Raw genomic sequence first — 57,671 nt, forward strand, 5'->3', positions numbered from 1 at the left:
ATTCAGAATTCGCTCAAATACTTTATCGGTCGGTGTCAGCTCCAGGTTGATTTCAAGATCCGGATGAGAGTGACGACGCTCCAGTAGCATCGGAAAATGTGGCGAAAGTAAGCAGGACGCCGGCATTGCATAACTGACTGTGCCCTTAACCTCTTTAGCGGTATTCCCCACATCCACGAGAAAATCTGCATGAAGGTTTTCGAAGTGCTGTATGTAATCCCGTAGCTTTAAGCCGGCCTCTGTAATGACGGGTCCTTTGGTGGTACGCAGGAAGAGGTCGTTACCGATGGATTCTTCAAGAGCCTTGATATGTTTACTGACATTGGCTTGTGTCATTGCAGCAATATCTGCGGCTTCACTGAAACTGCCTGAGCGGTCGACGGCTTTAAAGGCGCGAAAGTATTTGGGGTCGATGGGTTGCACTGCTGTCATCCATGTCGATCAGTAAATGTACAATCAACATAACATGATTCTCATTCTTAAGCATTAGGCATCGCTCTCAAAGGCCGGGGGCGACACATGAGTAATTGCAACATAGCTCCCTTCGTTCAGAACGCCCGCCAGCTCTGCGTCTGGGGAAAGAACTTCCTGATTGGATTCGTAGCGAATGCTGGATACCTCATAACTGATATTGATCGCTTTGATGTAGCTGCATTCCAGGGTGCCGTATTCCAGCTTGCAGTCCTGGCCCGGATTGATACTGAATTTATGAGTGACTTCGGCGGCGGTGAGGCCTGTACGGATTGAGTTCTGACTGGTGACCACAATGGCAATAGTTAAGGGTACCTGGGTCTGGTTGTAAAAGTGTTTCAGATTCATGGAGTCTCCTGATTATGAGCCGTATCTTATCCGACCAGGCCCGATGAGAAGTGTGTGTTGAAACTGTCGTAGCGCCAATTCCGATAGGGCATAGGGGGGATTCTGAATCTGATTTGTACCAGTGAAGATGAGGGCCTACCGTTAAGGTATACATTCAAAGGCCCACCTCAAGTACAGGACGTTCTTATGCGCGACAGCAATCTGATTCATCCTTCTTCTATCCGCGTATGGCGTGGTTTCCGCAATGCTGGATACCTGAGTGACCGGAGCGGTTTCGTTGATAAACTGGCCGATGTTTTTATTCCGCTTACCTGTCAGGCCATGATGCCCATTGGCCTCCGTTCTTATATCCCGACGCTGGTGAAGAGTGATGTTCAGGGCATGCCTGATGAGGTAGCTCTGGTTGGTTACAGCGATCAGCAGACTTACTATTCGGCCAGCCACGATACGGTGATTGGCAGGGCGTACGGGTTGCTGCATAACGAAGTATTTAATTTCACTCGCGACGGGAATATTCCACCGAGCCGGTCTGGGTTTCCGAAGGTGTATACGACAGGTCCGCTTAAGCCCTCTCAAGCGTATTACTTTTCTGGAAAACCGATCGATTGGTCGTCGACGCCTGTGGCTGTATTTGTTGTCCCGGGAAATAATACAGAAGAGCAGAGCCAGCTGATCGCAGTGTTGCAGGATGCAATTCGCAAAAACCTGATCACTGAAGCGATTCTGGTTCAGGACAGTGCGTCGTTTGTTTTGTGGCTGGCTCTTAAAGTCGTAGGTAATGTCCCTGAAAATATTCAGGCACTTACTTCTGATAAGCCGGGCGCGATCCGCTCGTTTTCTGTTCCGGATAAAGTCATGCAAATGTGGACAGAGCGCGAGGGTGGAATTCCTATTAAGGATAATGAAACTCTGAACCTGACGCTCGAAAACAGTGGTTTGATGAAAGCGGCTTCATAGCTCAGTTAATGCCAGTCTCTTGAGATATAAAAAAGCCCCGGATGTCCGGGGCTTTTTCGATTCAGACATTACTCCGAAGAGCAGCCCAGCAGGTTAAGGCACTGTTGAACGTTGTGTAGAACCCGCACAGGCTGTAAATAATACCAGACCAATCTTCGCGCACTTCTTCGGGGATTGCCTGGCCTTTCAGGTCGGTGGCAGCAATAACCGGGTCGGAGACGTTGCGGATAAATCCAAAGCGGATATTTCGTTGCTGGCATTGATGCGCAATCACGGCATCATCCATTTCAAGGAAGCAGTACTTCTCTGCGGCATTTCCCTGCGCAATGAAGTAATAGTCGGTGGTTAGCAGCGGTTGCGTTCCGGCAAATTCAATCGTGTTGCTAGCCAGACTCGAAGGCACCAGAGGAGCATTGATCAGATCGTCAGCGGTATAGCTGGTCTTCGATTTTTCATTCAGTTCGGCAACGGATGTCTTGATGCTTTCGTCATTCCAGACCGTATTCAGAGGCATCATCAGTTGATTGCGTACGTCATCGAATACCGGGTTCGATTTAAAAAAGTCCTTTCCGGTAAATGTCTGATTGTTGTATTGGCATTTTTCCGTATTTTCTGACTTTTCGAGGCGAATGGAAGCAGCGGTCGTCAGCACAACATCGCCCAGTGGCTGAGCCGTGGTGCTGCCTCCGGCGGTTCCGGTTGAGATAACAGTAGAGACCCCGGACTCCGTGATGATCAGGTCGACTAATTGCTCGACGCCGCTGATATAAGGCGGATGGGCGAGGTGAACTTCCGATTTGATCAGCAATACCTGTAAAGGCGTACCGTCTGATTTCTGCATTTTAACTTTCTGGTAGTAGAGCAGAGGTTCGGTTGTCCCTGCGACCGTTAGCGGGCGCCACTGATATCGCCATTCATAAGACTCAGAAGAGCGCTCGGTATCGCTATGCAGAAAAACATGATCAAGAGCAGACCATTCCGCACTGGTCCAGGTAATGACGGCGACATCAGCCGACGGTAGTTGTTGCTCGTGTAATGCCTGTGCCTCAGGTTTTTCAGCATTGACTGAAGACCAGTCGATGACTGGAAGAGAGACGCCGGCAGATACTTTATAATTTTTTTGAAGTAGGCGTGACATATAAATTCCTTCTTATTCCGATGCTTCTCACTTAAGAAGTAGCAACCAGTTTGAATTCTTGCTTGAGATCGGGTGCAGGCAGCCTGCATCCGCAAGGGTCTGGGTCTGGGTGAGTGGCCACCAACCGAGACAATTTGGATAGATGCTATTGAGCGAGAGATTTCCATTATTTTCATAAACGAAAAAATAAGACTGCCCTTGTTGTCCCTGAAAACCTGCCAGTGATGTAGCGTTTAGCATGGACTGACTGGCGTTTTCGCTCAGCACGGGGTGAGAGCCTTCATCCGGGTCATCCATAAAGTGATCGATATTCACTTTCTCGTGTTGCTGATTGATCTTGAGAAAGAAATTCTCGCCACCAAAGACGAAGAAGGTGAAGTGCCCCCATGTCTTCGCCCAGATGTCTGACCAGACTTCCTGAAGGCTGAGACCATCGTATGGAGGCACACTGATCTGATATTTAACACAGGCACCGGTTGAGCCGTTGTACAGCACGACACAGGTTGTATCGCGGTATGGCAGAACATGCATCATGGTGAAGCCTTCGCCGACGTACTGGTTACGCACCGAAGACAGGCTGTAGTCTGCTGAGATTCGGTAAAGGTTCAGGTAGCTCGATGCTGTATCGTAGGTTGCCAGGTAGGCCTGACCGCCGAGATAGAAGACATCCATCGTGGTCAGTGCCTGATCGACTGCGCTATTACTGAGCAGTTTGCTCAGGGGGTGGGAGTCAGACTCTTCTATGAAGCTGATTGAGCCTTGTGAAGGGCTGTAAAAAAGGCTACAGGAGACACCATTGATCGTCAGTCGTGCGGTGGCACTGGTATCTGTAGGGATTGCCTGAGCAATCCCGGAAGGAAGCGTCGCCGTGGTTATACCCCATTGGCTGTCTTCGGATCCGGTGGTGGGGGGCTGTATGGCAAGGCATACAGGAAACTCGCTGGGAGTGGTTGATGCCGTCATGGGCAGATTCCTTTCTATTGTTTGTACTATGAGTTGTGCACCAAATATACGCCTGAGACAGGGAGCGCTCTATTCGCATTTGTTATAGCCTGAATTCGTATCGGGCACTGTGAGCTATTTATGGTGGTTTAACTTACTTCGTTTTCTGCTGGTGGAATGACGAAGAGATCACACTTTCTATTTGTTGACGGAAACTTACTGGTAGAAACCCGATCTCAGGCATATATTGATATCAGTCTTTTGAGTATTTAGGAGGGTGTATGCGCTTTTCGCTAGTGCCAGCGTTGCTGCTACTTCTGAATCTCTCTCTTCCTGCGTCTACGGTATCTTATTCAGCCCATCAGGCCACTACTAAGAATATCAACACGGCAGAGGCCAACTCCTCCGCGATCGCTGTGGAGATTCTTGCTGATGCATTGCTGAGTACATGTGACAACGGTGCGGATGACGACGAAAAGTCGGCACTTTCAGGCCGCACGCTGTCAGGGGGTATCCTGTCTTCACAGGATGTTCCTCGCGCTGTCCCCGCGGCAGTTCCCTCTTTAGGTCGGTCTTCCTCTATACGGGCTCCCCCTTTTTTCTGATTCTTCAGACTGTTTAATCAAATATTAAAGAATCAGTACTGCACGACAAATTGCAGTGCCAGGAGATCGTATTATGAAAAAGTTGACCCTATACCCTGTCCAGAAAATTGATGAGCTGGTTCAGCCAGCAGATTTTAAGGAAAAAAACCTATTCAGCCCGGCGATGGATTTCTTTACTGATTTCCGCGACGTTGAGCCTCTGGTTATTGAAGGGCCCGTTCCTGCACCCGAAGCGCGCAGCCTTATGATCCGGACACACGTCCGGTTAAAGATTGTGGTTGATGCCGCCGGACATTTCGCAGGGGTGGTTTCAGCCGCCGACCTGTCGGAGCAGAATATTATTGCTGAAGCTGCGGCCTCCGGTGTCCCCCGTGATGAAGTGCGTGTCAGTGATCTGATGACAAGAAAACATGACCTTCTGGCGCTGAATATTCATGAGGTAAGCTCATCAACAATTGGCGATGTAATAGATTTTCTGCAGGGGAACTATCAGCAGCATTGCCTGGTAATTGATGAGGACACTCACCAGATTAGGGGTGTTTTTTCGGCCAGCGATATTTCTCGTCAGTTGAGGCTGCCGGTAAATATTCAGGAGCAATCTAGCTTCAGTAAAGTCTTTTCTGCAGTATCGTGATCTGGTGATTGAAGACTGCCCGTGCTATTCGGCACGGGCTGTCTTCTAACCCATTAAATTATTCTGATTCCGCCAACGGGAGTCTGGCGGTTGTATGTGGTTGTACAGGTAACCCGAGATACTTAGTCAGAACGTCATCGAATTTATTCCAGTAATAGGCTTCATCGCCAACCGGAACCAACCAGGCAGCAACGGCTCTGCGATATGACCGGCTTTTGACGATATCGGGCAGGGCTTTATTTATGGCCTGAATAGCTTTCTTACCCTCAGATGAGTTCGTACAGCCGACTGCACCAAGAATGAAGCTGTCGCGGGTTTCAGAAATCGGTAGGAAACGCAGTTGGTCAGCATCTTGGTCAGAGTACACATGGTGGTTAAGAACAAATTCATAGTCGATGATGAAATCAAAGCGGCCCTTATTCAGCATAGTGAGAATACCTTGTGTCTCAGTCGAGCCCGCTCGGGTATTGACTTCGATATTATGTCGGTACGTATGCAGTATGCTATCCAGTTCATCACCGTAAGTGCGGCCACTGATGTGCCCCATGCTAATGTCTCTGGCACTGATAACTGACTCTAACGACACGCTGCCATCTTCCTGAACGGATAAGCTCTCAGCGAATGCATTGGTGGTGATGATACCGTGAGGCAGGTACATTGCATTGGGCACTGAGAGCAGGTAGTCATCGCTCAGTGGTGCCTCATGAATCATGGTCGCGAAGCATAGTGGGTCGTAAGACTTCCAGCTTGACGATAACCGACTCAGCGGAACATGAAGAGTGGCATGTCGGTAATTATCCAAAGCACCTTCAATCAGGGCTTGTAGTTGATCTCCAAAGCCCGGCCGGCCATCGGGTCGGATGATGTAGAAAGGGGGCGCGTCGTTTTTTACCCAGTGTAGTTTCTGAAAGGTTGTTGGCTGCTCTGCGTGAGCCGCCATCGATGACAGCCAGGCCAAGGCTGTCACACCGTATCTGAAAAGGTGTTGCGACAACGTCTGTCTCATGGACTCCACTCACCCGATTTCGACTTTTGTCCCCGGAGAGTATGCCTGCACGCAGATAGGGTCAATCCTCACTGATGCACGGCACATTTGCACATTGGCAGTCATTATTGTGTCCGGTACCCTGAGACACATTCCAGATTCAGAATCAGGCGTCACTAAAAATTAAAAGCCGCCGACAATAATAGAGGGGATGACTGTGTCTAAAGAGTGGGCTTTCTGCGGCATCGCAGAACTTCAGGCAGCGTTGACTGCTGGAGAGGTTACCAGCCGCGGGTTGGTCGAATACTTCCGTGATCGTATTGAAAAGCTGAACCCAGCACTGAACGCGGTCGTAGCAACAAACTTTGATGACGCATTATCCCGTGCTGACGCCGCAGATGACGCCCGGGCAAAAGGGGAGTCATGGGGGCCTCTGCATGGTATCCCTATGACCATCAAAGATACTTTCGAAGTTGTCGGTATGCCCTGTACAGCCGGCTCCCGGTCTCTGGCGAAGCATATGCCTGGTTCGAATGCCTTTACCGTACAGCGTCTTATAGATGCGGGCGCGATTCCTTTCGGCAAAACCAATGTGCCTTTGTTTGCTGGTGATCTGCAGAGCTTCAATAAGGTCTACGGCACCACAAATAACCCCCATGATACCAGTCGCACGCCGGGCGGCTCGTCCGGTGGTGCAGCCGCTGCGCTTGCTGCAGGGCTCACCCCGATTGAGTTAGGGTCTGACCTCGCGGGCTCTATCCGCACACCATCTCACTTCTGCGGAACCTACGGCCATAAACCGACGCATGGCATTATCGCCAGCCGGGGTCACATTCCGGGCCCTCCCGGAATGCTTCTTGAACCTGATCTGTCGACACCTGGACCGATGACGCGTTACGCCGATGACCTGGATGTCATGCTCGATATTCTGGCAGCGCCGGGCCCATTAATGGGAGATTCCTGGTCACTGACACTGCCCGAAGCGCCTGAGAAAGATCTGAGTGGCTATAAGGTGCTCTTATGGACTCAGGATTCATTGAGCCCGATTGATGATGAGTTGCAGGCAGCCTACACAGCGTTGGCTGCACACCTGAAGTCTCAAGGTGTAGACGTCACGACCGGAGCGCCAGAAGGGATGTCGCTGGAGACATTTGTCCCAACCTATATGAACCTGCTCGGCTCGGTGCTCAGCGGAACCCTGAAGCCTGCACAACGTCGGGTGACCGCGGTGATAGGTAAGCTTGCCGGTAAATTCGGTGCGAGGCTTAAACTCAGTGCTCATATCGATAAACTGCTGAAAGGGATGACTCAGGTGCATGCTGACTGGCTACAACAGCACGAGGCGCGCCTGCGTATTGCGCAGAAAGCCGATAAGTTATTCGACCAGTACGATGTGATTTTGACGCCTGTGGTTCATGTGCCTGCGTTCAAACATCAACCAAAGCCTGCAATGCACAAGCGCAAACTCCATGTAAATGGTATGCCTGGTCCTTACACGGATATCTTTATGTGGATTGCTCCGGCAACACTGATGGGGTTGCCCGCAACAAGCGCACCTGTGGGTTCAACGAAGAATGGTCTGCCGGTTAATGTGCAGATCCTTGGTCGCAAATATCACGACAAAACAACGATTAAGTTTGCGTCTCTGTTAGAGAAGTCATTCCGCGGTTTTGTTAAACCAGAAGGGTATTAACTTCTGTCCAAGAGAACTCTGTGAGGGGACATGCTCGAACTTATACCTGACGGCCTGACCCTTACAGAGGCTCTGATACTTTTTGCTGCGTCATTTCTTGGGTCCTTTATCACGGCCGCTTTGGGAGTGGGTGGTGGTGCTTTCCTGATTACCGTGATGGCGGGTATTGTTCCGCCCATTGCTCTGGTGCCAGTGCACGGTGTAGTGCAACTGGGCTCAAATGCGTCTCGCGCGTTCCTGTCCCGCCAGTACCTTGATCGTCCACGTCTGTTCTGGTTCGTCACGGGTGCCGTGCTCGCGGTCGCCGGTGGTGTCTGGTTGGTCGGGCGCCTTGATACCCAATTGATTCCTCTGTTTATCGCTTTGTTTGTTCTCTGGATTACCTGGCTACCGATGCCAGAAATTGGCCTCGGGCGCACTCGTGTCGGTTTAGCGGTCGGGGGCTTTATCACGACATTAGCAAGTTTTCTCGTCGGTGCCTCCGGTCCACTTGTCTCGGCCTGGCTGAGCAAGGACGCTCACAATAAGTGGCACTACACAGCGCTCTTCTCAACTGCAATGAGCATTCAGCATCTGCTTAAAATTATCGTTTTCGGCGCTATCGGCTTCGCGTTCTCTGCCTGGGTTCCGGTTATGGCAAGCATGATTGTTTTGGGTTACCTGGGGACAAAGTCAGGACTTAAACTGCTGGGAAAACTGCCCGAAGCGCGCTTCAGACTGCTGTACCGCTGGTTTCTTAGTTTGCTGGCTGTGCGCTTGTTAATTACGTGGTGGTTGTCGCTTTCAGTAAGCTGACCTGACGGTCAGTAAAAGGTAAATAAGGCCTGAATGGCCGTTATAAGCAGCCTTCCCAAACTCTTTTCACCCAAACGGGTGAAGAAAGCCCGAATACCCTTCTGGTCTACTTCTCGCGTTGACAAAAACTAACGTTCGGGAGAGCAGAATGGAACTGAATAAATTAACACTGGCGGTACTTGCCGCGACTTCTATGACTCTGGTTGGCTGTGGTGGCGGTTCGTCATCTTCCAGTGATGATGAAACCGGTGACGACATCGTTACGCCTGATCCTCTTGCGGTGTATACCGATACAGCATGGTCTTTAGGTGCGGATGAGCTGGTTGGTCTCACCTACCCTCAGAATGCGACAAACGGTGACATGGTTGCGCTTAAGCGTTCGACCGGCTCTGACGACAGCATCTCTCACACCTTGATGGTAGCGCCTGCAGCAACAAAAGAATTTGTAGCAGTTGAGGGCGTAGCACTCGAAAAAGACTACTACCGTGATGTTCTGGCGTTGCCTGTGTCTGGTACTGTCGAAGGCGAAGAAATCGACACTGTTCTGATTGCGACTTGCGGATACGAAGAAGCCAGCATGATTGAAGGTGGCGAAATCCCGATGCGCGGTGAAGTCGGCCCCCGAGCGGTTGCCGTAGAAGAAGAAACTCAGACTCCAGCAAGTCTGGAGATCTATCTGGCCGGTACAGACATCAGCACTTCTCTCGACATTAACGATGAGACCGAAGGTAACTATTTTCTGGTTGACTGCCATTCGCTCGGCGGTCTGTCGGCTTCTGATCTGAGTAGCAAAGGCACTGATGCCTATGAGGTTGATTTCTTTATTACTGGTAAGGATAGCACTGGCGAGGTCGCAGTCTTTGAAGCCAGCCTGATTTACAATTATGAGAACAATGAAGTAACTGAAAGTGACTTTGCGGTGCTGGAATCCATTGAGGAGATTTTGTCAGCAGTTGCAGAAGATCCTGAGGATGATTTCCTGGTTGCCATGACTACTGAGAGAAGAACTTATCTTCTGAGCGAACTGAAAGAGGCAGGTATCGAACTGAATATGGAAAGTAATCCGTTTACTTCTGAAGCTGAGGAAGGCGCGATTATTCTGGACCTGGTATACAGCGGCGAAAATTTGCTTGCGGTTTCTGACGATGCTGGTCTTGCAGGTGCGGACTTCACAGGAGGTGAGTACGTATTGCTGAGCGGTGGTGATTTCACCCGATGCGTTGATCAGCTGGCAGTCAACGGCACAACGGTGTGGTGTCACGACTCTACTGACGAAGGCAAGCTGATTGAGTTCACGGCACCAACAGTACCGCAGTCTGACGTAGTCGAGGAAATTCCGGAAGAATCTCCAGCGAAAGCAGTGTCTCTCGCTGCCTCTTCTTACAAAGCAAGCAAAGAGGAAGCCGAGCAGATTAAGGCGGAACTCGAAGGCGCTGGTGCTGAAGTAGAAGTGAAATAATCACTGACATTACTCATTCTTACCACACTCTTTTAGCCCTCTTTTCAGGGGGCTTTTTCATCTCCCAATAAGATTTAAATACACAATTCTTATATTTCACCTGTTGAGGTGAAGTTGGGAGTAGCGCAGTTATTTATTATTGATTAGTTAAATGTTCACGGTGTTTCTTATGACTACTTCTCTCTTTTCTCGTGCCAGTCTTTTGGCAATCACTGTTTCTCTTATGGCATGCGGAGGTGGATCAGGCGGCTCTTCCAATAATGACCAGAGTCCGGACTCTGCTGATAACTCGACGGATAACCCTTCTGGGGGAGATCAAAATACCGACAATACGGATACGCAGATTGTCTTATCTGACACCACATGGAGTGCTGGTAATGATCGTATTCTGGGTATGGGTTTTAACGGTGATTCAGAATCACCGGAGCTAACCATCATGAAAGGGGCACCTGTTTCCGGGCAGGATGGCGATATTTTTTCCATTCGCTCTGTCACTTACCCAAGCACAGAATTGTCTGAAATTAAAAGCATAGATAACCAGGCCGATCGTCGCGACTTTCAGGATATGGATATCGTGTCATATAACGATGAAAGCTATGTGGTTGCCTGTCAGGATGGCAGTGATACACCGGGCTATACCAGTGCTGTTAGTCTGCATATCTATAAAACGTCAGATACATCTAAAGTCGCTGAAATTGATCTGGTTGATGGTAGCGTCGAGGCGCGGGAATGCAGCGGAATAGCTGCAGAATTTACTCAAGGCACGAGTGACGACATGGGGGCTGTGGTTTATTACGCAGGTAATGCAATGACGACGTCGGGTTCACCTCAGTACAGTTACTCCCGTATCATGAAAGTCGAACTCACGATAGATACGACAGCGAACGTTGATGCGACGGATGCGGTCGTTTTGGATGATATTTCTACTGTAGTGCGTGCTTCTCAAACCGAAGACTTCATGTCAGGTGTGACCGGGTTTGGAGACCATGTTTATTACACATATTATGATGACTCAGAAGAAACTAACAATCTTATGTATGCGAATTCAGGATCATCTCCCGCAACGATACGTAATGTTGACTGGTCGGCCAATGACCCGTTTGTTACCGGCGTTGCGCAGCAGATGCTGGTGAAAGACATGTTTGTTATACCGGGGCAACAGGCGACGGATTTCGATTCTATCTACATGGTGTCAGACTCAGCTGCGTCAGGTATTGTCGTTGCTGGTTATCGTCGCGATATGAATTTAAAGCAAGCAATGACGTTATCTTCGGATACTTCGGTACAGAACTGTTCTGATGTTATTACCGGTATTTCAGATCAGGGCGTGGGCCAGAAACTCTGGTGCCATGATGCTACCGATAGCGGTAATATCATTGAGGTATACTCACCGGTACACCCGGGTAACTGATACCGCTGAATAGTATCGTTCGATGAGAGGCCCGTTGGGCCTCTTCTGATGCCAGAAGTAAAGTGATGTTAAGGAGTAATCGCATTGGCAGGACTTCTAAGGAAACTGAAAAATGAGTTTCTCCCTCCTATAAATGAACATCCGCTGGCGGAAGACCTACAGTGGGAAAGGCATAATCTATTTATGGCCGAAGTCGGTTCCCGAATGGTTGGGTCGGTTATTGTTGCCTGTATTGTTGGCCTGATGTTTTATTCATCCGCGACAGCTGATGCGCTTCTCATCTGGTTTTCCGGTATTCTTTTTGTCGCCATAAATTCCTGGCTACTGATCCGATGGCATTATCGGTCAGATCACGAGAACCGTTCTTTGAGTTACGTTCGTATCTGGCATTGGGTCAACCTCTATCTATCCGTGATATGGGGCATTTTCTGGGCTTTGACGCCTTTTCTGTTCTTTCCTGATGCCAGTCAGATTCAGATACTTTCGCTATTGTTGCTGGTGGTGGTTGCCTCATCCATGCCCTCAGTCACAATGGGGTGCTATCCCGATATTTATATTACATTTCTTACGCCTGTGTTCTTCAGTTTCAGCTGGCATCTGCTGGCGGTAGATTTTGGTGGTGAAATACTGCCACTGATTATCGCGCCGCTCACCTGGATGATGTTGGTGCTGTTCAGTATCGTGATTCATCGAACCCATATGGAGTCCATTATTCTGCGCCTGGAGCATCGTAACGCCCAGGAGTTAGCGGATGAGCGGACAGCTGCGAAAACACGCTTTATTGCTGTCGCCAGCCACGACCTTCGTCAGCCAGTGCAGGCTGCTCGTTTATACGCAGAAGCCATGCTTTCAAACCCGGATATGCGCAGTCAGGAAACGTCAGAAAAACTGGTGAGAAGCCTGTCTTCCGCAAGTCATCTGCTTGACAGGCTGCTTGATATTTCAAAACTGGATGCTGGAGTGCTTGAAGTAAATCGTCAGGCGATTCGTGTGCAGAAAGTTCTCAATGAAATCTCTGCGGTTCACTCTGTGCACGCGATGGAGAAAGGAATTCATTTACGTGTTCAGGGGGAGCAGTGCTTGGTCTGTGCGGATAAAAGTATTCTGATTGAAATACTCGATAATGTGATCGGCAATGCGGTACGTTATACCGAGCAGGGTGAAATTACCGTATCTGCACATACTTCCGGTGCTAGTGTGTGCCTCACTGTAGAGGATACAGGGCAGGGAATTCCAAAGGCTAAACAGGCCATCGTATTCGAGGAGTTCGTGCAGCTGGATTCTGGTCCAGAGACGGCTGCCGGTAATGCTGGCATGGGGCTGGGGTTGCCGATTGTTAAGCGCCTATGCGAATTACACGCCATTCCTTTTGAATTCGAGTCTGATGTAGGGGTGGGCACGTCTTTCCGGTTCTATTTACCCCGTGCATCTGATGATAGTGCGAATTCCACGGAAGATAGTACGATCAAAGATCAGACACCATTACGTATTCTGGTGATCGATGATGAACCTCAGATCACTGATTCTCTGTCGATGATTCTTGTCGCCGCGGGTCATGACGTTGAAGTTGCGCATAACATGCAACAGCTTCAGCGGACCCTCAGGTCTGGACGTTTTATTCCCCAACTGGTTCTTTCTGATGACCGACTACCGGGGAATCTTGCGTCCGGCGATATGATCGAAGAGGTTAATTCTCAGCTGGGCAGACCTGTCCCAGCGATCATTATGACTGGTAATACATCCCCCGAAAGAATTCAGGCACTGAAAGCCAGTGGTTATCCGGTACTGTTCAAACCCGTAAGCAATGCGGAAATTATGTCTGCTATTACGCAGTTAGATATCTCTTAAGAATAACGACAGGTACACAGCAGCCCGAGCTCAGAGCCCGAGTGACCTTGCTTTGTTAAGGCACTCAATCCGGCTGCTAACGTTGAGAGTGTCGTACATAAGACGGACATGTGTTTTGATCGTGTTCGGGCTTAAAAACAACATATCGGCAATTTCACCATTGCTCATTCCGGATTTCATCAACGTGAGAATGGCTTGCTGTCGTGGAGAGAGAGGGTTTTCGTTACCCGTTTTGCCGGTTAGGGCATCGCGAAATTCAGGCGGGTAATAACCTCCTTCGATGACCGCGATGATGGCTTCTTTTACCTCAGTAATACTCTCGGACTTTCGTAAAAATCCACGTGCGCCGGCGGCTTTAATCTCTCCCATATTGTGTGGCGTGAGGTTGCCAGAGCAGACCAGTACAGGTATCTCAAGGCCATGTTGAGAGAGTATTTTCAACATATCTGTGCCACCCATTCCCTCCATTTCCAGGTCGAGAATGATCAGGTTCGGATTTTCGGATTTTAGTTGTTCAAGAGCAGGGCGGGCGTCGGGGAATACTCGAACCGTGCAGTTGTGACCAAACCCCTCAATGATATTTTTCAGGGCTTCGGCAAACATCTGATGATCATCGACAAGATAAAACAGCATCGGATTCTACAACTGGAGTGCGTAGAGAAATACTACCACAAGGTCGGGTCAGTCAGAGTGTCTTATGACGACCATTTCTGGCATAGATCCATCCAGGCCTGAATACCTGCACTCTGATATTTCTGCTTGTGCAGTATCAGATACAGGCGGCGGTGAAGGTCGCGCTCTGGTGTACGAATACGAACTAAACGTCCGCTCTGGAATTCGTCCTCAAGTGTCATTAAAGACAGGCAGCCAACGCCCAGGTTTTCCTGAACCGCACGCTTAATGGCCTCTGTGTGCTGCAATTCGAGAGCGATGTTCATCTCAGGGAGGAGGCCGCGCATGGCGCGGTTAAATGCCTGTCGGGTGCCCGAGCCGCTTTCGCGAAGAATCCAGGACGCCGCCATAAGTTGTTGGTCGGTGACCTTGCCAGAATTAGCTAATTCGTGATCCGGGCTGCAGAAGACCGTCAGTTCGTCACTGCGCCAGGGTTTGATATCCAGATGTGGGTGCTGAAATTCGCCTTCGATCATGCCTACGTCCAGTTCAAAATTCAGAACGCGTTCGGCGATGTGTTCAGTATTCTCAACGTCCAGCGTGATCGGAGCATCTGGATGCAGGCTCATATACTCTGCGACCATCTGCACTGCGAGATAATTTCCGATAGATAAGGTTGCGCCAATGTTCAGCGGGCCCGCGTCTGCGTTATTAAGCAAACTCTGCTCCAGGTCATCGGCCATCCCCATCAGCCTCTCGGCAGCAGGGCGTAACTGCTTACCTCGATCGCTCAACTGCAGGCGTTTACCAACCCGGTCGAATAAGAGCACGTCAAATTGGGTTTCCAGATCTTTCAGAGCGCTGCTCGCCGCACTCTGGGACATGTTCAGTTCACTCGCTGCGCGGGTCAGGTTGCCAGCTTGTGCGATCGCGAGGAAGACCTCGAGTTGCCGCAGTGTGTATCTCATCGGTTTACGCCCCGGAATACTGTGATCGGTATATTCGATTGATTATATCAAAATAAGTTGTTTTATCGAATTTGATAGTGGGCGTAACCTGTGTTCATTCTTTGAGCAAACAGCTCACTATCTTTTTGAAACAACGGAGTCGCCAATATGAGCAACCTGATTCGTGAAACAGTTACCAGCGTACACCACTGGAACGACACACTGTTCAGTTTCACTACTACCCGCAATCAGGGCCTGCGTTTTAAGAATGGTCATTTCACTATGATCGGACTTGAGGTCGAAGATAAGCCACTACTCAGAGCATACAGTATTGCCAGTGCGAACTACGAAGAAGAGATGGAGTTTTTCTCAATTAAGGTTCAGGACGGCCCTCTGACTAAGCACCTGCAGAAACTGTCAGTGGGTGATGAGATTCTGGTAGGCACTAAGCCAGTGGGTACCCTGATTACAGACAACCTTCTGCCAGGTAAGAACCTTTATCTGTTGAGCACCGGAACGGGTCTGGCGCCGTTTATGAGCATTATCAAAGACCTCGATGTCTATGAGCAATACGGCAAGGTCATTCTCACTCACGGTGTTCGGTACGTCTCTGAGTTGGCTTATCAGGACCGTATCGAAAACGAACTGCCGAACAACGAATACTTCGGGGACATTGTGCAGGAGAAGTTAATTTACTACCCGACCGTGACCCGGGAGGAGTACCGCAATACAGGGCGCCTGACGGATCTTATCCGCAGTGGAAAGCTGGCCGCAGATATTGGTCTGGAAAATATCGATCCGGAGAACGACCGCTTTATGTTGTGCGGCAGCCCAGCGATGCTTGATGAGCTGACCGACATGCTCGACGAGCTGGGCTTTAAAGAAGCTCGCGGTGGGCATGCCGGTCACTATGTGATCGAACGGGCATTTGTTGAGAAATAATTGTCACTCGAAGCTTCTGAGCCATTTCTTCAATAAATGGTTCAGGGTTTCCTGTTCTTCCGTTGAGAGCGCGGATAGTAGTTCCCGCTCTTTTTCCAGGTGCACTTCAACCATATTGTCGATCAACTCCTGGCCAGTATCAGTGAGCTGTACTAAGAGGCTCCGGCGGTCGTCCTCTGCAGGCAATCGCGTTATCAATCCACGCTTTTCCAGTTGATTCAGGCGGTTTGTCATGGCACCAGAACTCAACATAGCGGTTTGAAACAATAAGGTGGGAGTCAGACGAAAAGGAGCACCGCTACGCCGTAAGGTTGCCAATACATCGAATTCGCCGGTGGTTAATCCCCCCTGCTTGTGAACGGCCTCAATATCACCGGCCAGATAGTTGAACAGTCGATACATTCTGCCGATGGGGGCCATCGGCCAGGCGTCTAATTCGGGCCGTTCACGCTGCCATTGCGCCAGAATCTGATCAATATGGTCCACGATAACTTCTCCTTCGGTAAGGACGACATTATTTCTTCAAACTATCTTCATGTAAAGATAATTGACCGGATGCATAGGTTGATATAGCTTCATGTCAAATATCTTTATGTGGAGATAAAAATGAAGACGAATCTTGTTCCTTGGTTGCTTGCCGTTGTAGCTCCCGTAGTTTGGGGGAGTACTTACTTCGTAACTCAAAAGTGGTTGCCGGGTGCTGACCCTGTCTGGTTGGCAGCGGTACGTGTTGGCATTCCCGCATTGTTTATGGTGTGGCTAGTGCCGGTGCAGGTCTGGCAAAAATTCGGCCTGCGTTTGCTTCTGATGAGCCTGTTGAATATCACTTTGTTCAGCGGCCTGCTGTTCTATTCGATCTCGGTATTACCGGGTGGTGTAGCAGCGACATTGGTCGCGACATTACCATTGCAGGTGATTTTACTGAGACTGGTAACGGGGCAGGGAGCCGAATTAGCACATCTTATCGCTGCTGTCGGTGGCGTGGTTGGGGTAGGGATGCTGCTCTGGCGAGCAGACGCAGCGTTATCACCGTTAGGCATCGCAGCGGCGTTATCCGCAGCCTTTGTGATGGCCGCTGGTGTATTGATGGCCTCCCGATATTCGTCAGATATTAAGCCTTTACAGCTTACAGCGGCCCAGATCAGTCTTGGTGGGTTATGTCTACTGGTGTTCGCGGGATTGAGTGGCCACCCGTTTCCTGAGGTTACGCAGGAGGGCGTTATCGCGATGCTCTGGATGGGGCCCATTGGAATGGGAGTGGCGTATTGGGCATGGTTTCGCGCCATGGCCTTTGTACCCGTGCATAAGTTGGCGTTTCTTGGATTGCTCAACCCTGTGGTCGCAGTACTCGGTGGAGTGATTATTATGGGTGAGGTACTAAGTACGGGTCAGATATCCGGTATGGCGATCATTCTAGGATGTATTTTAGGTGCTCAATTGGTTGGAAGCAGGCAGGCTGGCACTAAATCTGCTGCATAGCTCTCATAATGCGAAAAGTGTCGGTAATACGACACTTTTCTTCCGGAAAATGTCGGGAGATTGACTATGCCAGTGCACGGTACTGTAGAAGCTGTGATGGACACCCTTGAGGGGGCGAAAGAAGTTGCCAAAGTGATCCGCCAATCGGGCTACCTGCTTGAGAAGAGCGATCTGAAACGCGTGTTAGCGGATCTTACGGCGTCGGTGTCCGAAGCCAAAATGGAGTTAACCCTATTACAGGATGTGATAGAGGAAAAAGACGCCGAACTCATCAGGATGCATGAAGCCATCGTATATCGCGGAAATCTTAAGCGCCGTGGAGATGGTTATTACAAGACGCTTGATGGTCGTCCGTTTGGCCAGCCTTATTGCTCCTATTGTTGGGAGAAGGACAGCCACCTGTTTCATTTGCACAACAAGATTCTGTCACGCGATACGCGAGTGTGCCCGCACTGCAAAAACGAGTATCAAGCGGTCAGAACCCCTTTCCTGGACGCGGTGAATGTAGCCTGACCCTTTAGCCTCAGAAGCCGTACATAATTGACGAACTGAGGCTATACACGTCGTAATCGTAGCTGTCGAGTTTCAACCGAAATCCCCAGTCACCCTCAGGCCACCACTGTAAAGAGACGCCCAGTGGAATCTGTATGGTGGTTTGCTCTTTGAAGGGCAAGATTGGATCAGACGACTTGTTGATCATAAATGAGATGCCGGTTCGAACCGATAGGTCCCAGTCTTCAGCCATCTTGTCACCCAACAAGCGATATTGTACCCAGGCAGCAGGAACCCGATAGTCGATCCGTTGTGTGCCCTCAATCGCAGTATTGAGGTTGTTCATCCCGGCTGACCCGAGATCCGCGTACGATATTTCAACCGACCAGTTTTCATTCGCGTGTACGCCGACAGCGAATTCCACACCATGTCCATACTCGTCAGTGACCCGCCAGCTACTGCCATTGGAGTGCGGATGCAGATAACTGTAATTGACGCCGGCAACGAAGTAGGCGCAGAGGTTGTCGTCGTCGCGCAGATCGTTTTTAGAGCAGTCTGCGAATGCGGCGTTCACAGTCAGAACCCCGCTCAAGGCCAGACCGTGAACCCATTTAAGCTTGATGTTATGGAGACACGTCATACTTGCTTCCTTTTGCGTGTTGCGACCAGTGCAGGAATCCAGAGTAGCCACCAGAGAGAATGACTGCCGTTACCCTGTAGTGCCGTTTCGATGTTGGGTTGCGATTGCAGGAAGTCTGGAATACCGTCACCGTTGAAATCGGTGTTCTCTGCTGAGTCCGGTAAGCCATCTCCGTCGGAGTCGCTGTCGAGGTAGCCGGGGCTGCCGTCACCATCTTCATCACCCAGTCGTAACAGGTCATCTCTCACGCCATCACCATCGGCGTCATTACCACCTGCCTGGTCGACATCGTAGGCGTCATCAATGCCATCGCCGTCACTGTCGCGGCCCGTTAGTGGTACGACACCCACTTCCACCACATCCGGAACACCGTCATTGTCGCTGTCGGTGTCGTACAGGTCCGGGATGCCGTCGCCATCACTGTCGCGTGGCGCGAAGCGGTCGCTGATACCATCGCCATTGGCATCGGTGCCGCCCTGTTGATCGACGTCGAAGGCGTCGTCAATGCCATCACTGTCGGTATCGACGCCCGAAGGCTGTCGGCCGGCTTCATAGCTGTCGGTCAGGCCGTCATTGTCGCTGTCACGATCGAGGCGGTCGGGTACGCCGTCACCGTCGGTATCGCCGCTGCCTTCATCCACATCGCTGATGCCGTCATTGTCATCATCCGGGTCCTGGCTGTTCACGATTCCGTCGCCGTCTGAGTCCAGTTCGGTTCCCCGGCCGTTAGGCTCGCCATCGACGCTGTCGTCAATACCATCACCATCACTGTCTCCAGTGATGTCGATGCGGCCATCTCCATCGGTGTCGAAGTCACTGTATGGCCCGTCTTCGATGTCATTGCGACCGTCGTTATTACTGTCGGTGTCAATGCGATCGGGTATGCCGTCACCATCGGTATCAGGCTCGCTGGTGATCACAGGCGCACCGGGATCATTGAGGCCATCGTCATTGGCATCGTTGATGCCAGCTTCGGAAATGTCCGGGCGGCCATCGTTATCACTGTCGAGGTCGAGGTAGTCCGGTGTACCGTCGTTATCGCTATCCACCGCTGAGGCCGCATCGTCAATACCATCGCCATTGGCGTCGGTTCCAAGGGTGCTGTCTACGTCAAAGGCGTCGTCGATACCATCTTGATCACTGTCTGTGCCACTGGCGCCCCCCTCGAGTGCATCCGCAACGCCATCGTTGTCGCTGTCGGTATCACGGAAGTCCGGAATGCCGTCACCGTCCGTGTCTGGGAAGGTGGCGTCATCATCAATGCCATCGCCGTTGGCGTCGGTTCCACCGGTCTGGTCAACGTCGAAGGCATCGTCGATACCGTCTGCATCTGTGTCGAGACCAGTCAGGCCTGCTTCCAGCGCGTCAGGAATACCGTCGTTGTCGGTGTCTGGGTCCTGGCTGTCAGGAATACCATCACCGTCGGTATCCGGGCGTTGGAACTGGTCGTCAATGCCATCGGCATTATTGTCGAGGCCGCCGGTCTGATCGACATCCACGGCGTCATCAAAGCCATCGGCGTCGGTGTCCTGACCGCTCAGTCCGCTCTCAAGTGCGTCTGGAATACCGTCGTTGTCGTTATCAATGTCGAAGGCGTCTGCAGTACCGTCCTGATCGCTGTCGTTGCTGCCTTCGATCACATCCGGAACGCCATCGCCGTCTTCATCGGCCGAGCTGTCGCGGAAGTCGGCCAGGCCATCGCCATCCGAATCACTGGTGCCCTCCGCCGCATCGCCTGTGGTGTCGTTATCACTGTCGGTGTCGCGAGCATCGGGGTCGCCGTCGTTGTCGGTATCGACATAGTCGACGTCGCTGATGCCGTCGTTGTTGCTGTCAGTGTCACCGTTAGCGTCTGTGTCGTAGGCGTCGTCGATACCATCACTGTCGCTGTCCTGGCCCGTAGCGGTGCCAGTATCCGCTTCGGTTGAGTCAGGGATACCGTCGCCATCGCTGTCGGTATCGCGATAATCGTCGTCGCCATCAAGATCAGTATCGGGTGCGACCTGGGCACTGTCGTCGATACCGTCAGCGTTGCCGTCGGTACCACCAGTGATATCGACGTCGTAGGCATCATCAATACCGTCGCCATCGGCGTCGTTACCGGTCGGTGCGATGCCAGATGCTTCCTGCCAGTCTGGAATACCGTCGTTATCGCTGTCGGCATCGGCGTTGTCAGGGATGCCATCACCGTCAAAGTCACCGGTACCTTCATCTGCGTCTGACAGGCCGTCATTGTCGTCGTCCGGGTCGATAGGGTTTGGAATGCCATCGCCATCCAGGTCGCGTAGCGTACCGTGCTGTCCCGCAGCGCCATCGTTGTTATCGGGAATACCGTCGCCGTCGCTGTCGGTGTCGTCGTCGATACGACCGTCATTGTCACCATCTAATGCGCTGGCAGGGCCGTCGTCGATGTCATCGGTGCCGTCGTTGTTGAAGTCGGTATCGATGCGGTTTGGTAAACCGTCGTTATCTGCGTCGGGCTCGTTCAGTACTGGCAGTTCCCCGTCATCGAGTTTGCCGTCACCGTTGTCATCACGTAGGCCTGCCTCATCAACGTCATTAACGCTGTCGTTGTCTGAGTCGAGATCGAGATAGTCAGCAACTCCGTCACCATCGCTGTCGGGTGGGGTTACGTTGTCGTCGACTCCGTCGCCATTGGCGTCTGTTCCGCCGGTCTGATCGACGTCGTAGGTGTCGTCAATACCGTCGCCATCGGTGTCTGTGCCGCTGGCGCCCACTTCTACCTGATCGGCCACACCGTCAGCATCGCTGTCGCCATCCTGACTGTCAGGGATGCCATCGCCGTCTGTGTCTTTGGCGGTGTAGGCGTCATCAATGCCATCGTTGTTGGCGTCGGTGCCGCCGGTCTGATCGACGTCTGCGGCGTCATCGATGCCATCCGCGTCGGTGTCGTTGCCAGTCAATCCACCTTCAAGTGCATCGGGCAGACCGTCGTTGTCGCTGTCGGCATCACGAGTATCGGCAATGCCATCGCCATCTGCGTCGTTCAGTGCGGCGCTGTCGTCCACACCGTCTCCGTTGGCGTCGGTTCCTCCGGTCTGGTCGACGTCGTAGGTATCGTCAATGCCGTCGCCATCGGTATCGTTGCCTGAGACGCCCGCTTCAGCGCCATCAGGAATGCCGTCGTTATCGCTGTCAGGGTCTACGAAGTCCGCATTGCCATCGCCGTCGCTGTCAGGTGCAGCCACGTTGTCATCGATGCCGTCATTGTTCGCATCGGTACCTCCCGTCTGGTCTACATCGAACGCATCGTCGATGCCGTCACCGTCGGTGTCGTTGCCAGAGGCTCCGGCTTCCAGGCCATCAGGAATACCATCGTTATCGGCGTCGGGGTCTTGGGCATCGTTAATGCCGTCGCCGTCTGAGTCGGCGCTGCCTTCAATGGTGTCCGGTACACCGTCGCCATCTTCATCGTTGCTGGCATCCAGATAGTTCGGAATACCGTCGCCATCATCGTCGCCGGTTCCTTCAGTCTGGTCGTCGATACCATCGCCGTCAGAGTCGAGAATGACATTTACCTGAGTCGCAGCGGTGTTGTTATTACCGGCCGCATCGGTGGCGACGGCACCGCCAATATCCAGGCTGATGTTGCCATTTCCATCTGGGGTAATTTCAACGGTCCAGGTGTTGCCGTCCACCTGTGTGAAGCCAGTGACGGTTGCGTTGGTGACACTGACGTCCCCTGAGGTAAAGTCGTTTATGTCTTCGGTAAAGTCGACAGTGACGTTAAATGGCGCCGTAGAATTGATGGTTCCCGGTGCATTATTGATGCTGACACCCGGAGCGTCAGCATCGTAAACAACGGTTGCTTGCGTGGCCGCGGTGTTGTCGTTGGTCGCGGCGTCCTGAGCAACCGCAGCGGGGACATCGATCGCTACATTGCCGTTGCCATCCGGTGTGATGGTGGCCGTGTAGGTATTGCCATCAACCGCAGTGAAATTACTCAGTGTGGCATTGGTCAGTGATACGTCAGTGCCATCGAAGCCAGTGACATCCTCGGTGAACTCAAAGGTGACAGGGAAGGCGCCGTTGGTCGCAGCGGGTTCGCCCTGAATATCAATACCTGGAGCGGTGCCATCAAATGTGGTGCTCGCCTGAGTTGCTGCGGTATTGTCATTACCGGCTGCATCCCGGGCAACCGCCGAGGCAACATCAACCGTCACAGGACCATCCGCAATCGGTGTAATGGTTGCTGTGTAAGTGTTGCCATCGACTGCGGTGAAATCAGACAGCGTTGCATTACTGAGGGTGACATCAGAGCCAGTGAAACCCGTTACGTCTTCTGTGAACTCAAAGGTGACGGTGTATGCGCTGTTGGTCAGCGCTGGTTCGCCCTGAATATCAACGCCCGGTGCAGTCGTGTCTATAGTCAGCTCGTTCGTCGATGCATCGGCGGTACTGTTGCCCGCAGCATCCGTGCTGACGACAGCGACTTCGTTGGTGCCGTTCGTGTTGGGAGCAAAGGCGCCAGATTCAGGAGCAACAGCGCCGGTATCCAAGCTCCAGGTGCCGTCACCTTCTACAACCCGACTGAACGTTGCACCACCGACGGTGATCGTTACCGTCGTGAAGGGCTCTGCCGTTCCGGTGATGACCGGCGTCGGATCATTGGTCAGTAATGAATCGACCGTTGGGGTCTGTGGTGGCGTATTGTCCTGCTTGGTTTTGTTTGGGTTATCAAATACCAGATCAAGGTCGCCGTCGAAGTCAAAATTACGGGCTCCGCCCGAAATGGACAGGACCACCGGGATGATGTCGGTGGGGTTGAAGTCGATCTGTACGGCGAGGTTTTTATCCAGCTCTGTGCCATTGGCATCTGAGGAAAATTCGGTGTTGGCGCCGTTCACCTGAACCTGAATATTGCTTGGTGTTTCGACTGTGTAGGCGGCCATGTCGTCGGACACGACGATCAGGGTTTCGTCCGCCGCATTATCGATGTCCTTGTAGACAGCAGAGGGAATAATAGTGATACGTTCTTCAGAGCCTGTGCCGAATGTGTTGGCTTTGAAAAACTCATAGTTTACCGTGGCGAGTACGATGCCGCTGGCGGTGCCGTATTCCACACGTGCGCGGGCATCGTCATTGGCAGTGAAGAAACCCACTGTCGCACCCGATGAAACACTGACCACCCGTAACACGACATCCACCGACTGGCCATTAAGGTCCGCTACGTCCTCCCAGAGAGCCGTCGTGCCGGCCGTACCATTGCCAGAGACTGTTGGACTGCCGGAAAAGACCATAGGCGTCTGCGCCAGAGCTTTTGGCATGCAGGAGGCCATAGTAAGAACAAAAAATAGAGTCGCTTTCGTTACCCTGAATAAACGCATATTAATACCTGAGTATTTTCATCGGTTTTTGATCGCTCTTTTCTCAGGGTAGTTTAAGAATATTCCTGATGGGTCACTATTTTGTAAGCTTTCAGTGGGGAGGGATAATTCTGCAGGTAGTGTTACGAAAGATAACAACACCGACAAAATATCGGCGCTTTTCAGGAGTTTTAATTCACCTTTGAATAATGCAGTGATGATAGCGGCTACAAGGAAAGTGTCAGTTCAAGGCGCTACTTTGAAGATATATTGGACTACATCGATAAGTAGCAACAAAGAAATGAGGCTGTCCTGGAAGCCCCGAAGGGCGTGAGCTGTAGACACCTCATCTCATTGTTGTTGATCTTGATAAGGGGGCGTCATTACCTTCGAACAACGCCTCGATCTGAAGCACTACAGCACTCACTCGCTGCATGACTGAATTGTTCAAAGGTGCCTCAAGTATCAGAAAATCAATTCTCTGAGGTGAGGAAGTGGAGCTCCACCCGACGATTTTTAGCTCGGCCTGTGGCCGTTTCGTTGTCGTATTTGGGGAGAGTTTCACCGTAGCCACGCGCAATCAGGTTGTCAGATAAAATGCCTTTCTTTATCAAGTAGGTTCTTACTGACTCGGCTCTGAGCTGACTTAATCTCAGGTTGTACTGTGCTGAGCCTCGATCATCCGTATGGGCCTGTACTTCGATCTTCAAATCGGGGAAGGGCAGCAGGTCGCTGGCAATCTGGTCAAGTATTGCGGTGCTGCTTGAGGTCAGCTTGGCAGAGTTGGTTTCAAATGTGATACCTGACAAGGCGAGATCGAATGGTGAACAGCCCACGGCATTTACCATCATGCCCGGAGGAGTGTCGGGGCACTGGTCTTGCGCTGTAATAACGCCATCCCGATCATGATCGGGCGGCAGGACAACAACGACGGGGCCCGGCACAGGAATGGGTTTCTCAATAACTTCAGGTGGCTCGACAGCGGCAGGGGCTTCAATAATGGTAGGAGGAGTGGGCCGTTCTCGAGCGGATGCCACATCCTGTTTTGAGCCAAATCGGTAGCCTAATGACAGTTGGTATTGAGTGGCACGGAGGTCATCACTCATTCCTTCCATGCGTGTTGCGTCAATGCGGCCGAACAGATGTTCGCTGAAGTCGAATTGAAGGCCGAGTTTTAGCCCTGGCCCAGAGAGGCTGCCGGGCAGATCAATGCCACTGTCCGCAGCATCCAGTGACAGGTGCTTGAGGGTCAGTCCGGCAAACGGCTGCAATCGACCCTCATACAGAAAATAGTGTACCGACGCTCCCAGTCCACTGACAGAAGGGCGGTCTTCGTCTTGGGTGAGGGCGGGTATTTCGTAACTGACTTCGAGTTCGAGTTTTTGGGCCAGTGTCCATCCGGCGGCGATTGCGTAATCGAAGCTGTGGCGGTAATCGTCACTGTTATCCAGTAGCCCATTACGAATACCCAGATCAGTTTCATTGACGCCAAAAGTGAGATGCTTCGGCGTAAGTGGAGATGCATTGGCATTCAATAATGTAAAGAATGAGAGCATCACTATCAGAGATTTTGCAGTCACACTTCCCTCCAGAGGCCGGCCCAAATGGATTCGTGGTATTCTCTCAGCCTAGATGGTAATCAATAAAAATCGAATTAATGGAGCGCATTGATGATGCAGCACTGTTTCTCTACTGGATGGCGACTTCTTGCGATACTAGCTGTCGCACTGCCTGCGTTCGCTACCGAATCTACTACGGACACGGTTCGCAAAAAAAATCTTATCCGGCAGAATATTCCGGAGGAAGTGAGAACGGAAAAAGTAGAAATTGAGGTCGTCTCCGAAGATGAATTTCCTGACGAGGCTAAAAATTTACCGACCCTGATCGATAAAGTCCGTACAGAAATGCTCGCCTCTGAAAATCCTTACGTACTTCTTCCGCACCGGCCCAATTACTTTCTTCCACTGACCTGGCAGGCCAGGCCCAGCAACGATGAGCTTGAGCGGGCACTGAACCAATACGCCGACGAAGACGTTCCGCTCGAGGATGGATACGATCACCTTGAGGCTATTGTTCAGCTTAGCCTCAAATACATTATCGCCGAGGATGTACTCGGTAATTTCAGTCGTATTGAGTTGGGCTACACCAACCGCTCGTTCTGGCAGGTATACAACAGTGATATTTCACGCCCTTTCCGCGAGAGCAACCACGAGCCTGAGCTGATGGTGAGTTGGATGCTTAAAGACAAAATCGTGGATTACGTCCGTTTGTCTCTGAATCACCAGTCCAATGGACAGACCAGTACGCTGTCGCGCAGCTGGAACCGGATCATCGCAGAGACGGCATTTATCGTAGGGAGTGGTGTCATCAGTCCTAAGGTTTGGTGGCGTATTCCGGAAGGTAAGGAGGCTGACCCTGAAGATCCGAAAGACAATGATAATCCGGATATGGATGATTACCTGGGGTACGGCGAGCTGCATTACGTTAAGTTGATGCAGAAGCACCAGTTCTCGATCATGGTACGGAATAATCTCGATTTTTCAGAAAACCGCGGCGCAGTTGAGCTGGGCTACAGCTTTCCGTTGACTAAGAAGATCAAAGGTTATGCTCAATATTTCAATGGTTATGGCGAAAGCCTGATCGATTACGATCGTTATCAGGAGCGATTCGGTATCGGCATCAAGCTGACTGATTGGTTCTGATATGTTGACGCTGGGATTTATTATCAACCCCTTTGCCGGGATTGGCGGGGCAGTGGGGCTTAAGGGCAGCGACGGCCCTGAGATTGTTAAAGAGGCATTCCGTCGTGGTGCGACTCAGAGGGCGTCTGACCGTGCCCGGGTTGCACTGGAATTGCTGTGTCCCTATGCAGACCAGATTCAGTTTCTGTCTTGCCCGGGAGATATGGGACAGGCATTGCTGGATGAAATGAACTTCCGGTATCACCTTGTCGATTTTGAGCCTGCTACGCCGTCTACTGCGGCCGACACCATCACTGCGGTTCAGCACATTGCCGAAGCGAAGCCAGACGTTCTGGTGTTCGCAGGCGGTGATGGTACTGCACGGGATATCTGTAGCGTTGTTGGTGACCGCGTACCGGTTCTGGGGATTCCTGCTGGCGTAAAAATTCACTCTGGTGTTTATGGTATATCGCCGAGCGCGAGCGGTGAGGTCTTGCAGCGTCTGGTGCAGGGGCAACTGGTCGATATCCGGGAAGCAGAGGTCAGAGACCTTGATGAAGATGCATTCCGCGAGGATCAGGTTCGCGCTCGGCAATACGGTGAAATGCGCGTCGTTCAGAGCGGGCATTTTGTGCAGTCGGTAAAACAGGGCGGTACCGAATCCGAAGAACTGGTGCTGGCCGACATTGCAGCGCATGTTATCGAAGAGATGGAGCCGGGTGTGCTTTACCTTTTTGGCTCCGGTAAAACGACCCAGGCCATTCTTGATGAGCTTCACCTGAAGTCTACTTTGTTAGGTGTTGATGCTGTCGTCGATGAACAGGTTATCGCCAGTGATCTGAGCGAGTCAGATATCTGGGCGCTACTGCAGGAATACGAGGAAGCCTACGCGGTAGTCAGTGTCATGGGCGGGCAGGGCCATATTTTCGGTCGTGGAAATCAGCAATTCAGCCCACGTATCCTTACTGCTCTGGGAAAAGAGCACTTCTACGTTGTAACGACAAAGACAAAACTGGTCGGGCTCGAAGGTCGACCGCTCGTAATTGATAGTAGTGACGTAGAACTTGACCGTCGCTGGGCGGGAACTCAGACGGTGATCACTGGGTATCATGACCAGGTGGTTTATCCCCTGATTTGACTGAGAGTGCGTGTAAAGAAAGTAAGCCTGATGACATTGTCAGGCTCCCGCGACGATGACAAGATAGCGCCTGATGAGAGAGGGCCAGCTGCTGGCCGAAATTAAAAACAGGAAAGAATTAAAAATGCGTAAAGGTGGAAAGTACTACAGCCCGGCAACCAAGATGGTTCACTGGTTGATGGCGATTATCATCATTGGTCTTCTGGTCGTGGGGACACTGCTGGAGAACATGGCCAATGGTCCGGAAAAATTTGAGCTGATGGCGCTGCACAAGTCAGTCGGTGTTCTGGCGCTGTTTCTTTTCTTTTTACGTATACCGTTACGTATCATTAATCCGGTAAGACCCGTTAGCGGTGTGCCAAAAAGTACACAAATGGTAGCCGGCGCGGTAAAAGGTTTGCTTTATCTTTCAATGCTGCTGATGCCTGTGAGCGGTATTCTGATGAGTCAGTCTGCAGGCTATTCAGTAGCTATGTTCGGTTGGGAAATTCCTACGCTGGTCGCAGAGAATGAACAGCTGAATGAAATTGCAGGTCTGACACACGGTATTGTTTCAAAAGTACTGATGGCGCTGATTGCACTGCATGTGTTGGGTGCGCTTTACCATCACTTTATCCGTCGGGATGAAACTCTACGTCGTATGATTCGCGACTGAGACTATGTTCTGCGGCCTTCTGATATCACTCATGTCTGGCAGATATCGAAGGCCGCCGGTGCAAAGGACTACAACTCTCTAGAGCGTAAAGCGACTGATTTTCTGTGCCAGCTCTTTTGAAAGTCCACTGAGCACATTCCCTTCGTGTTCTGCTTTTGATGCTTCTTCACTGCATTGCTGTGTCAGACCATTGATTTTGTGGATATTCTGGCTGATTTCAGCCGCGACCTGACTCTGCTGTTCTGCCGCTGTGGCTACCTGAGTATTTACATCATTGATACTGAGCATCACTTCTGAAATGCGATCCAGAATGGCCGCTGATTCGGTCGTTTTTTCAATGCCAAAGGTAGACTGAGCCTGTGACCGTTCCACTGTGTCGACGACTTGTGTTGTCCCCGAACGGAACTGCTCAAGCGTACTGCGGATCGATTCGGTAGATTCCTGGGTACGGCTTGCAAGCGTACGCACCTCATCAGCTACCACGGCAAAGCCCCGGCCTTGTTCACCGGCGCGGGCGGCTTCAATCGCAGCGTTGAGTGCAAGCAGGTTTGTCTGTTCGGCAATTCCGTTAATGACACCAAGAATTTCTGCAATGCTCTCGCTGTCTTTCTGGAGTTGTTGGGCAGCAGCAGAAGTGTTTGTGATGTCCTTGCTCAGACTTTGGATAGCATCCCGTGCCTCATCCGCAATCTTCTTACCCTTGCTGATGTCCTTACCCACTGACGTAACAGCATCAGCAGCATCTGATGCATTACGTGCTACCTGATGCACTGTCTGAGACATTTCGTCGATGCAGGTTACTGCACTCTGTAGCTCCTGCTCCTGCTCGTCAGTCACGGTATTGAGTGAGGTTGTGATTGAGCGAAGAGCAACAGCGGCTTCATCCACCGTGCTGGACGAACGTAACACCTGGTCAATGGTTTCACGGAGACTGGTGATAAGGTGATTGAACGAGGTCGACATCTGTCCCAGTTCATCGGTTGAACCATGAGCTACGGTCTGCGACAGATCCAGGTCTTTCGATATGTGCTGAATGCGCTCTGTGATGCTGATCACCGGTTTGCAGATACTGTTTGAAATCAGCTTGGTAATGGCAAAGATAATGGCAATGATCAGGGCGAAGGTGATGAATAAGGCGCGATAGGTTGAACTGAGTAACTGACTCGCCTCAGTTTGTGCGGCTGTCGCCATAGTTTCCAGGCTTGTCTCTGATTCGCGGATTGACTGACGCATTTCTCCAGACACACCTGAGTCAGCAGTGAGGCCAATTTCTTTCAGTTTATCGGCCAGCGATAAGAAGTCCTTTCTGTACTTCTCCATAAGTGGCACAGAAGTATTGAAGCCGCGCTCTCTTAGCATGGGTATGGTGTCATCGATACGCTGAGTGAAACGATCAACGTACTTGGCATCCAGGCGTAGCATGAAGTCTTTCTCATGGCGTCTGAGCATAAGCATCTGATAGAGCAACTCGTAGTCTCCGCCTGCTTTTAAAGATTCTTCGACCTGATGGACTGCGTCGCGCAGGCTGCCGTAGAGTCCAATGTTCGGAGTCAGACCGGCATCGGATCTCAGAGTCGCAAGGGTGTTAAATGACGCGACATAACCATCTATCGATTGTTGGAGGTTATCGACACCGGAAGTGTTCATGTCTTGAATACGCATGTCAGACTTGAGCTTGGCGAGGCTTTCAGTCAGTGCCAATGTTGTACTGGCATGCTTGTCGAGGTAAGCCGGATCAAGGCGGGCTAAAAAGTCCTTCTCATGGCGCCTGAGTGTGAGGACCCCTTTCTCTACATCAGCGATTTTCTGGCGTACCTCTCCGAGGTGTTCAATCGAGGTGAGTTGCACACTGGTGATCAGGCCAAGCACGACTAGTCCTGCGAGTGTCGCTGCGACGATCAGGTTGTGCTTCGCCTTAATGGATAAGTGGTTGAACATTGTTACTGCCTCATACTGACTTGCATTCAGTGTAGCAGTGGCCCGAGAGGCTGCCTGATTTTTGAGCAGGATGTCAGTTCAGTCGGGCGTACGCGGCTGATTAGCTGCCAGAATTAAAGTTCGATGGGAACAGGCTGTTTCTTTTCAATAAGCTCGATTTTGTAGCCGTCCGGGTCCTGTACGAAGGCAATGACCGTGCTGCCACCTTTGACGGGGCCTGCTTCACGGGTCACAGTCCCGCCGGCGTTACGGATGGCGTCGCAGGTGTCTGCTGCGTCATCGACTTCGATTGCTATATGACCGTAGCCTGTACCCAGGTCGTACTCTGACTCGTCCCAGTTGTAGGTCAGCTCAAGAACGGCGCCTTCTTTCTCTGGTTGATAGCCGACGAAGGCCAGGGTGTAGCGGTACTGCTCGTTGTCGCTTTTACGCAAGAGCTGCATACCCATTACTTCGGTATAGAAGCTGATCGAGCGATCGAGGTCGCCGACGCGCAGCATAGTGTGCAGTATTCTCATTATCTCTCTCCTTCATCTTGGTTACTTCTGGCTGGGCAGTTTCTGGTTCTACTGCTGTCTTTAGTCAGACGTTTTCTGTTTGAACTCACATAGGTCTTCGATGATGCAAGACCCACACTTTGGTTTGCGTGCCACGCAGGTGTATCGCCCATGAAGAATCAGCCAGTGATGAGCATCCATCAGAAATTCTTTCGGCACCAGTCGCATGAGACGTGCTTCAACTTCATCCACGTTCTTTCCGGGGGCAATTTTAGTGCGGTTTGATACCCGGAAAATATGGGTATCGACGGCCATTGCTGGCTGCCGGAAGGCCGTATTCAGTACGACGTTGGCCGTCTTTCGTCCGACACCGGGCAGAGCCACGAGTTCGTCGCGCGTTTTAGGAACTTCACCTCCATGGCGCTCAAGCAGGAGCTCGGCCATTTTGACGACATTCTTCGCTTTGCTGTTAAACAGACCGATGGTTTTGATGTATTCCTTCAGGCCTTCTTCACCGAGAGCTAGAATCTGGGCGGGCGTATTTGCCACGGGAAACAACTTCCGTGTCGCTTTGTTTACGCTTACGTCGGTAGCTTGTGCCGACAGGGTCACGGCAACAAGCAATTCATAGGGAGAGGTGTACTCCAGTTCAGTTTCCGGATTCGGATTCTCGTTTCTGAGCCGGGTAAAGATTTCGATACGTTTGTCTTTATTCATAGTCATCACATCAGGTTGCAATACCATGATACCAGTTGCAGCCTGCAGAAAGGAAAAAGCCCTGCCTCCGGGGAGAGAGCAGGGCTTAGTGGTGATCGACAGGCTTACTTTTCGTTATTCAGCGGCTGTTATTTTTATTTTCGCCGGCTGTGCCTATTCGCTACATCTTATTGACGTGGTGTTTCCAACCGCGTTTGGAATGGTTTCTCGCTGGCTGGTATTTATAGGTTAGTCAGTAAAATAGGTAACGAAAGGCGATTTCGTGCAAATACACAAAATATACGTTCAGTGATTACATTGCAGTAACACTGGTTACGTTCGAGTTTACTTTGAGGGTTGGGAGAGAAGCAGAAGGTTGTCCGGGCAGGCCTGCCCGGACAAGCGGGATTTAACGGTATCAGTTGTTCGCGTGAAGCTCTTCATTCAGAGCGATAGCGCTCTTATTGGTCACGCACTGAACGGCGCCTGTAATAGAGTCACGACGAAACAGCAGGTCTGATTTACCCGCCAGGTCACGTCCTTTAACGGTTTCAACGATGTTCTTCTGATCGTCGAGTACCTGAATCTTAGTGCCAGCGGTCACGTACAGGCCTGCTTCGACGGTGCAGCGATCACCCAGAGGGATACCGATACCGGCGTTGGCACCTAACAGGCACTTCTCGCCAACAGAAATAATGATGTTACCACCACCAGACAGAGTACCCATCGTAGAGCAGCCGCCGCCCAGGTCAGAGCCGTCACCAACAACAACGCCCGCAGAGATACGACCTTCAACCATGGAAACACCCATGGTGCCTGCATTAAAGTTAACGAAACCTTCGTGCATGATGGTTGTGCCTTCACCGATGTAAGCGCCGAGGCGAACACGAGCCGTGTGCGCAATACGTACGCCCGTTGGTACCACGTAATCGGTCATGCGTGGGAACTTATCAACGCTGTTCACTGACAGCAGCTCACCTTCAAGGCGGGCCTGTAGCTGAGCATCAGCCAGTTCATTCAGGTCGATTGCGCCTTTGTTAGTCCATGCAACGTTTGGCAGCAGACCGAAGATTCCAGCAAGGTTAACGCCATGTGGCTTAACCAGACGGTGAGAGAGCAGGTGGAGCTTGAGGTAAACTTCAGGAGTGGATGACGCCTGATCGTCAGACTCCAGAATGGTTACAACGACTGGACGCTTGCTTTCAGTACATGCGCGCGCGAGTTTGGCTTGCTCGCTGTCTGCGCCTTCAACGGCAGAAGCGAAGGTGCTCAGCTGGTCAGAATTCACGCTGATTGCTTCGTTGCCACCGGTGTATCCGAGAGCAGTGCGAGCAGCTTCGACGATGCCGTCAGCCGGGTTCAGCAGAGGCTTCTGGTAGTAAACCTCGAGCCATTCACCTTTACTGTTGTGGGTACCAACACCAATGGCGATTGCGAATGTGGTCATGAGTATTCCTCAAGTAGTCGTTTAAATGTTGTTATTTCAGGCGAGCTTCGTAGTCGTCTGCCTTAAAGCCAAGCACGCGCTCACTGCCAGTATCGAGGAGTGGGCGTTTAATGATTGAAGGGTTGTCGAGTATGACTGCTTTCGCCGTGTCATTGTCCATCGCTTCACGGGTACTTTCATCAAGCTTGCGCCAGGTCGTCCCGCGACGGTTGATCACCGCCTCCCAACCTAGTTCATCGAGCCATGCATCCAGCTTGTCCGCCGGGACTCCTTCTTTTTTGTAGTCATGAAAGTGGTAGTCGATGCCTGCGTCAGTCAGCCACTTTAAGGCTTTCTTCATAGTGTCGCAGTTCTTGATACCGTAAATCGTCAGCACGGAGTATCCCTTATTCATGTCGTAAATCGATGCGGATGATACCAGAATGGGAAGGCTGGATCAGCAGGTGCTGTGCTTTGCCGGGCCAACCTGAAAGGGAAGATTGTTCACAGTGCGTTTATTGCCACTATTGTTGCTTGCAGTGCGGTTTTGCCGGACTACGCTTAAAGCCAAAGAGGAGGGGTGTCATGTCATTAATCAAAAGTCTGAGCATCCGCGCAAAGCTACTTTTACTCATAGGACCATTGCTGGCAGCCCTGGTGCTGACTGACATACGCTTATTGCAGTCGATGAGCGCTCGAATTACAAGCTTCAGTCATATCGAAGTGCTTGTCACCTTGACCCGGCTCAATAGTAACCTTGCCCATGAAATGCAGAAAGAGCGGGGCATGTCTGCGGGTTATCTTGGGAGTGGCGGGAATTCCTTTGCGCAGGCGATTGTTAAGCAGCGCCAGCTTGTGGATACCCGCCGGGTGGATTGGGAATCTTATATCCGTGACCATTCATTGAAAGATTATCCGGGGGTTCAGCAGGAAATTGAGGCGGCGGAAAAACGCCTTGAACGCTTGGCTTCTATGCGTAAATCCGTCACTGACCAATCGGTCGAACTGGGAGAGGTGCTTAAGTTCTATACTGGTACCATTGCACATCTTCTGAGTGTACCCGCGCAAGCTGCGCACTATTCTGAGGATGCAAAGGCTACGCTTGATCTCTCCGCATACTATTCATTCCTCCAGGGCAAAGAGCGTGCAGGCATCGAGAGAGCCGTGCTTAGTAACGCTTTTGGTGCAGATCAGTTTAAAGGTGCTCTGTATTCGCGCTTCGTTCACCTGGTTGCTGAACAAGAGAGTCACTTCCGCGAGTTCGCCGCGTTCACTGATGGTGAAGGGGCGGCATTGTGGGAGCGCTTTAACGCCAGCGAAGAAGTTACTGAAGTTGAGAGGTATCGTGACACCGCCCACAGGCAGTCTGCCACTGGTGGATTTGGTGTGAAGGCTGCAGATTGGTTTGCGGCCTCAACAGAGCGCATTAATAAACTGAAGGAGGTCGAAGATACCTTATCAGGCGCTCTGATCAACAATGCCAAAGCTGGCGGGGTGCTGGCTCAGAGTGAGTTTGTAGGTATGTTGACTATCGCAGTTGCTGTTGTGGCAATATCTATTCTGCTGGTTTGGCTGATCGTCGCTATGCTGGTCAATCAGATCAGAGAGGTTGTGCAGGGCCTGAAGCGGGTTTCTGACAATCTGCAGCTTGATACCCCAGCCATCATTCATACTGACGACGAACTCGGCGCAGCAGCGAGGGCCTTTAACAGTATGCAGGCACAGATTGCGGATATGATCCGCTCCATCGACAGCACATCGAAACAACTGTCTTTGATTGCTATTCAGAACCACGCGACGATCTCGCTCAGCACCAAAGGTATGAAGCAGCAACAGACCGAAACTGAATCTGTTGTCGAGTCAGTCGGGCAGCTTGAGATCGCAGCGCGGGATATCGCCGTGAATATTCACAATATGTCCGAGCAGACGGATTCCGCCGATACGACGATCGGGAAAAGCGTCGGTGTTGTGCAGGAGAGTGTTGGTAAGATCGCCAGTCTGGATGAAACGATGACTTCGGTCGCGGGTGTGATTCGCGAATTGCACGGTCGTAGTGAGTCTATCGGCAGCGTGTTGAGTGTGATCAAGGCGATTGCAGAGCAAACTAATCTACTGGCACTTAACGCAGCTATCGAAGCTGCGAGGGCGGGCGAGCAGGGGCGTGGTTTCGCTGTTGTTGCTGATGAGGTCCGCAGCCTGGCTCAGAGAACACAGGAATCGACGTATGAGATTGAGCAAATCGTCAGTCAGTTCCAGTCGCAGACTCAGGAAGCGTTTAAAGCCGTTGAGGGCTCAAAAGATGTTGTTACAGGAGCCGTGTCACTGTCCGGTACGCTCAGTCAGGAGTTGTCGATGATCCGTGATGCTGTGGCTGGTATCCGGGATATGTCAGACCAGATCGCCGCCGCCGCTGAAGAGCAGGTGCAGACCAACGGAGAGGTATCGACGCGCACGAAAAATATCTTCAATATTTCGCGTCATACCGCTGCAACAGGTAATTTCATGCGTAAAACCGCAGAAGAGCAGCGCGCTCTGGCCCGGACATTACAGGATCAGGCCGAGCGGTTCGTATTATAGGCGATAGCTTCGCTTCTGAGCCGACTCAAGCAGTGAGTCGGCGGAGTTCCCTTCGTTGTGCTCTTCCTGAAATACCGACCACCAATCGGTAATCTTACCGTTTTCATAGATGGCGATATGGCCAAACTGACGAAACACCGACTCGCTTTGTGTCGGTCTCAGGAAAATATAGTCATCTTCTTCGATCTTCGTATCCTTCGGAAATCCATACAGTTCCTGATTACTGGACCGGCCATGAAGACGAACCTGCTCCGTTTCCCTTGGGTAGACAGGTTTTGCAAGCCAGTTACCGCCGTAGATAAAAGCCCCTTGAGATGGAAGGAAGCCAGTCCAGCGGAGAATTGCCGACACAGCAGGTGATAGAGGAATCTCTGGGCGATCTACCTTCTTCAGAACAGGCGCGGCTATGTAGGCTGCGGCAATATGATGCTCCAGGGTATCAACATCGTAGTTCTTGGGTTTAACCAATGCAGAGCCAGCCGCGATCTCCGATACAAAGCTGTTGTCGGTATACATGGTGTAGGTTGAGCTACCGCCAGTATTGAGCGTCAGGTCTTTGAGGGCATCGTTTCCCAACTCTGTTTCTACCGCCCGAAGAAAGTTGCTATATCGCCCTCGGGCATCTGCAAACGCACGCCGGGCGCCACCGAGAATACCTGGAATGTGTGGGATATGAGCCTCGTAGCCCATTAAGCCGGTCAGTATCAGGTGGTCTGAGTTCTGAATTATCCGTAAAGCTTCGGTGAACTCACTGCTGCTTCTGAAGCCACCGCGATGCATACCTACGTCGATTTCCAGGCTGACCCTGATGGTCAGATTGTTCTCCCGGGCGAACTGGCCGTATTGAGCTAATCGGCGAGGGCTATCTATCAGCCACTGCAGTTGAAGATCTGGAGAGAAGCACATACTGCTGGTTTGCTTTTTATGCCAGTTATAAAAATGACGTGCTGCGCGAATGGGAAGAGGTTTTCCCATCAGAATGTCGGCAGACGGAATTTGATTCACGATTTGCAGCAGAAAGGGTAGATGGAAGCACATCAGCCTTTGACTGCCGGTGCGTCGCATAATGTACTGAAGCAATGGAATTGAGGGCAACGACTTGGTGACAAGGCGATAGTCGAACCCTTTATTCAGTACGTCGATAAGGTGGTCAATATTTCTATCCAGACGTTCCTTATCCAGTACTAGGGTCGGCGTGCAGATCTCAGCCTCATGCAAGGCCTCGGTCAGCGCCGTAAAATACAAGTCGTTCATTGCTCGCCTGGGCCAGACGGCCACTTTTTATTGCTATTTTATTTTTATTATTACTAATGCATTGGCAATGTTGCCAAACTGGTAACATCATATCCGGCCATTGTTGAAATAGCCAGTTTCCCGCGAACGATTGATCAGCGAATCAGAAGAACAATCCTGCCTCGAGCTGCGCTTCCTCGGTCATCATGTCCCGGCTCCACGGAGGGTCGAATACCAGTTCAACATTGACAGAAGTGACATTAGGGACTTTTGCGACACGGTATTTCACATCGGAAACCAGAACCGGGCCCATACCGCAGGTGGGAGCTGTCAGTGTCATCCTGATATTGACGTCAGTGCCTTCGATATCGATTCCGTAGATCAGCCCGAGATCGAGCAGGTTAATCGGAATCTCAGGATCGAAAATGGTGCGCAGGGCCTGTTCAATCTGTTCTTTGTGCACCTGCCCATCCCCCGGATCATCGAAGATGATGCTTTCAGACTCAAGCCCCAGCGCAGCCGCATCGGTACCATCGACGCGCATCATGTTGCCGTTCACCGTCACCGTATAGTTGCCACCCAGTGCCTGATTGATGGTGACGAAGGTACCTGCGCTGATTGTCGTCGGCGTACCGGACGGCACCATGCGAGCGGGACAATTATCGTTGGCAACCACCATTCGACGTTCAATAGACATGGATTCAACCTGTGATCTGGATAAAACGCGTATTCTAACAGGATTGGCGATACTTTATTCACTCAGTTAGCACACGGGAACTGAGTTTGTAGAGTTGTCCGACGAGGGGAAGCAGTTTAAGCTGGCAGAGTTTACAGGGTGGTGGGCTGGAGCCCTGCCACGAGCGACAAGGACAGCTACTACATGATTATCCTTCCCGTTGAGCGGCGCCTGAACTGGAGTCACCCGCCGATTGTTCTGATCGGTATCATCCTTCTGAATATCCTCGTATTTTTTCTCTATCAGAGCGGCGACACCGAACGTTATATCAAGGCAATTACTGCGTACAACGAGTCGGGGTACCTTGAAGATGAATGGCCACACTACCAGACTTATCTAGAACAACAGGGCGACATTGAGCAACTCGAAGAGCTTCGGTCATACCACGAAGACGACATGATTTTTCCGGTCGCAACTGCGGTTGTGACAGACCGGGGGTTCTATAAATACCTTGAAGCGAACGGCCCCTCGTTGTTTTACCCGAGCTTTTATTACGAGTGGGTGGATCGTCGCTCTGAGATCAATGAGCAGATAGACAGTATTAGTAGTGTGCGTTTTGGTGTGAAGCCGAACGACCTCTCGGTGATTGACCTTTTTATGTATCAGTTTCTCCACGGTGATTTTATGCACCTGATGGGGAACATGATGTTTCTGATGATTTGTGGCTTTGTGGTTGAGGCGGTTCTAGGGCACCTGCCGTTTCTCGGACTGTATCTGCTCGGCGGCATTGTGGCTGGTATTTCACATGCAGCTGTGGATTTCACTTCAGAACAACCTTTGGTGGGTGCTTCGGGCTCATTGTCGGCGGTAATGGCAATGTATCTGATTGTTTATCGATGGCAGACTATTCGCTTCTTTTACTGGTTCTATTTGATCGTTGGTTACTTCAGGGCACCGGCGATGATTCTTCTGCCGGTGTATATCGGCAAAGAGCTGATCAGCTTTTATACAGACCCTGACAGTAACGTCGCCTTTATGGCTCATGCTGGTGGTTTTGTTGCTGGTGCATTGTCTGTTGGGGCGCTGGCTCTGATTCGCCCTGAGTTACTTAAATTCGAATACATCGAAACGCCTGAAGATGATACCGAACCTTATCGCCAGCAACTTGCGGAGATATACGCTGCCATTGAGAAGTATCGCTTTGATACTGCTCAGCATCGTATAGAGCAGGCAATTGCGACCTATGGTGAGGAGTTTGAATTACTGCTACTTCAGTACAACCTGCTTAAATTACGCAGAAATAAGACCTGGCTGGTGAGCCTGAAAAAAGTGCTTCGCTACGAAGGTACTTCAGACGAAGAATTAATCCGTCAACGTGACATATGGGCAGATATCCGGCCTTACCTTAAGCATATTGATTCAGAAACGCTGGCGATCTGTGGCTCAAATTTCTCTCACTTAGAGGATCTCAGTTTCTCAGAAGAGATCTTTTCTCTATTGAAAAAGCGCAACGCAAAATCATCTGAATTAAGCCGGGTGGCGACCAGCCTGGCCAAAGCGCACAGCCGTCAGAACCGGGCAGATAAACAGCAATACTATGTGAGTGTTGCCGAACAACTGGCGATGGGGGCATAAATGAAGTACTGCAAATATCATCCTACAGACGCCGCCACCTGGTACTGTACTCATTGCGACAGTCGGGTATGCGATACCTGCACACAGGAGTCTGAAAGGGGGGAGGACCGCTACTGCTGCAAATGTGGTGCGACGCTCGAGTCACTGGGATCTGCGTACACGGCTGAACCCTTCTGGGAACGCCTCTCTGAAACCTTCCGGTATCCACTGACCGTTCCGGTTATGACTCTGATAGTTGTACTGTCTGCAATCAGCGGTGTTCTGTTCTTTGTACCTATCGTGGGTGCCGTGGCTGGGCTGATCTCGGCGGGTATTCTTACCAAGTACAGCTTTCAATGCCTGGAAGAGACGGCCGCGGGAAATATGTCTCCCCCCGATCTTAGCGAAGCTTTCTCGGGTGGCATCGTGATTATTTTCAAAATGATTGGTTTGATTATCCTGATTACCGCAGGTGGGATCGGCTCATATCATTATCTGGGGGCAGGGATTACCGGGCTACTCGGAGCCTTGGTTGTTCTCAGTATTCCCGCCTTTCTTATTAATTTTGCGTTAACAGATCGCGTACTGGTGTCGTTCGCGCCACAGAATATATTGCGTATCGTCAGTGCTGTGGGCTTACCGTACGGTATTCTGATTGGCCTTCTTTTACTGATGAGTTCGTCTGTTGGTTTGCTTTCTTACATGGTCTTCTCTGGATTCGAGTGGGCGAGCATGATTCTTCAGTCAGTCATTTCTAATTTCTATATGGTGGTTATATTTCACCTCCTCGGCTACGTGGTTTTCCAGTATCAGGAAAAGCTTGGTTTCTACGCACGCGCACAGACAGGAGATGCTCCGGTATACCGCAGCGAAGTAGAGCGCAGCCGTGCGAAGATCAGTGTTCTGATCAAGGAAGGCGACTATGAGGGCGTCAATCGCTTATATAAGAAGACACTGGATCGTAATGGGCTGGACCTGTCGTTCAATGATGAATATTTCGAATTCTTAACGGCTACCGGAAACAAAGAAGATCTGCCTGATTTTGCCGACGACTATATGGCTTACAAGCTACATAAAGGACACCAGGCCCAGCTTAAGAGAATTTATAACCAGACCCGCAGTGTGGTTCCCGACTTTAAACCGACAAGTCACGAAGTTCGTTTCACTCTCGCGCAGGATTACGCATCCTTTGGGGATTACCCAGCCGTAATTCGACTGGTGAATGGTATGCATCAGGACTGCTCAGATAATCAGCTATTGATTAAAGCCTATTCTTTGATGCATGAAGCGTTACAGGCTCTTGAAAAAGAAGAGATGGCATTGCGGTGTAAGAAATTACTTAAACGGCTGGAGGCTCAAGCCGTTTAAGCAGACCAGTTTAATTGAGCTTCAGACGCTGAAACTTTCACCACAGCCACACAGATCTTTGGCGTTCGGGTTGTTGAAGGTAATGGTGCTGTTCAGGCCTTCTTTGGTGAAGTCGATCACTGTGCCACGGACATAGGCACGGGCGTCTGCTGCAACGTAAAGGGTCACGTCGTCGGCTACCTGAATCGCATCGTCTTCTGACTTTTCATCATCAACGAACTCGACATCATATTTAAAGCCTGAACAGCCACTCTTTTTGACTGCAAGGCGAATACCTCTCATGTCTGGGTTTTTGCTCAGCTGCTTACGCACGTGTGCGACTGCTGCCTCCGTCATGGAGACTTCTGCTTTAGCATTTGGATCGTAAGTCTCAATATTCATAGCCGGATCACCTCAGAGTAAAAACATTTTGGCTTTTTCAAGGCCAGCGAACAGGCGCTCAACATCGTCCATAGTGTTATAAAAACTGAACGAGGCACGAACTGTACCCGGCACCTTAAATTGGTTCATCAATGGCATCGCACAGTGGTGGCCAGTACGAACGGCAATACCTTGCTGATCGAGCAGAGTACCGACGTCAGCAGGATGAGCACCATCCAGCAGGAAGCTGAATACGCTCGCTTTATGTGGTGCGGTACCGATTTTACGGATACCGCCAATCTGATCGGCCAGTTCGTTGGCACGCGCGAGCAGGGCATTTTCATGCTGCTCCAGAGCAACACGATCCAGACCATTCAGGTAATTCACCGCGGCGGCTAAACCAATAGCACCGGCAATGTTTGGCGTGCCGGCTTCAAATTTAAAGGGCAGAACATTGTAGGTTGTGCCATCGAAAGAGCAGTGCTCAATCATTTCGCCTCCACCCTGATAGGGCGGCATGGCATTCAGTAATTCTTCTTTGCCGTACAGCACACCGATACCGGTCGGGCCAAACAGCTTATGACCAGAGAAAGCGTAGAAGTCGACACCAAGAGCCTGAACATCAACGTCCCAGTGGGCAACGGCCTGGGCACCATCAACCAGCACTTTGGCACCCACATCGTGAGACATCTTAATAATGTCAGCGACGGGGTTAATGGTACCTAATGCGTTGGACACATGAACAACGCCCACTAATTTCACTTTCTCGTTGAGCATGGAAGTAAATGCGTCCATATCCAACTCGCCGTTATCTTTTACCGGAATAGGGCGAAGAGTTGCACCTGTCTGCTCACACAGCATCTGCCAGGGAACGATGTTGGAATGGTGCTCCATGCCCGTGACCAGTATTTCGTCACCGGCTTTGATATTCTGACGGCCCCAGGTCGCGGCGACCAGATTAATCGACTCGGTTGTGCCACGGGTCCAGACGACTTCTTCTGACTTATTCGCGTTTAAAAATGCCTGCAGGGTTTTGCGTGCGTCTTCAAACTGCTGAGTCGCGCGATCACTAAGGGTGTGAGCGCCGCGGTGGACGTTTGAATTATTCAGGCGATAGTAATCACTCAGCGCATCGATAACGCACCGCGGCTTTTGAGTGGTCGCCCCGTTATCAAGGTAAACCAGTGGCTTGCCGTTCACTTCCTGATGAAGTGCCGGAAATTGTACACGGATGTCGTCAATCAGCGCCTGAGTCATTCTTACAGCTCTCCAGAGAGTTGAGCGGACAGATCGTCATCACGACCGAAGCGTTTTGCCAGCTGTGGGCGTAACCAAAGGCCCAGAGCTTCGTCGTTCAGACTATTCAGAAGTTCGTTAATAAAACCGAAGCTCAGCATGACCTCTGCATCGGCGGCACTGATGCCACGGCTCTGAAGATAGAAACGTTCCTTTTCTTCAAGCTGGGCGACGGTGGCACCGTGAGCGCACTGAACGTCATCTGCGTAGATCTCAAGCTCAGGCTTGGTATTGATCTCGGCGGTGTTTGTCAGCAGCAGGTTTTTGTTGCTCAGCTCTGCCAGTGTTTTCTGGGCATCCGGATGGATATGAATTCGGCCGTTAAAGGTCGCCTTGGCTTTATCGTTCATAATGCCGCGGAACACCTCGTCGGTCGTGCAGTGCGCTACTTTGTGTTCAACGCATGTGTGAAAATCAATGACCTGTTTATTCTGCGGAACGTAGACACCGTTCATTTCGCAGTGCGAACCGCCGACATTATGGTTCACGATAATGTCATTGCGGGTGAGGGCAGAACCCAAACCTAAATGAAAACCTTCGTAACGCGAATCACGCTGCAGGTCGATAAAAGTGCCACCAATATGAAACGCAGACTCTGCCATCAGTTGTAGGCGGTAATGCACCAGTTTTGCGTTATCGCCAACGCGGATTTCAGTCACTGCGTTGGTGAAATTATTCTGCTTACCATCGACAGTATCGTCACCTGCATAGTGCTCGATGACAGTCGCTTCAGAACCCTGCTCGAGAGCGATCAATAAACGGGTATTAACGGTAAACGGTGCATCGCCTGCGGTGTTGGCGTAAACAATGTGCAGCGGGTGCTCGAGACGCTGGTTTTTCTCGATCAGAACAAACAGCCCATCGTTGATGCTGGCATCGTTGAGGTCGGCAAACAAATGTCCACGTTCACCTTTTACATTGCCTAATAGTTCACGAATGGCTTCCTGCTGTTCCGGGCGAGCGTCACGGAAACGAACGACCAGCTCAAGTGCAGCAGCGTCTGATGCGGAAGTATCCAGCTCGCCGTTAGCAACGACAAGGCGATTAGCCTGTAGACCCGGAACAACCGGTGCATGCGCCTGAGCGTGCGGAGCACTGTTGGCAAAACCGATTTCAGTCAGGTTATACAACGAAGTGTATTTCCAGTCTTCGGTTTTACGGGTCGGTAAAGTCGCTTCAGCGAAAGCTTGCTGGCCGCGCTCATTTGTTGATTCGAGCCATGCCAGTGGGCTGATGCCTTTTGCAAGTTCAAGCTGCTGGGCAATAAATTCAGCGGCCATATCACTCAGCTCCGTTTTCGTTACCGTTTTCCAGCCAGCCGTAGCCTTTTTCTTCCAGCTCCAGCGCGAGTTCTTTACCACCGGATTTTACGATGCGGCCATTCGCCAGAACGTGAACATAGTCTGGCACGATGTAGTCGAGCAGACGCTGGTAGTGGGTCACCACAATAAAGCTGCGGTTAGCATCGCGCATTGCGTTTACACCATCAGCGACCACCTGCAGTGCGTCGATATCCAGACCTGAGTCGGTTTCATCAAGAATGCACAGGCTTGGTTCCAGTAACATCATCTGCATGAGTTCGTTGCGCTTCTTCTCACCACCAGAAAAACCTTCGTTAACGCCACGCTTGAGGAAGCTCTGATCGAGGTTTACTGCTTTGCACTTTTCACGAGCAAGTTTTAAAAACTGAACAGAATCTAACGCTGGCTTACCTTGCTGTTCGCGTACGGCGTCCACAGAGGCTTTCAGGAATTCGAGGTTTGATACGCCAGGAATTTCGACCGGATACTGGAATGCCAGAAACAGACCTTCGCGAGCGCGCTCTTCTGGATCAAGATCGAGAATATCTTTGCCATTCAACGTGGCCGAACCACCAGTGACTTCGTAGCCTTCTCGACCCGCCAGTACGTTACCCAGGGTACTTTTACCGGCACCGTTCGGACCCATGATGGCGTGTACTTCACCCGGGCCGATGTTCAGGTTCAGGCCTTTGAGAATGTCTTTTTCTTCAACGCTGGCCTTGAGGTCTTTAATCTCGATCATTTCTTTAACCTTTTGTCTGGTGGCAGACGGTTAGTGTTCAATTTTCAAATTTTGATTTTTCGGTAGATCGGAAGAAGATCGGCTGGTCGCGGTAAATACATCCCTGTACGCTCGGCTGTGCCATCCATGGCACAGACGCCAGCCTTAACTTCTTCCGATCTCCCTCATTATTCATGCACCCAAAAGGGCGTTCTTATGACTACGGTTCTGGACGTTATGAGCGAATGGAATGCAAGGCAAAACCGAGTGAAGAAGCGCAATTTACAAGTAGTAAATGAGCATTCTGAGCGAGGTTTTAACACCGCAATCCAGAGCGCAATAGGCCAGAATTAGCCTACGGAGCCTTCTAGGGATATTTCGAGCAGCTTTCCTGCCTCTACGGCAAACTCCATCGGCAACTCTTTAAATACTTCTTTACAGAACCCGTTAACGATCATGGATACTGCTTTCTCAGTATCGATGCCGCGTTGCTGACACAGGAACAACTGATCATCGCTTACGGTCGATGTCGTTGCTTCGTGTTCTACTACAGCACTTGGGTGCTTGCTCTCAATATATGGGAAGGTATGAGCACCACACTTATCGCCTAAGAGCAGAGAATCGCACTGAGTGAAGTTGCGCGCGCCTTCTGCCATTGGCCCCATACGTACTAAGCCGCGATAAGCATTCTGACTTTTACCCGCAGAAATACCTTTCGAAATAATGGTCGACTTAGTGTTCTTACCCATGTGAATCATCTTGGTGCCGGTGTCGGCTTGCTGATAATTATTGGTCAGGGCAACGGAATAAAATTCGCCAATGCTGTTGTCACCTTTCAGTACACAGCTTGGGTACTTCCAGGTGACGGCAGAACCGGTTTCAACCTGAGTCCAGCTGACTTTAGCGTTGGTGTGTGCGACGGCACGCTTGGTTACGAAGTTGTAGATACCGCCTTTGCCGTTTTCATCGCCTGGGTACCAGTTCTGTACTGTGCTGTATTTGATCTCTGCGCCATCCAGAGCAACCAGTTCAACGACGGCAGCGTGAAGCTGATTTTCATCACGCATGGGTGCAGTACAGCCTTCGAGGTAACTGACGTATGAACCTTCGTCGGCGACAATCAATGTACGTTCAAACTGGCCGGTCATGGCTTCGTTGATACGGAAATACGTAGACAGTTCCATCGGGCAGCGAACGCCTTTCGGGATATAAACAAAGGAACCATCGGAGAACACCGCACAGTTCAGTGCTGCAAAGAAGTTATCACGCTGAGGCACAACAGAGCCCATGTACTTCTTGATCAGCTCTGGATACTCGTGAACGGCTTCTGAAATCGGCATAAAGATAACGCCAGCTTCTTCCAGTTTTTCGCGGAATGTAGTCGCGACGGATACTGAGTCGAATACCGCATCAACCGCAACACCGGCAAGTGCCATTTGCTCGTGCAGAGGGATACCCAACTTGTTGTAGGTTTCCAGCAGCTCTGGGTCGACTTCATCAAGCGACTTCGGCTTGTCTTCCATGCTCTTAGGCGCAGAGTAGTAAGACACGCCCTGATAATCGATTTCAGGGTAACCCAAGTGCGCCCAGTCAGGCTCTTCCATCGTCAGCCATTCGCGATATGCTTTTAAGCGCCACTCTGTCAGCCACTCTGGCTCACCTTTTTTAGCCGAAATAAAGCGCACCACATCTTCATCCAGCCCCGGTGGCAGGGTCTCGGACTCAATGTTGGTGACGAAGCCGGCTTTGTATTCACGGGCTTTGATCTGGCTTTCAATTTCAGCGTTGGTGGCCATAGCTACTTCTCTCGCGTCGCATCATAGGTGCATCGGGTACATCGTTATCGAGCGGCAGTTTATCAGAACTGGCGTCAATAACTGAGTATTTTACTCAGGTACTCTCTGTCTGTACAGAAAGAATACCAAGTTGGTATGCTTTGTGTCAGGATTGTATCAAAGCCCATGAATGCTGACGAATCGACAATGATTCTCAATCGGGTTCTAAGAAAAACACGGCGGCCTGATCCACAGGAAAGACAGATGCTCAGAATCGGCAAACTGACAGATTACGGAATCGTGGTGCTCAATCATCTGGCGGCGCAGGGTGCGGTTCAGCAGTCGGTGGATGACCTCTCATCGACCACTGGGCTCAACGTTCCGACCGTACGCAAAGTGATGAAGGCACTGGTCGACAGCGGCCTTGTAATTGCACGCCGTGGTGCGAAAGGCGGTTATCGCATCGCCCGACCACCGGCGCAGATTAGCGTACGTGATGTAGTTGAAGCCTTTGAAGGCCCGATTGCACTAACCGAGTGCTCGCAGGATCATCATGTCTGCGATATCACTGACACCTGCAACCTGTCTGACGGCTGGGGTGGCATCAACCAGCTCGTTATGCAAATGATGGGGCGCATCTCTCTCGAAGACGTCCGTAACCCCCAGATCGTCGATCAGTTGTACCGGCAGTTGCTGGATGACGGGCCGAGGATTCAGTTGGTGAATTTGTAGTTTTAGTATTCTTTGAGTGGTAGGTTTAGGTGCTTATCCGGACTTTCGAAATGTTAGCGTTTTAACAGGGATTGTTTTGTACCTATGAAATATCTTCAATCGCTCGCTCTTTTGGGTTTATTAGCCCTTGTTTCAGTTTCTGTATATTCAAATGGTTCTGAAGAGATATCATTGGATGTTTCGGTTGGTGAGAGCAATACGCAGCTGAGCTTTGACCAAATAGCTACTGGCTACACATTAACAGGTAGTAATCAGAGCGATTGTAACTTTGATGGGCCAGATTTATGTGAAGGTATGTGGTCATCACAAATCTTGACGGAAAGCCCTGTTATCGACGAAGTAACAACTCTTGATAATCCAGGCTATTTTCAGCTAACTGACGATAGCGGGGCAGTCAATTTTTCAATTGCAAAGCGTGAAGTACCGGAAAGTGAAGGCTTTGTCGTAGTCGAGTTTCTCAATAAGTTGTGGTTTCTAGGCGGTAGATACCCTAATCGCGACGAAACAAGTACTACAATATGGTCCTCTACTGATGGTTGGTCATGGATTGAAGAATACGTCGCCGATACTTTGTTTCCGAGGACTTCATTTAATGCGGTAGTATTTAAAGGGCAGCTCTGGGTAATAGGGGGATTGAATGTAAATTACCTTTCGGCGCGGGATGTATGGAAATCCTCTGACGGAATAGCCTGGGATCTGGTTACTGAAGATGCCGGGTTTGTTCCAGGAAAAGTAGTCGCCTTTAAAGATCGTTTATGGTCTATCGGTGGATGGGAAAAAACTTCTGATACCAATGGGATAATAACAGATATCTGGTCCTCTGCCGATGGCATAAATTGGCGGCGGGAGTTATCGGGGGCAGAGTTTCTGAATCGCAATAAGTTTGAAGTTGCAGTTTATCAGGGGCGGATTTGGTTAACAGGAGGTGGAGTAAGTAGATGCCCCTCGTCTTCAAACTACTCGGATACGTGGTACACAGAAGATGGGATCTCTTGGCACGAAGCTGCAGACATTGCGGGCTATCCTTCACGCTGCGGTCATAGGATGTTAACCCATAATGGGCAACTCTATATCGTTGGTGGTGCTAGTTCGAACAAATACTTAAACGATGTTTGGGTATTCGATTCAGAAAATGGATGGCTACAAGCAACGGGCGATGCTGGGTATATGGAACGCTTGGGTAGCCAAGTTTTGTCATACAAAGGGAAACTATGGACTTTTGGAGGCAAGGATCGGGCATCAATTCGTCATTCTGATATCTGGTCTTCAGGCGACGGGATTGAATGGAAATCCGATGAATTATTACGCTTTCCGCTAAGATACGATCACCAGTCAATATCATTCAAAGATCGGCTCTGGGTTATCGGGGGGCAGGATTTCACCGAATACTGGCATAATGCTATCGTCACTGGACTATATGATAGTGTTAAGAGCGATATCTGGTCTTCAGTTGAAGGATTTAACTGGGTTCTTGAAATGGATAAGCCGGTCTTCTCTGATCGATACGGGCATCAAGTAGTTGAGTTTCAGGACTCGCTTTGGTTGATTGGTGGAAAAGAAGGTCGGGTCAAAGTGCTGACCGCTGGTGCTCCTCTCAATGATATCTGGAGATCAGATAACGGAGTAGATTGGGCTTTGGTAACCGAATCTGCAGACTTTCCAGCAGTGTCAGGCCATCAGGTAGCGAAATTCAAAGATGCTCTTTGGATGACTGGAGGTAAACCTGAGAGTAGTAGCTTTTCTGGGGGGATTTGGAATTCCCAAAATGGAATTGACTGGAATTATCTCGAGGCCAATAAGGATTTTTCAACAAGATTCAACCACAAAATGGTTGTTTTTAATAATAAGCTTTTCCTGATTGGGGGGTACGAGATAGACCCAGAAACGGGTAGTTCTTACCTAAATGATATCTGGTCCTCGGAAGATGGAATAAATTGGACTCTTGAACGGGAAGACGGAGGTTTTCCAGGTACGTACTCACATGAGGTCGTGAGTTTCAATAATAGGCTTTGGCTATATGGTGGCATCTCGGGTTCGATTAATGAGGCGATTTGGTCTTCTGATAATGGTGTTGATTGGATCAAGGAACGAGAGAATACCCCATTTGGGAAGGTTTTTGGTGCTCAGATTACCGCCCATGGGGACTCTCTTATTTTAACTGGAGGCAGAGGTGAATACCGGGAGAATAAGTACGTCTGGTCCAGTCAAGATGGTATAAGTTGGAAAAGGATTTACTCGACTTCCTTGCCGCAGATGCGACCCCGATCAACCGTTTCTTCAAATGTCAACGGAGGCGGATACGTATATCCTCACCTTGATCAGGTTATTGACTATTCGATGCCTACAGAGTTTGTCATTAATGCAGAAGAAGGCAATCATTTAGTCTTGGTTGAAGGATGTGGAGGGACTCTTTTCGGAGATAGATTCTTTATTCCTTCAGTAATTGAGGATTGTGTTGTTGACGTTCTTTTCGAGCAAATAGAGTTCGATGTATCAACAGTAGTGTCAGATGGTGGGAACATAGCCCCAATGGGGCCTGTAAGTGTAGAGTTTGGAGGCACAGCGACCTTTGACATTAGCCCATTAGATGCCTTTGAGATATCAAGCGTAGAGGGTTGTGGTGGTGTGCTTGTGGGGCATCAGTACATTACTGGAATAGTGACTGACGCTTGCCAAATAGATGTTGATTTTATGCTTCGCGAGTATGTTGTTGATGTTGTTGTTGGAGCTGGGGGAGCCATATCGGGTAGTCACCTCTTCAAGATTGACCATGGTGACTTTGTTACTTTTACTATTACTCCTGATGAGGGGTACACCTTAGACAAAGTGTCTGGCTGTAATGGAAGTCTCGTAAATGACGTATATACGACAGATGTTATAACGGGTGAATGCTCCATTTATGTCGACTTTCAAAAGATACGGTATAACGTCGAAGCTGTTTCTAGCGATGGGGGGCTTATAGAACCTTCTGGAATAACACAAGTCATGTATGGGGATAACGCGAACTTTATTATAACTCCTGAGCGTGGATTTGAGTTGACTGGTATAACAGGATGTCCCGGTCAGATTGTTGAAGATACTTTCGTGACATCAGAAATTTATTCTGATTGTAAGGTGATTCCAAATTTTGAACTGAAACGATATTCCATTGAATCAATCGCAGGTGTAGGTGGAAGGGTCTTACCAGAGCTTGCAACTTCTGTTCGCCACGGCGAAAAGTATAGTGTTTCGATAAAACCCGATCCGGGCTATCAAATTGATACTATCTCGGGCTGCATTGGCTCTATCGAAGGTGACACATTTACAATACCTTCAGTCGAAGCAGATTGTATATTGACGGCTTCTTTTTCACGGCTGGATATAGAGATAGTTACTGCGGTGACAGCTGGAGGTCGATTAACGCCAACAGGGCCATTTTATGTCCCTTATGGGACTGATTTCAGCATCCTGGTCGTTCCAGATTTTGGTTACCGGCTGGATAGTATAACTGGATGTCTGGGAGCTTTAAACGAAGGGCGTTTTGATCTTGAAAACGTGGTCGATGATTGCTGGATCAATGCAAGTTTTACACCCGTAGAATATGTAGTGTCTGTTGAGCTCTTTAAAGACGGAGAGAAGTTCGACACGCTGATCTTTGATGGCTTCTATGGCGTATCATCGGAAATTGATATTCCTGATATCGATGGATACGAATTTGTCAGTGTGCAGGGGTGCGATGGAGAAGTAAGCGGTACTAGCTATGTAACGGCTGCCTTAACTCAAAATTGCGTAGTAAGACTGTATTTCGCTAGAAAAAAGCATTTGCTAACAATTGAAGTCGTTGGTTCTGGGACAGTTTCAGTTGAGGATGTTTTAGCGGTCAGTGATGGTGATTCATTAGATATCGCTTTGTCGCCTGATTCTGGTTATTCAATAGGTCGGATTTCGGGGTGTTTGAGTAGCTTGTCTGAAAGTATTTTATCGGTAGGGCCTATTACAGAATCTTGCCTCTTAGTGATCGAGTTTGCCTCTTCGGAGAGGGCGAATGGAGTTGCAGAAGAAGATAGTTTAGAGGCAAGCGAGCCTTTGTCCTCAGGTGATTCGAATGATGAATCAGGTAGGGAGTCAGGTAGTGGTGCTTTTGACCATTTAGCGTTGCTGTTAGTAAGCTTCATATTATTTTTTATCCGTTGGACCCCCTACTATCATAGGAACCGCAACGTTCTTAATAGTCAGAGACTAGTTGGAGTTGGTGGGGGATGTGGTTGAAGCCTTTGAAGGCCCGATCGCCCTTACTGAATGTTCGCAGGATCACAACGTGTGTGACATTACTGACACCTGCAATCTTTCTGACGGCTGGGGTGGGATAAACCAGCTGATTATGCAGATGATGGGGCGCATTTCTCTCGAAGACGTCCGCAATCCTCAGATCGTCGATAAGTTGTACCGGCAGTTGCTGGATGACGGGCCAAGGATTCAGTTGGTGAATCTTTGAGGCGTATCTTCAAAGAACTCTGTTGTGGCGGCTGTGACGGATATGCAGAATATGCACATCATCGCCTTCAATACAAAACAATACCCGGTAGCGGCCGACTATTAAGTGCCGGATGCCGCGTTGGATATCCTGATCTTCCGGCGCAATAGGGCATCGCTGTGCCAATTTGTCGAGAGACTCAATCGCTGATATCAAAGACAGATACCATTGAACTGCGTTTTGATGGGATTCTTCGGCAATTTGCTGAAAGCGCTGTGTAAGATCGGCTTCGGCAGTTGGCTTGATCTTGACTGTATAGCCCTTCACCGCTCAATACCTAGCTTACCCTCAAACTCTTTCTTGAAGTCATCCAGAGAGCGACTCTCCTCGCTGAGTGCTTTGCGAATCGTTTGAATGCTCTCGGCGTACTCGGCGAGTTCTGCCATGCGCTCGTATGATTCGGCATCCTGTATGACCACGGCCGCTTTGCCATTCACGGTGAGAATCTCAGGGCGCTTAGAGTCAGCCAGGCGCTTAATGTGCTCAGCGGGCTTGCGGCTGAATTCGGTCACTGTGTGGATATCTGTGCTTTTAAACATAGTCGCTACACCTCAAAGCAGATTAAAAGCATATTATGATCTGTTTTTGATGTGTTTCAAGTGGCTTCAGAGCGCAAAACGTTTTGTATACAGGGCGTCGGAAGAACCACGTTAAATGTAGGGTACACATGTTTATGGCGGTATTTTGAATACGTCGGAGCGCTGAATGCAGGTGGTGTAGAACTTGAATCTGAAGCTGTCTCAGCTATCGATTCGCTATGGGGGAATAATAGAAGCTCAAACTGGCTTGTGAGGGGCTGACACAGCTCTTCCTTAAATATTTACTTTCTGGTGATTAGGGGGTCGGCCTAGTGTTAGTAAGGTGTTCGTTAAGCATCAGATATTCGTAGGTTGGATTCTTGTATGGATCATTTGCTCTCAAAGTAAGCTGACTGGTCAGAATCTGATTGGCATCCGCCCCATTTGTTGAATTTAGAAATTCACCAAAGTGAACAATCTGATCAAAATTAGCCTCAGTAAGATCGTATCGCCCTAAATTGGTGGAGTACATATCAGACCCCCGTTCCGACTCAACAAGTGTGATCATTGATGATTTCAGTTCTGCTAACGTTTCCTTCAAGCCAGTATATTGAAGCCGATCCTGTAACCAGTTGACGTCCTCATCAGTCAGGTCACCATTATGCAGAATAACAATGTCATCCCGTGCATTTAGTGAGAAATCCCATTTCTTATTCATCAGTTCAGGGCGTTCTTGTGCAATATCATTGGATACTTGAGAAAATTGATCTTTAGCAGTCTTCGATAGCACAATATTCTGAATATAAGAATCTAATGCCTGAGTTGCTTCATGACTTCTCTCCTCTTGTGCAGCAAGAAAGCCTTTTGGGTTATACCCTATAATCTCGACCGTCATCTCATCTGGTGATAAGACTTGCAAATCAGGTTGTTTTTCCTTCGGGGAGATAAAGCTATTATTAGTATCGTAGGTCGAGTTTGTTGCGCTATACAAAACGTCAGAAGAGTCATGCTTATCTGTTGAAAATTTGGCGCTATTAGTACTGATAGTGGGTAGAGCATTAATATCCATATTGATAGCCTATTTCTCTTAGCGTGATACAGGTTATCGGCAGCTCAACATGTAGCTTTAGTGTAACCGTACCTTGATTAGGACAGCTGACTATCACTGTATTTCCAGCTGTGCCCGTCGGGACTTTCCGTGCAGTAAATAGACTGCGACCAGCTAAAACTATGAGCAGTATCATGGTTAGTGGGAAGAGGGATTGCTGGCGTTACCTCAGGCCTTGCTATTCATACCCAGGCGTGCGCCCACATGAAAATCACCATCATACTTCAAGCAAGTGTGCGGAATTGAGTTAGGCAATCTGGGCCACGGAGAGCCTTTGTGGGAGCTGAGTCAATACCAGTAAGACAGACTCCTGCTATAATTAAATATATTCGTTTTCTACATCCATCTCACAGCGGACTTGTGAGCCTGAACTAGTATAGGAAGGTACTTTCAGCGTCATCGAGGCCGTTTTAAACCGTGGTAAATCTCAGTCAGTATGGTCACCTGGTTCACATCGAGACCATTGAGGAATTTAAGCTTTATGAACTGATACCCAATGTTGTTTGGGTGTTTGATATTGATAAGCATGGTTGGTGGTGGGGTAATTCAGCTGCGGTAACCTTCTGGGGGCTGGATTCGTTACAAGCGCTGATCGACAAAGATCTGTCAGGTGATACTCAGGGCGCGCGTGACCGTACGCTGCAAACCTTTGAACTCGCGGTGCGCGAGGGCCTAACGGTTGACCCTTGGACAACCTATCCGAATGGTAAACCTAAGACGTTGTTGATGATGCACCGGGCAGTGCTGTTGGGGCCAGACCGCCATCGGGGCATCATTGCCTACATCAATGAACAGGTGAACATGGGGGAGCAGCCCGAAAATCTGCTCTTGATGGAGGCGATGCGCTATACGCGGGTGCCTGCAACTACCTTCACCCTGGATGGTACACCCGTGGTAGAAAACCCTGCGGCGACCGATGCTTATAACTATATCCATGGCCAGTCTCTGGCAGCAGATATCTCTCCTTTTGTTGCCCGCTTTGCAGACCCAGCTGACGGACAAACCTGTCTCAAGCGGGTGCAGGCAGGAGAAGAAGGCCGCTGGGACTACATCATGCAAACCGCCAATGGGCCGCGCCGCCATAGCCTGGACATTCGCCGTACCCGCCATCCATTGAACGGGGATTTCCTGTTTCTGGTGGTCGAGTATGATTTCACCGAATTGTACGAGGCGTTGGAGGAAGTCGAGTCAGCGCGCTCCAGACTGCATGATATTGCGATGAAGGATGCTCTTACGGGTGTACATAGCCTGCACTACATGCAGGAGGCCGCCGACGCTGAACTCGCTCATGCCGCCCTTAATAAACAGCCACTCTGGCTGATGTTCATTGACCTGGATGGCTTCAAAGCAATCAACGACAACTTCAGCCACAGTGCCGGTGATGAGGTGTTGCGTGAAGTGGCCGGACGCTTACAGGACGTTATTTGTGAGAGCGACCTGCTAGCCAGGATTGGTGGAGACGAGTATGTACTGCTATCTCACGCCAGCTCGAGAGCAGATTCTGAAGGAATGGCCCTGCGTATTCTGGATTGCCTGAAAGAGCCAATATCGGTTGAGGGCGCCAAGGCTCGCGTCAGCGCCAGTATCGGCATTGCTGGCTTCCCTGACGATGGGGAGGATCTCGAGTCACTGCTGAAAGCCGCAGATGCCGCCATGTACCGGGTAAAGAAGGAAGGTAAGAACGGTTTTACCTTCGCGTAACCCCGAGATTAATCCCGCCTGATAAAACGGACACTCACGGACCCGTCTTAGCAAACCGCGGCCGTGAGTCCGCTTGCGCCATTTCTTCTTTGAATATACGATTTGTATACGTTTTATATTCGAAGTGTATTTCTATGGGTATCGTAAAAATCGACGATGAACTTCACGAAGAGGTTCGCAAAGCCAGTTCGGTAATGGAGCGGTCTATCAACGCTCAGGCGGCGTTCTGGATTCGTATCGGCATGCTGGCTGAGGCGAACCCGCACAGAACCTACAGTGACATCGTCGAAGAGCAGATGCGACTGGCGAATGTTGATATGAGGAAGGTGTCCGGTGGTTGAGGTTGTTTCTCTCAAGTCTCCGGAGCAACTTGACCTGATGCGCGAAGCGGGCCGGTTGCTGGCTCAGGTCTTTGCCTATCTTGATGATAAGGTGGTCGAAGGTATCAGCACCATGGAAATTAACGACCTGGTGGAGCGCTACATCGAAGACGTGCTGTATTCCCGACCAGCGAGCAAAGGTCAGTACGGCTATCAGTACGTTCTGAACAGCTCGGTAAACCACGTTGTTTGCCACGGTGTTCCCAGTGATTCACAACGCCTTAAAAACGGTGACATCGTTAATATCGATATTACGCTTGAGAAGGGCGGTTACATCTCAGATTCCAGTAAAACCTATATGATTGGGGATGTTGCGCCGTCAGCTCGAAAACTAGTTGAAGAAACCTACGAGGCGATGTGGCAGGGCATACGAGTCGTGAAGCCTGGTGCGACCTTGGGTGATGTTGGAGCGGCCATACAGAAACATGCTCATTCTCATGGCTATTCAATCGTACGTGAATACTGTGGTCATGGAATCGGGACCGAGATGCACGAAGCTCCCCAGGTGCTGCATTACGGCCGCCGTGGTGAGGGGTTGGTCCTTAAGGAAGGGATGACATTTACCATTGAGCCTATGATCAATCAGGGAAAAGCCAAAGTGAAAACCAAAAAAGACGGCTGGACAGTGGTGACGGCGGATAAAAAGTTGTCCGCGCAGTGGGAACACACTATTGCTGTAACGGCCGACGGGTTTGAAGTACTGACGCTCAGGGAAGAAGAGAGTCAGCAGGTAAACTGATATAATCTGCCAACGTTTTTAGCTCGAGTTTCAGCATGACCCCATCCTATATCGACCGCTTTGGCGGTATTGGCCGCTTGTACGGTGCAGACGGCCTGCAACGCCTGCACGATGCGCACGTCTGCGTGATAGGCATTGGTGGTGTCGGTAGTTGGGCAGCTGAGGCTCTGGCGCGTTCGGGTGTTGGCAAGGTCACTCTGATCGATATGGACGACATTTGCGTTACCAACACCAATCGACAGATTCACGCCATGACCAGTTCGGTCGGTAAGCTCAAGTGCGAAGCGGTGGCTGAGCGTTTAAAAGACATTAACCCTGAGATCGATGTCGATGCTCGTATGGCGTTTGTGACGGCCTCAAACCTCGAGGAGCAGATCACGCCGGATATGGATTACGTGATCGATTGCATCGACAGCGTGAAGAACAAGGCAGCTCTGATCGCCTTCTGTAAGCGTCGTAAGATCCGTATTGTGACGACGGGGGCGGCTGGTGGTCAGACCGACCCGACGCAGATTCAGATCGGTGATCTGAACAAAACGTTCAATGATCCGCTTGCACGTAAAGTACGTTCGTTACTGCGTCGTGAATATGGCTTCTCGCGTAACGCATCGCGTAACTATTCGGTGCCTTGTGTCTTTTCAACCGAACAGCTGGTGTACCCGAGTAGTGACGGAACAGTTTGCCAGACCAAAGCTTTTGCTGGCGAGAGCACCCGTCTCGACTGCAATAGCGGTTTTGGTTCTGCCACTATGGTGACAGGCACCTTCGGCTTTGTCGCCGCATCGCGGGTGATTCGCCGTATTGCGGATAATGCCGGGAAGAAGTCCTAACCTCCGCTTTCAAGCTTCAAGCGCTTTAAAAACATTCGCATACGGCACTTGCTCAAGCGCTGCATAATTCGCAAGTTTCTTCGCTTTCACTTTGGTCAGCCAGGGGCTCGCCATACCACTTAAAAAACGGGTCTGGGTTTCAGGCTCGGGCAGTTGATTAAACATCGCCTGATACGCTTGATTAAATTCGGATAACATGCCCTGAATCACAGAAGCATCCGGGGCAGAAGCCGCACTGTTCTGTGGCCAGGGCTGCCATTTACCCATGCAGACGGAACAGTGCCCGCAATCCTGTGTCATTGAGTGATCATTAAAATACACGGCCAGTTGTCGGCTTAGACACTGCTGTGATTGAAACAGGTTCACCATGTTATGTAATCGCTGAATATCGCTGTTCTGGTGCGCCATAAAACTCTGATGTAGCTCATGGGCAATGGCGTCTGTCTCCGAAACTTGCCAAGGTTTTATCTCATACACCTCGGTCATCTGCTTTATTTCAAGCGTTAACCACTGCTGTTCGGCACAATATTCTAAGGCTTTCACTGCACGCGAGCGCGCATCCGTTCCAAGGCTCTGAATCAGCGCATCCATATCCAGGCTGTACCAGGTGCGACCTTTTTTACTGTGGTTTAACAGTGTCTGAATAAATTCCTGTCGTTCACCATTAAACTGAGACAGAAGGGCGCTTTCGGATTCTGGCTTAAAGCGGTATTCGGCATAGTAGCTGTAGAGCGGGGTGACTCGTCCAGCCATTTCTAAATGCACAAGCAATGTTTTTAACGGCAGTGGGCGGATATCTGTCTGGTTCGACAGCGGCTGCATCATGGTCTCCCAACGGCCAGAGCCATTACTGTTTACAGCGGTATCTGTGCTGATGGTGGTGAGTAAACGCTTAATCGCCCCGAGGGTTGGCGTATCGCCGTAAGTGAAGTTCTCCAGAACCGTCAGGCCTGATAAATCGGCGAGTAATACGCAATCTGATGGCTTACGGTCACGTCCGGCGCGGCCGATTTCCTGGCTGTAATTCTCAATCGACTTGGGTAGATCGTAATGTAGTACCTGGCGGATATTGCTTTTATCAATGCCCATACCAAAGGCGATCGTGGCGACGATGCAGGGCGTAGTTCCACTCATAAAACGCTGCTGGATTTCCTGTCGTGTCTCGCTGGGCAGGCCTGCATGATAAGACTCGACCGGAACAGCGACCATTTGATTTAACTGGCTTGCGACTTCGTCGGCGGTGTTTTGCTGGGTAACGTAAATAATGCTGCCAAACGGCTCGCCCTTTTTGATCAGATGATTGAGCCATTGGGCACATTTATTCAAGCGCTCATGTACCGGTGTAGGCTGAACTAATAATCGAAGGTTTGGCCGATAGAAACCGGTACTGACGACATCTGACTCTGCGATATCAAAATGCCGGCGCATGTCTTCTACGACGGGCTGTGTCGCCGTTGCTGTTAAGAGCAAAGA

The 57,671-nt window shown here is 50.4% G+C and carries 51 protein-coding genes (2 of these 51 cut by a window edge); 24 read left to right on the forward strand and 27 right to left on the reverse strand.

Translation table 11 applies throughout. From position 1 onward, the window contains the following. Both BW941_RS10435 and BW941_RS10440 read right to left on the reverse strand, forming a co-directional pair. Positions 1 to 432, reverse strand: partial view of a LysR family transcriptional regulator gene (locus tag BW941_RS10435; protein ID WP_076515868.1) — the start only. The gene continues 486 nt to the left of window position 1, outside the view; the window shows 432 of its 918 coding nt (coding positions 1-432); its start codon is at positions 430 to 432; the stop codon falls past the left edge of the window. 54 nt (positions 433 to 486) lie between these two features. Beyond that, a complete protein-coding gene (locus BW941_RS10440; RefSeq protein WP_076515870.1) occupies positions 487 to 819 on the reverse strand; it encodes a hypothetical protein in 333 nt (110 codons plus the stop codon). A gap of 186 nt (positions 820 to 1,005) precedes the next feature. Between BW941_RS10440 and BW941_RS10445 the strand changes: the two genes are divergently transcribed. Beyond that, complete coding sequence (locus BW941_RS10445; protein WP_076515872.1) at positions 1,006 to 1,776, forward strand: hypothetical protein; 771 nt, start codon at positions 1,006 to 1,008, stop codon at positions 1,774 to 1,776. A gap of 61 nt (positions 1,777 to 1,837) precedes the next feature. Here the strand turns inward: BW941_RS10445 and BW941_RS10450 are convergent, their stop codons facing one another. Further along, the gene (locus tag BW941_RS10450) at positions 1,838 to 2,914 is read right to left on the reverse strand and encodes a nucleoside phosphorylase-I family protein (protein ID WP_076515874.1); all 1,077 of its coding nucleotides are present in this window, start codon (positions 2,912 to 2,914) and stop codon (positions 1,838 to 1,840) included. Positions 2,915 to 2,941: 27 nt separating this feature from the next. Next, positions 2,942 to 3,877: a hypothetical protein gene (locus tag BW941_RS10455; protein ID WP_076515875.1), complete on the reverse strand. Its 936-nt coding sequence runs from the start codon at positions 3,875 to 3,877 to the stop codon at positions 2,942 to 2,944. Between the two features lie 260 nt (positions 3,878 to 4,137). Here BW941_RS10455 and BW941_RS10460 point away from each other — a divergent pair, with 260 nt between their 5' ends. Both BW941_RS10460 and BW941_RS10465 read left to right on the forward strand, forming a co-directional pair. After that, a complete protein-coding gene (locus tag BW941_RS10460) occupies positions 4,138 to 4,461 on the forward strand; it encodes a hypothetical protein (RefSeq protein ID WP_076515877.1) in 324 nt (107 codons plus the stop codon). Between the two features lie 73 nt (positions 4,462 to 4,534). Continuing rightward, positions 4,535 to 5,095 (forward strand): CBS domain-containing protein, encoded by a 561-nt coding sequence (locus tag BW941_RS10465; protein ID WP_076515879.1) that lies wholly within the window; start codon positions 4,535 to 4,537, stop codon positions 5,093 to 5,095. A 58-nt stretch (positions 5,096 to 5,153) separates the two neighbouring features. Here BW941_RS10465 and BW941_RS10470 read toward each other — a convergent pair whose 3' ends face one another. Continuing rightward, positions 5,154 to 6,101, reverse strand: coding sequence for a hypothetical protein (locus tag BW941_RS10470; RefSeq protein WP_139325820.1), 948 nt, complete (start codon positions 6,099 to 6,101; stop codon positions 5,154 to 5,156). A 196-nt stretch (positions 6,102 to 6,297) separates the two neighbouring features. Here BW941_RS10470 and BW941_RS10475 point away from each other — a divergent pair, with 196 nt between their 5' ends. The 5 genes from BW941_RS10475 (at position 6,298) to BW941_RS10495 (ending at position 13,286) form a co-directional block, all read left to right on the forward strand. Then, entirely contained in the window at positions 6,298 to 7,773 is a 1,476-nt protein-coding gene (locus tag BW941_RS10475; RefSeq protein WP_076515883.1) for an amidase, read from the forward strand. Between the two features lie 30 nt (positions 7,774 to 7,803). Next, complete coding sequence (locus tag BW941_RS10480) at positions 7,804 to 8,568, forward strand: sulfite exporter TauE/SafE family protein (protein WP_076515885.1); 765 nt, start codon at positions 7,804 to 7,806, stop codon at positions 8,566 to 8,568. A gap of 148 nt (positions 8,569 to 8,716) precedes the next feature. Further along, the gene (locus tag BW941_RS17885) at positions 8,717 to 10,027 is read left to right on the forward strand and encodes a hypothetical protein (RefSeq protein WP_076515887.1); all 1,311 of its coding nucleotides are present in this window, start codon (positions 8,717 to 8,719) and stop codon (positions 10,025 to 10,027) included. Between the two features lie 169 nt (positions 10,028 to 10,196). Beyond that, positions 10,197 to 11,438, forward strand: coding sequence for a hypothetical protein (locus BW941_RS10490; protein ID WP_076515889.1), 1,242 nt, complete (start codon positions 10,197 to 10,199; stop codon positions 11,436 to 11,438). 183 nt (positions 11,439 to 11,621) lie between these two features. Next, complete coding sequence (locus tag BW941_RS10495; RefSeq protein ID WP_076515891.1) at positions 11,622 to 13,286, forward strand: ATP-binding response regulator; 1,665 nt, start codon at positions 11,622 to 11,624, stop codon at positions 13,284 to 13,286. 30 nt (positions 13,287 to 13,316) lie between these two features. Here BW941_RS10495 and BW941_RS10500 read toward each other — a convergent pair whose 3' ends face one another. After that, positions 13,317 to 13,919 (reverse strand): response regulator transcription factor, encoded by a 603-nt coding sequence (locus tag BW941_RS10500; RefSeq protein WP_076515893.1) that lies wholly within the window; start codon positions 13,917 to 13,919, stop codon positions 13,317 to 13,319. 62 nt (positions 13,920 to 13,981) lie between these two features. Continuing rightward, positions 13,982 to 14,866: a LysR family transcriptional regulator gene (locus tag BW941_RS10505; RefSeq protein WP_076515895.1), complete on the reverse strand. Its 885-nt coding sequence runs from the start codon at positions 14,864 to 14,866 to the stop codon at positions 13,982 to 13,984. Between the two features lie 147 nt (positions 14,867 to 15,013). Here BW941_RS10505 and BW941_RS10510 point away from each other — a divergent pair, with 147 nt between their 5' ends. Next, positions 15,014 to 15,787 carry a ferredoxin--NADP reductase gene (locus BW941_RS10510; RefSeq protein ID WP_076515897.1) on the forward strand — a complete coding sequence of 258 codons (774 nt, stop codon included), beginning with the start codon at positions 15,014 to 15,016 and terminating at the stop codon, positions 15,785 to 15,787. A gap of 3 nt (positions 15,788 to 15,790) precedes the next feature. Here the strand turns inward: BW941_RS10510 and BW941_RS10515 are convergent, their stop codons facing one another. After that, entirely contained in the window at positions 15,791 to 16,273 is a 483-nt protein-coding gene (locus tag BW941_RS10515) for a MarR family winged helix-turn-helix transcriptional regulator (protein ID WP_076515899.1), read from the reverse strand. 120 nt (positions 16,274 to 16,393) lie between these two features. On the opposite strand from BW941_RS10515, the gene BW941_RS10520 reads away from it, so the two are divergent. Both BW941_RS10520 and BW941_RS10525 read left to right on the forward strand, forming a co-directional pair. Continuing rightward, on the forward strand, positions 16,394 to 17,266 hold the full coding sequence (locus BW941_RS10520; protein ID WP_076515901.1) for a DMT family transporter: 873 nt from the start codon (positions 16,394 to 16,396) through the stop codon (positions 17,264 to 17,266). A 66-nt stretch (positions 17,267 to 17,332) separates the two neighbouring features. Then, entirely contained in the window at positions 17,333 to 17,779 is a 447-nt protein-coding gene (locus tag BW941_RS10525) for a hypothetical protein (protein WP_076515903.1), read from the forward strand. Positions 17,780 to 17,789: 10 nt separating this feature from the next. Here BW941_RS10525 and BW941_RS10530 read toward each other — a convergent pair whose 3' ends face one another. The 3 genes from BW941_RS10530 to BW941_RS10540 form a co-directional block, all read right to left on the reverse strand. Next, entirely contained in the window at positions 17,790 to 18,398 is a 609-nt protein-coding gene (locus BW941_RS10530) for a hypothetical protein (RefSeq protein ID WP_076515905.1), read from the reverse strand. Then, positions 18,395 to 23,686: a beta strand repeat-containing protein gene (locus tag BW941_RS10535; protein WP_139325822.1), complete on the reverse strand. Its 5,292-nt coding sequence runs from the start codon at positions 23,684 to 23,686 to the stop codon at positions 18,395 to 18,397. Before BW941_RS10535 ends, BW941_RS10530 begins: the two co-directional genes overlap by 4 nt. A 512-nt stretch (positions 23,687 to 24,198) precedes the next feature. Next, entirely contained in the window at positions 24,199 to 25,305 is a 1,107-nt protein-coding gene (locus tag BW941_RS10540) for an OmpA family protein (protein WP_076515909.1), read from the reverse strand. 90 nt (positions 25,306 to 25,395) lie between these two features. Here BW941_RS10540 and BW941_RS10545 point away from each other — a divergent pair, with 90 nt between their 5' ends. The 3 genes from BW941_RS10545 (at position 25,396) to BW941_RS10555 (ending at position 28,199) form a co-directional block, all read left to right on the forward strand. Next, positions 25,396 to 26,427: a phospholipase A gene (locus BW941_RS10545; protein WP_076515911.1), complete on the forward strand. Its 1,032-nt coding sequence runs from the start codon at positions 25,396 to 25,398 to the stop codon at positions 26,425 to 26,427. 1 nt (position 26,428) lies between these two features. Next, positions 26,429 to 27,544, forward strand: a complete 1,116-nt coding sequence (locus tag BW941_RS10550) for an ATP-NAD kinase family protein (protein ID WP_076515913.1) — start codon at positions 26,429 to 26,431, stop codon at positions 27,542 to 27,544. Positions 27,545 to 27,668: 124 nt separating this feature from the next. After that, positions 27,669 to 28,199 carry a cytochrome b gene (locus tag BW941_RS10555; protein WP_076516224.1) on the forward strand — a complete coding sequence of 177 codons (531 nt, stop codon included), beginning with the start codon at positions 27,669 to 27,671 and terminating at the stop codon, positions 28,197 to 28,199. Positions 28,200 to 28,277: 78 nt separating this feature from the next. Here the strand turns inward: BW941_RS10555 and BW941_RS10560 are convergent, their stop codons facing one another. The 5 genes from BW941_RS10560 to BW941_RS10585 all read right to left on the reverse strand — a co-directional run bounded on the left by BW941_RS10560 (position 28,278) and on the right by BW941_RS10585 (position 33,171). Beyond that, a complete protein-coding gene (locus BW941_RS10560; RefSeq protein ID WP_076515914.1) occupies positions 28,278 to 30,137 on the reverse strand; it encodes a methyl-accepting chemotaxis protein in 1,860 nt (619 codons plus the stop codon). 113 nt (positions 30,138 to 30,250) lie between these two features. Continuing rightward, positions 30,251 to 30,655: a lactoylglutathione lyase gene (gene gloA / locus BW941_RS10565; RefSeq protein ID WP_076515915.1), complete on the reverse strand. Its 405-nt coding sequence runs from the start codon at positions 30,653 to 30,655 to the stop codon at positions 30,251 to 30,253. Positions 30,656 to 30,715: 60 nt separating this feature from the next. Then, positions 30,716 to 31,351, reverse strand: coding sequence for an endonuclease III (gene nth / locus BW941_RS10570; RefSeq protein ID WP_076516227.1), 636 nt, complete (start codon positions 31,349 to 31,351; stop codon positions 30,716 to 30,718). Positions 31,352 to 31,748: 397 nt separating this feature from the next. Beyond that, positions 31,749 to 32,777, reverse strand: a complete 1,029-nt coding sequence (gene dapD / locus BW941_RS10580; RefSeq protein ID WP_068441287.1) for a 2,3,4,5-tetrahydropyridine-2,6-dicarboxylate N-succinyltransferase — start codon at positions 32,775 to 32,777, stop codon at positions 31,749 to 31,751. Positions 32,778 to 32,808: 31 nt separating this feature from the next. Then, positions 32,809 to 33,171, reverse strand: coding sequence for an ArsC family reductase (locus BW941_RS10585; RefSeq protein WP_175607893.1), 363 nt, complete (start codon positions 33,169 to 33,171; stop codon positions 32,809 to 32,811). A gap of 170 nt (positions 33,172 to 33,341) precedes the next feature. Here BW941_RS10585 and BW941_RS10590 point away from each other — a divergent pair, with 170 nt between their 5' ends. Continuing rightward, positions 33,342 to 35,333 (forward strand): methyl-accepting chemotaxis protein, encoded by a 1,992-nt coding sequence (locus tag BW941_RS10590; protein WP_076515919.1) that lies wholly within the window; start codon positions 33,342 to 33,344, stop codon positions 35,331 to 35,333. Here BW941_RS10590 and BW941_RS10595 read toward each other — a convergent pair. Then, positions 35,328 to 36,587 carry an alanine racemase gene (locus BW941_RS10595; RefSeq protein ID WP_076515921.1) on the reverse strand — a complete coding sequence of 420 codons (1,260 nt, stop codon included), beginning with the start codon at positions 36,585 to 36,587 and terminating at the stop codon, positions 35,328 to 35,330. The two genes, BW941_RS10590 and BW941_RS10595, sit on opposite strands and share 6 nt — an antisense overlap. Positions 36,588 to 36,729: 142 nt before the next feature. After that, a complete protein-coding gene (gene sufT, locus BW941_RS10600) occupies positions 36,730 to 37,263 on the reverse strand; it encodes a putative Fe-S cluster assembly protein SufT (protein WP_076515923.1) in 534 nt (177 codons plus the stop codon). Between the two features lie 183 nt (positions 37,264 to 37,446). On the opposite strand from sufT, the gene BW941_RS10605 reads away from it, so the two are divergent. Continuing rightward, on the forward strand, positions 37,447 to 38,877 hold the full coding sequence (locus BW941_RS10605) for a rhomboid family intramembrane serine protease (RefSeq protein ID WP_076515924.1): 1,431 nt from the start codon (positions 37,447 to 37,449) through the stop codon (positions 38,875 to 38,877). Continuing rightward, entirely contained in the window at positions 38,878 to 40,224 is a 1,347-nt protein-coding gene (locus BW941_RS10610) for a hypothetical protein (RefSeq protein WP_076515926.1), read from the forward strand. 21 nt (positions 40,225 to 40,245) lie between these two features. Here the strand turns inward: BW941_RS10610 and BW941_RS10615 are convergent, their stop codons facing one another. The 5 genes from BW941_RS10615 to sufB form a co-directional block, all read right to left on the reverse strand. After that, on the reverse strand, positions 40,246 to 40,605 hold the full coding sequence (locus BW941_RS10615; protein ID WP_076515929.1) for a HesB/IscA family protein: 360 nt from the start codon (positions 40,603 to 40,605) through the stop codon (positions 40,246 to 40,248). Positions 40,606 to 40,617: 12 nt separating this feature from the next. Continuing rightward, positions 40,618 to 41,841, reverse strand: a complete 1,224-nt coding sequence (locus BW941_RS10620) for an aminotransferase class V-fold PLP-dependent enzyme (protein WP_076515931.1) — start codon at positions 41,839 to 41,841, stop codon at positions 40,618 to 40,620. A 2-nt stretch (positions 41,842 to 41,843) separates the two neighbouring features. After that, positions 41,844 to 43,160, reverse strand: a complete 1,317-nt coding sequence (sufD, locus tag BW941_RS10625; RefSeq protein ID WP_076515933.1) for a Fe-S cluster assembly protein SufD — start codon at positions 43,158 to 43,160, stop codon at positions 41,844 to 41,846. Position 43,161: 1 nt separating this feature from the next. Next, positions 43,162 to 43,923, reverse strand: a complete 762-nt coding sequence (gene sufC, locus BW941_RS10630) for a Fe-S cluster assembly ATPase SufC (RefSeq protein WP_076515936.1) — start codon at positions 43,921 to 43,923, stop codon at positions 43,162 to 43,164. A 329-nt stretch (positions 43,924 to 44,252) separates the two neighbouring features. Then, entirely contained in the window at positions 44,253 to 45,698 is a 1,446-nt protein-coding gene (gene sufB / locus BW941_RS10635; protein ID WP_076515938.1) for a Fe-S cluster assembly protein SufB, read from the reverse strand. 243 nt (positions 45,699 to 45,941) lie between these two features. Here sufB and BW941_RS10640 point away from each other — a divergent pair, with 243 nt between their 5' ends. The 3 genes from BW941_RS10640 to BW941_RS10650 all read left to right on the forward strand — a co-directional run bounded on the left by BW941_RS10640 (position 45,942) and on the right by BW941_RS10650 (position 50,883). After that, positions 45,942 to 46,409, forward strand: coding sequence for an SUF system Fe-S cluster assembly regulator (locus tag BW941_RS10640; protein ID WP_076515940.1), 468 nt, complete (start codon positions 45,942 to 45,944; stop codon positions 46,407 to 46,409). Between the two features lie 84 nt (positions 46,410 to 46,493). Next, positions 46,494 to 50,657 carry a Kelch repeat-containing protein gene (locus BW941_RS10645; RefSeq protein ID WP_076515942.1) on the forward strand — a complete coding sequence of 1,388 codons (4,164 nt, stop codon included), beginning with the start codon at positions 46,494 to 46,496 and terminating at the stop codon, positions 50,655 to 50,657. Then, positions 50,650 to 50,883, forward strand: a complete 234-nt coding sequence (locus tag BW941_RS10650) for a hypothetical protein (protein WP_076515945.1) — start codon at positions 50,650 to 50,652, stop codon at positions 50,881 to 50,883. Before BW941_RS10645 ends, BW941_RS10650 begins: the two co-directional genes overlap by 8 nt. Before the next feature lie 9 nt (positions 50,884 to 50,892). Here BW941_RS10650 and BW941_RS10655 read toward each other — a convergent pair whose 3' ends face one another. The 3 genes from BW941_RS10655 to BW941_RS10665 form a co-directional block, all read right to left on the reverse strand. After that, complete coding sequence (locus tag BW941_RS10655; RefSeq protein ID WP_076515948.1) at positions 50,893 to 51,189, reverse strand: type II toxin-antitoxin system RelE/ParE family toxin; 297 nt, start codon at positions 51,187 to 51,189, stop codon at positions 50,893 to 50,895. Further along, a complete protein-coding gene (locus BW941_RS10660; RefSeq protein ID WP_076515950.1) occupies positions 51,186 to 51,461 on the reverse strand; it encodes a type II toxin-antitoxin system Phd/YefM family antitoxin in 276 nt (91 codons plus the stop codon). The genes BW941_RS10655 and BW941_RS10660 overlap by 4 nt, the downstream gene beginning before the upstream one ends. Before the next feature lie 295 nt (positions 51,462 to 51,756). Beyond that, a complete protein-coding gene (locus tag BW941_RS10665; protein ID WP_076515953.1) occupies positions 51,757 to 52,509 on the reverse strand; it encodes a hypothetical protein in 753 nt (250 codons plus the stop codon). 456 nt (positions 52,510 to 52,965) lie between these two features. Between BW941_RS10665 and BW941_RS10670 the strand changes: the two genes are divergently transcribed. The 4 genes from BW941_RS10670 (at position 52,966) to tcdA (ending at position 56,198) form a co-directional block, all read left to right on the forward strand. Then, positions 52,966 to 54,249: a sensor domain-containing diguanylate cyclase gene (locus BW941_RS10670; RefSeq protein WP_076515955.1), complete on the forward strand. Its 1,284-nt coding sequence runs from the start codon at positions 52,966 to 52,968 to the stop codon at positions 54,247 to 54,249. A 134-nt stretch (positions 54,250 to 54,383) separates the two neighbouring features. Next, positions 54,384 to 54,590, forward strand: a complete 207-nt coding sequence (locus BW941_RS10675) for a ParD-like family protein (protein ID WP_076515957.1) — start codon at positions 54,384 to 54,386, stop codon at positions 54,588 to 54,590. Then, complete coding sequence (gene map, locus BW941_RS10680) at positions 54,583 to 55,368, forward strand: type I methionyl aminopeptidase (RefSeq protein ID WP_281251177.1); 786 nt, start codon at positions 54,583 to 54,585, stop codon at positions 55,366 to 55,368. The genes BW941_RS10675 and map overlap by 8 nt, the downstream gene beginning before the upstream one ends. Positions 55,369 to 55,403: 35 nt before the next feature. After that, complete coding sequence (gene tcdA / locus BW941_RS10685; protein ID WP_076515959.1) at positions 55,404 to 56,198, forward strand: tRNA cyclic N6-threonylcarbamoyladenosine(37) synthase TcdA; 795 nt, start codon at positions 55,404 to 55,406, stop codon at positions 56,196 to 56,198. A 9-nt stretch (positions 56,199 to 56,207) separates the two neighbouring features. On the opposite strand, the gene BW941_RS10690 is transcribed toward tcdA, so the two are convergent. Continuing rightward, a protein-coding gene (locus BW941_RS10690) for a RecQ family ATP-dependent DNA helicase (RefSeq protein WP_076515962.1) crosses the window boundary here: on the reverse strand, positions 56,208 to 57,671 show its 3' portion. It continues 510 nt past the right edge of the window; only the last 1,464 of its 1,974 coding nucleotides appear in the window; its start codon lies off the right edge, out of view — the gene reads right to left on this strand; the stop codon is at positions 56,208 to 56,210.

Origin of the sequence: Thalassolituus maritimus (genome assembly GCF_900156675.1) — a bacterium.
GTDB lineage: Bacteria > Pseudomonadota > Gammaproteobacteria > Pseudomonadales > Oceanobacteraceae > Thalassolituus > Thalassolituus maritimus.

Bases quoted from the DNA above. Each gene is read 5' to 3' on its own strand.
- BW941_RS10440 (WP_076515870.1), bottom strand. From the start codon at position 819: ATGAATCTGAAACACTTTTACAACCAGACCCAGGTACCCTTAACTATT.
- BW941_RS10445 (WP_076515872.1), top strand. From the start codon at position 1,006: ATGCGCGACAGCAATCTGATTCATCCTTCTTCTATCCGCGTATGGCGT.
- BW941_RS10450 (WP_076515874.1), bottom strand. From the start codon at position 2,914: ATGTCACGCCTACTTCAAAAAAATTATAAAGTATCTGCCGGCGTCTCT.
- BW941_RS10455 (WP_076515875.1), bottom strand. From the start codon at position 3,877: ATGACGGCATCAACCACTCCCAGCGAGTTTCCTGTATGCCTTGCCATA.
- BW941_RS10460 (WP_076515877.1), top strand. From the start codon at position 4,138: ATGCGCTTTTCGCTAGTGCCAGCGTTGCTGCTACTTCTGAATCTCTCT.
- BW941_RS10465 (WP_076515879.1), top strand. From the start codon at position 4,535: ATGAAAAAGTTGACCCTATACCCTGTCCAGAAAATTGATGAGCTGGTT.
- BW941_RS10470 (WP_139325820.1), bottom strand. From the start codon at position 6,101: ATGAGACAGACGTTGTCGCAACACCTTTTCAGATACGGTGTGACAGCC.
- BW941_RS10480 (WP_076515885.1), top strand. From the start codon at position 7,804: ATGCTCGAACTTATACCTGACGGCCTGACCCTTACAGAGGCTCTGATA.
- BW941_RS17885 (WP_076515887.1), top strand. From the start codon at position 8,717: ATGGAACTGAATAAATTAACACTGGCGGTACTTGCCGCGACTTCTATG.
- BW941_RS10490 (WP_076515889.1), top strand. From the start codon at position 10,197: ATGACTACTTCTCTCTTTTCTCGTGCCAGTCTTTTGGCAATCACTGTT.
- BW941_RS10495 (WP_076515891.1), top strand. From the start codon at position 11,622: ATGGCCGAAGTCGGTTCCCGAATGGTTGGGTCGGTTATTGTTGCCTGT.
- BW941_RS10500 (WP_076515893.1), bottom strand. From the start codon at position 13,919: ATGCTGTTTTATCTTGTCGATGATCATCAGATGTTTGCCGAAGCCCTG.
- BW941_RS10505 (WP_076515895.1), bottom strand. From the start codon at position 14,866: ATGAGATACACACTGCGGCAACTCGAGGTCTTCCTCGCGATCGCACAA.
- BW941_RS10510 (WP_076515897.1), top strand. From the start codon at position 15,014: ATGAGCAACCTGATTCGTGAAACAGTTACCAGCGTACACCACTGGAAC.
- BW941_RS10520 (WP_076515901.1), top strand. From the start codon at position 16,394: ATGAAGACGAATCTTGTTCCTTGGTTGCTTGCCGTTGTAGCTCCCGTA.
- BW941_RS10525 (WP_076515903.1), top strand. From the start codon at position 17,333: ATGCCAGTGCACGGTACTGTAGAAGCTGTGATGGACACCCTTGAGGGG.
- BW941_RS10530 (WP_076515905.1), bottom strand. From the start codon at position 18,398: ATGACGTGTCTCCATAACATCAAGCTTAAATGGGTTCACGGTCTGGCC.
- BW941_RS10535 (WP_139325822.1), bottom strand. From the start codon at position 23,686: ATGCCAAAAGCTCTGGCGCAGACGCCTATGGTCTTTTCCGGCAGTCCA.
- BW941_RS10545 (WP_076515911.1), top strand. From the start codon at position 25,396: ATGATGCAGCACTGTTTCTCTACTGGATGGCGACTTCTTGCGATACTA.
- BW941_RS10550 (WP_076515913.1), top strand. From the start codon at position 26,429: ATGTTGACGCTGGGATTTATTATCAACCCCTTTGCCGGGATTGGCGGG.
- BW941_RS10555 (WP_076516224.1), top strand. From the start codon at position 27,669: ATGCGTAAAGGTGGAAAGTACTACAGCCCGGCAACCAAGATGGTTCAC.
- BW941_RS10560 (WP_076515914.1), bottom strand. From the start codon at position 30,137: ATGTTCAACCACTTATCCATTAAGGCGAAGCACAACCTGATCGTCGCA.
- gloA (WP_076515915.1), bottom strand. From the start codon at position 30,655: ATGAGAATACTGCACACTATGCTGCGCGTCGGCGACCTCGATCGCTCG.
- nth (WP_076516227.1), bottom strand. From the start codon at position 31,351: ATGAATAAAGACAAACGTATCGAAATCTTTACCCGGCTCAGAAACGAG.
- dapD (WP_068441287.1), bottom strand. From the start codon at position 32,777: ATGACCACATTCGCAATCGCCATTGGTGTTGGTACCCACAACAGTAAA.
- BW941_RS10585 (WP_175607893.1), bottom strand. From the start codon at position 33,171: ATGAATAAGGGATACTCCGTGCTGACGATTTACGGTATCAAGAACTGC.
- BW941_RS10590 (WP_076515919.1), top strand. From the start codon at position 33,342: ATGTCATTAATCAAAAGTCTGAGCATCCGCGCAAAGCTACTTTTACTC.
- BW941_RS10595 (WP_076515921.1), bottom strand. From the start codon at position 36,587: ATGAACGACTTGTATTTTACGGCGCTGACCGAGGCCTTGCATGAGGCT.
- sufT (WP_076515923.1), bottom strand. From the start codon at position 37,263: ATGTCTATTGAACGTCGAATGGTGGTTGCCAACGATAATTGTCCCGCT.
- BW941_RS10605 (WP_076515924.1), top strand. From the start codon at position 37,447: ATGATTATCCTTCCCGTTGAGCGGCGCCTGAACTGGAGTCACCCGCCG.
- BW941_RS10610 (WP_076515926.1), top strand. From the start codon at position 38,878: ATGAAGTACTGCAAATATCATCCTACAGACGCCGCCACCTGGTACTGT.
- BW941_RS10615 (WP_076515929.1), bottom strand. From the start codon at position 40,605: ATGAATATTGAGACTTACGATCCAAATGCTAAAGCAGAAGTCTCCATG.
- BW941_RS10620 (WP_076515931.1), bottom strand. From the start codon at position 41,841: ATGACTCAGGCGCTGATTGACGACATCCGTGTACAATTTCCGGCACTT.
- sufD (WP_076515933.1), bottom strand. From the start codon at position 43,160: ATGGCCGCTGAATTTATTGCCCAGCAGCTTGAACTTGCAAAAGGCATC.
- sufC (WP_076515936.1), bottom strand. From the start codon at position 43,923: ATGATCGAGATTAAAGACCTCAAGGCCAGCGTTGAAGAAAAAGACATT.
- sufB (WP_076515938.1), bottom strand. From the start codon at position 45,698: ATGGCCACCAACGCTGAAATTGAAAGCCAGATCAAAGCCCGTGAATAC.
- BW941_RS10640 (WP_076515940.1), top strand. From the start codon at position 45,942: ATGCTCAGAATCGGCAAACTGACAGATTACGGAATCGTGGTGCTCAAT.
- BW941_RS10645 (WP_076515942.1), top strand. From the start codon at position 46,494: ATGAAATATCTTCAATCGCTCGCTCTTTTGGGTTTATTAGCCCTTGTT.
- BW941_RS10660 (WP_076515950.1), bottom strand. From the start codon at position 51,461: ATGTTTAAAAGCACAGATATCCACACAGTGACCGAATTCAGCCGCAAG.
- BW941_RS10665 (WP_076515953.1), bottom strand. From the start codon at position 52,509: ATGGATATTAATGCTCTACCCACTATCAGTACTAATAGCGCCAAATTT.
- BW941_RS10675 (WP_076515957.1), top strand. From the start codon at position 54,384: ATGGGTATCGTAAAAATCGACGATGAACTTCACGAAGAGGTTCGCAAA.
- tcdA (WP_076515959.1), top strand. From the start codon at position 55,404: ATGACCCCATCCTATATCGACCGCTTTGGCGGTATTGGCCGCTTGTAC.